This is a genomic window from Candidatus Dependentiae bacterium, from assembly GCA_013821315.1.
Lineage (GTDB): Bacteria > Babelota > Babeliae > Babelales > Babelaceae > JACDHA01.
The window spans coordinates 30,001-82,028 of record JACDHA010000004.1 but is presented as its reverse complement, the minus strand read 5'-3'; the positions used below and the strand labels follow the sequence as shown (position 1 = coordinate 82,028).

The following is a 52,028-nucleotide window of genomic DNA, read 5'->3' as shown; positions in this document are numbered from 1 at the left end:
TCTTCTAAACCAAACAATGTAGGCTTTTCTTTGCCTAATAATTGTAAATCTTTAAGAGATTTTTTTTCCAATGATTTGTTTTCTTTTGCAAGTATACCTTTAAGAACATCAAATCCATCAGTATCTAGAAGCGCCGGTCCTGGAAGAAACAAACGAGGACGAACAGCATGCTTTTCGTCTTTAGGCTGCACTGTTAATGCCAGATCAATTTTATAACTATCGTTATAGAGAGTATATTGTTTGATAATAGTAGCAGTAGCACTTTCCCCTTTATAAGCAACTACGGTTGTATTGTCACCTGTTTTATGGTCGATTAAATCGTAATAATAAGGAGTGCTATCAATACCATTTAAGGCAACTAAAAATGCTCCTTGGTCTTTAATACCACTAGGGACAATAGTTTCCATAAAAGTCTCTTGACCTGATAAGAAACGCTTGTAAGCTAAACTTTCAAGTATAGCACCATCGTTAGAAAACTGTGCTCTTATTGTAGGAGTCGTAACTATAGTTATTTGTTTTTCACGGTGTGCATCTTTACCTGAAAAATCAATAGAATAATCAAGAGGTTCAGCCACACGCGCTGTCGTAGGTGCTATAAAGCTTCTATCGGCCATAGCTCCTGAATTATCGGGGTTACGTGAGGTGAAAAAGTACTGAAATACAGAAGTAACAATTAACATAAAAGCTAAAGGTACTAAAAAATCTTTTAATTTCATCGCAAAGGTTTCCTTAAGATTAAGACTGGTTTGGGACATAAAGAACTCAACGTGAACTCTTTATAGACGATATCTATTATAGTTAAGTATAGCATAAAACAGCTTATGAGGCTACAACAAAAATACTATACATCTCTTGTTGGTTGAGGTATAACAAGCTATATACTACTCTCTTATACGTATGTGTACTATATGTGTAATAACAGATAAAAAAGGGTACCTAATGAACATAGAACAAAAAAAAATGCGTATTGGCGAAATTACTCAAACGCTTAATATCGATCGCACCATTATAAATCTTTGGGAAAAGGAATTTAACCTTAAGATAGAACAATCTGCCAGCGGCCAACGATTATATACACACCAAGATTTACAAAAACTTATGCTTCTTAAAGAACTTATCTATACAAAAAAATATTCTATTGCGGTAACAAAGCGTTACTTAACTAAATTAAGTTCACCACAAGAGCAATCGATAGATAATTCATTAGAAGAGACTATAACTCCTTCTACACGAGCTTCATCTAATACCACAGGACAAGCACTACAAAATGCTAAAAACACTCAAATAGAATTGAAAGATACATCTAATTTAAGTGAAAAACTTATAACATTACAACAAAAGTTGCTTCAATTAAGAGAACTCCTATAAGCAAATTATTGTAAATTTAATAATTGGTTTGATGATCATTTGTATAATTTGTCAACTTTTTGTATGCTTACTAGTATATTCTAGAAGTTTTATCTTAATTTTGATGAAAGTAATTACATGTACAAAAAAGGTCATATACATTTTGTAGGTATTGGTGGCATTGGCATGAGCGGTATTGCCAAAATTTTAAAATACCAAGGGTATGCTATATCTGGATGCGATCTTGATTTAGAGCAAAAAAGCGTTCAAGAGTTGCTTTCCTTGGGATGCTCTGTATTTAAGGGCAACAATACCGACCAATGCAATCACCCAAGTGTTGACGTACTTGTATATTCTTCAGCTATAAAAGCAGATAATCAAGAGATTAAAAATGCTCAGGCTCGAGGGATACCGACGATTCCTCGAGCCTTAATGCTTTCTGAACTTATGCGTACTAAATATAGTATTGCTATAACAGGCGCTCATGGTAAAACTACAACAACGTCTATGGTAGCTCATTTACTTATTGAGGCTGATCAAGACCCAACAGTTATTGTAGGTGGCCATTTTAAAAATATTTCAACCAACGCTCGTTGGGGTACAGGAGATTTTTTAGTAGCTGAAGCTGATGAAAGCGATAGATCATTGTTACGTCTGTACCCAACCCTTGCAGTTGTTACCAATATTGATCTTGAACATTTAGATACCTATACCGATATTAATGATATTAAACAGACCTTTAATCAATTTCTCACTAACATACCATTTTATGGTAAAGCTATAGTATGTGTTGACGACATGCATATTCTTTCTTTATTACCGTTACCTCATGTAAAAACTATAAAATACGGCTTTGACCCTCGTGTGGCTGATATTTATGCACAAGATGTCTGCCTTGAAAAAGATCATTCTACTTTTAACGTGTATAGCAACAAAGCACCTGGTACAGATAACCCATCTGAGCCTGTTTTACTAGGCTCTGTCTACTTAGCTATGCCTGGCCGTTATAATGTTCTTAACTCTCTAGCAGCATTAGCAGTAGCTCTTGATTTAAATATACCTTTTGAAGTACTAGCTAAAGCTTTTAAAAGCTTTAAGGGAGTTGAAAAACGCTTTAGTTTTAAAGGAATCTATAAAGGAACAGAGATTTTCGATGATTATGGGCATCACCCAACCGAGATTTTTAATACGTTATTAGTTGCACGTAAACGAGCAGACAAAAAACTTATCGTTGTATTTCAGCCCCAACGGTACACTCGTACCGATAAACTATGGCAAGAGTTTTTAAATGTTTTTGCCTATGGACCTATCGACCAACTTATTATAACAGATATTCACGGAGCAAGTGAAACTCCTCTACCAGGTATTACAAGCCAAAATTTAGTAACTGCTTTAAAACAGAAACAACCTTCGTGTAACGTAACTTATGTACCCTATGACGCAAACCTTGAAGCTCTTTGCCAAGAGCTTAAACTTATTATTTCTGAGGGTGATCTTTTACTGCTTTTAGGTGCTGGAAAAATAGACAAACTTGCTGAATTATTACAAAATTCTTAATTTCTAAAACTCTCTAGGCCTATCAACAAAGACATTGATATTAGTTTTATTTAATAAATTATTGACATTTAGACATTATTTAGTTCAAACTAGTAGAAGAAACAATAAGTCTATTTAAATTAATTATTAAATATTGGAGATTTTATGAAAAACTTACTATCATTTTTAACACTAAGTCTTGTAGTGCTTTCAGCTTCAGTTACTTTAACTGTCGTGCCTGTAGTAGACTCTGCTCTTGGGGCAGCTTCAGCAACAACACGTGGCGCCCTTAATACTGCAGGCGCAGCAACAGATATTACTTTGAACACTGCTGAGAACGTAACTGACGTAGCTTTAAGCCCTTTAGAGTCAGACCGCTCTACTAATTATGGCACCGATTATGTTAATCCAGAAGACAGCATGTATCAAGATTATGCTGATGCTGATTACGCTTATTAATAGTAGCGCTATTCTGGCAGCTCTTTTGTTGAGTACTATTGGTATATATGCTGACGGGCCTGTGAAGTTTTTACCAACAACACTGTTACCAGTATCAGAAAACCAATTAGCCTATACAAGAGCTCAACTAGAAACTACTAGAAAGAGAAGAGCAGCATTACGTGGCGAGAAAGAAAATGCACAGCGATATAAGCATTCAAGCACCTACTCGCCAGCACGCGGTATTAGATCTGATGCTGAGCAAGCTACGAGTAATAACGCTTTAGAACAATCTACACGTCCTTACTAAATAGTGTGCTTATAGTTAATTTTTTATTTAACACTATACTGGAGAAACATTATGAACAAAAAGTTTTTTTTACTTACTTTTGCTTTTATAGCAACATTTGCACTTTTTAATCAAGCAGAAGCTCGTCGCTATGGTGGCGGCTATGGACGTGGCTATGGTCGCAGCGGCGGCGCTGGCTTTGGTTTAGGATTAGCTACAGGAGCACTTGTAGGCAGTGCTTTTTCTAATCCCTATTATAACAATTACTATCCTAACTATAGCTACGGATACGCACCGTATTACTATGATTATTATGCACCAGCTTACTATAGCCCAACGGCTTATTACTGGTACTAATAATTCTAGTATTTTGCTATAACTTGGTATACAAAAGAGCAGAGATATTTTCTCTGCTCTTTATTTTTTTACGACTTGCACCACTTGCATGAGTTTTTTATACAGCTATTATTAATAGAGATTAAGTGAGAGCACTTAATTAAAAGGATGCTTTTAAGTCAAAATGCAAATAAGCAAACAACTATTGACTTAGAGCGTTGATTCAAAGCATACTTTTAGTATATATCCATTGTTCACCTCTGTCAGGAGATTTCTTATGAACAAGAATTTTTTAGCTTTTTTATTGTTACTTTCTTTAGGAAGTAGTCAACTAACGTATACCGGTCGCACCGGTAGAGGCTTTGGTATAGGTGCAGTAACTGGACTAGCAGCAGGTATTATTACCAGTAAAATAGCTGCAAACTCAGCTCCAGCGCCTATTGCTGTGCCAGTTACAATGGCACCAGCAGCTTATTATGTATACGAAGAAGATCCTTGCATTGCAGAGCAACGAGCAGAATTACGCGTGCGTGAAAGACAAATGTATGAAGCTCAAATGCAGCAACGTAAACGCGATGAAGAACAAAGACAACGAGAAGAAGAGCGTCGTTATCGCGAACAAGTACGCCAGGAACGCCAGGCCCGCCAAGAACATCAAAATCAACTTATGCAACAAAAACCACGTGAAGCTAAATTAGTAACATTTCAACCAATACCGGTTGAAGTAAAACAAGTTAATAGTTCACGCGAGCTTGCTCTTAAAGAACGGGAACTTACCCTTAAAGAGCAACAAGTACAACTTGAGCTTGTTAAAGAGAAAAATAAGCGAAAAGAACTTGAACTTAAAGATAAAGAGCTTGAGATTCAACTTATTCGTGCTCGTAGAGAAAATAACAGAAAAAATTAATCTACTTTAACACATAAAATTAGACAAAAAACAAGGCGCCTTAACGGGCGCCTTTTGTTTGATAACTATAACAAAGCTATTTTTTCGGGCTTATAAAAAGAGTTACCGTACTACTATTTTTTGTTAAGCTTTTTGATGACTTTAAAATAATAGAACATACTTTTGACGGCTTTTTAAACAACAAACAAGTATGATAACCTTTAATGATCTCAGCCTCTTGCCAGCCTAGGCATTCCATTTGCAAGCGATAAAAAGCAATTATATCTTCAAGTTTAAAATCTGTTTTATATATAAGAGCTAATTTTCGCGGATCATGAGTACTTGTTATATTATAGAGTATTTGAGATCCAGGCAATGGTATATCAACCAATCGCTCTTCATCAGAAAAAATTGGATAAGAGCAGTTACTATAAGCAATCGCATTCTTATCCAATTTTGCATTTTGAGATCGACGGGCACATCCATTACCAACAAGCATTATACTTGCCAAAAGAAGAAGGTGCACCATACCAGTCTGCTTAAGCTGCAGATTTATCTGATGCTCTATCTAAAGCTTTTTGTTCTTTAGTAAGTACTTTTTCACGTACACGAGCAGCTTTACCAATACGATCTCTCATGTAGTAAAGTTTAGCACGACGTACTTTACCTCTACGCAAGAAAGTAATCTTTTCAATAAGTGGTGAAAAGAACGGAAAAATACGTTCTACTGCAACACTGTTAGCGCCAATACGACGAATAGTAAAGGTGCTTGAAATACCCTTAGTATGAATAGCAATAACATCGCCTTCAAACATTTGAGTACGTTCTTTTTCACCTTCTTTAATACGTTGTGCTACTATTATAGCGTCGCCAACACCAAATTTAGGAAAATTGCGACTTTCTGTTCCGATATTTAATATCGTCTCTTTTGTATAGTGTTTTGCTTTCATAGAAGTCCTTTAAAGCAGAAAATTATTATTTAACAATACTAGATGATTTTTTGCTCGTAATACCTAACCAGCGATCAAAGATAATAGCTGCCGCTGAGCGTACAGACAAATGATTGAACGTGGAAAACCCATAAAGAGGTCCCAGTAAAAACTCACATCGTTCGATAACAGAGCTTCCTAAGCCTCGCGCTGTACCAAACAGTAACACTACAGGACGCTTCAACGACCATACTATGGACTGATCGTGATACGTAATAGCCTGAGCATGAGCATATTTTTTAGCTGCTGTACCAATTAAAATAGGATCAGCATTTTCATACTCTTTAATTTTATCTACGGCTTCGTCAAGTGTACTTACCAGAAGAACATTTTCTAAAGCATTATGTCGATGGGGATTATAGGTTACCCCTTCCCCTGTCTTCCAAAAATCTAGTAATTTAGTTACTATTTTTTGTTGATCTTCTAACGGTGTAACAATAAAATACTTTTTTATACCATACGTAGCTGAAGAGCGAGCTATATCATGAATGTCAATTGAAGTTACCGAACTAGTACCTTCTTGACCATCAAGCAATGCTACTTGGGCATGCATAAGTATGGCATAATGGTGCGGTATATGCTCAGCAGCCTGTTTTATTTCAGCATCTGTCGTTACATGGGAACGCAACCAATCAAAATGAGACAGCACCGTATTTTTAATAGCTCGTGCTTGACGCCATCGCTGAATCTTTCCATGATCGCCTGAGCGTACTACTTCAGGTACAGAGTACCCTTTCCATACAACCGGACTCGTATATTCAGGATAATCCAAAAATGGTCCAGTAAACGATTCATGCTCAACTGATGCTTGTTTTCCTACGACACCAGGAATAAGCCTTAAAAGACCTTCCATAAGTACCATAGCAGGCAAATCGCCACCCATAAGCACAAAATCACCCAACGATATCAAACAATCACCATAATGCTCTTCAACGCGAGCGTCCATACCTTCATAGCGGGCAGGAAGAAGCATAATATGCTTTTTTTCTTGAGCTATAAGGGCCAGATCACGCAAGAGCACTTGGTCAAGCTTTTTACCTTGAGGTGAAAAAAATATTTTATACGCTGGACCATGTAAAGCTTCTTGAGCATCTATAGCTTTTTCTATGATATCAGGTCTTAATAACATACCTGCACCATGTCCAAAGGTAGGACTATCAACGCGCTCTTTTGGCTTGCAGAAATCGAACATAGTTTTAACGTCGAGCGTTACATGCTGTTGTTCTTGTGCTTTACGAATTAAGCTTGTTTCTAAAAAAGGCTTATATAACTCAGGAAAGAGCGTAATAGTAGAAATGACCATTATGTGACTATATCGACTACAATATCTTTACGAGCTTCAGGATCAACACAGTGAATTAAAGAACGTAATGCTTTAAATGTTCGGCCTTCTTTTCCAATAACTTTAGCAATATCTTGTGCTGCAACACGTATTTCAATAATACTTTTGCCAGCAGTTTCAACTTCAGAAATTACTATAGCTTCAGGCTTTTCCACTAATTTAACGATAAAATGTTCAATTAATTGTATGAACATATGCGCCTTAAACTTGAGCTGTTACTTGAGCGGATTTTTTGTGCTTCTTTTGCAATTTTTTAACTGCATCAGTTACCACTGCACCTTTTGAAACCCATCCTTCAATACGATCTTGATGAAATTGTACTAGTTCGCCAGTAAGCGGATTATAAGTACCTAAAATATCAAGAGCTTCGCCATCTCTTTTTTTACGAGAATCTATCGCAACAATACGATATACTGGTGCGTGGATTTTACCAATACGTGAAAGTCTTATTTTCACTGCCATTATATAACCTTTCTATAAAAATACTTTTTATTAGTGTATCAAAATAAATTAAAAAAATCTTGATTTACCCATCTTTTTAAAAACTTTAACAAATTGCTGACTTTGCTCAAAGCGACTAAGCAAAGTATTAATATCAGCAACAGTTACTCCTGAACCTTGAGCTACACGATTTTTACGTGAAGCATCAAGCACTTTAGGATTAAGTCGTTCTTTAGAAGTCATAGAGTTTATAATTGCTTTAAACTTTATAATCTCTGTTTCTCCTTTTTGAATCATTTCAGGAGAAATATTAAGTGACCCTGCTCCAGGCAAATATTTAAGCACCGAGGAAAGCGATCCTAGTTTACTTACCATTTCAATCTGTTGAGCAAAATCTTGTAAAGTAAGCTTGCCTTCAGAAAGAGATTTATACATCGCTTCTTGGTCATCTACTTTAATTTTTTCTTGAGCTTTCTCAATTAAACTTTTTATGTCACCCATACCAATAATACGAGTAGCAAGGCGCTCGGGCCTAAATAACTCTAAGTCATCTATTTTTTCGCCTGTACCGATAAATAAAATAGGTTTTTTAAGAGCATATTTAAAAGCAAAAGCAACACCACCGCGCGTGTCACTATCCATTTTTGATAGAATAGCACCTAAAAAACCAATCTTTTGTTCAAAAGCTTGAGCTACTTTAAGCGACTCTTGACCAGTCATAGCATCAACTACAAGTAATTTGTATTTAGGCTTAACTTTAACATCAATTTGATGAAGCTCTTCAAGCATAGTAGTATCGACATGCAAACGACCAGCGGTGTCTAAAAACAACAAATCACACTGTTCTTGTTGAGAATGCTTTAAAATATCTTGAGCAGCAGCAACAGGATCTGTTAATGATGAGCGGTAAAAAAGAGCCCCTACTTGCTTAGCTAAAATTTCTAGCTGATCGATAGCTGCTGGTCTATAAAAATCAACTGACCCAACCATAATACGGCGAGCCTTGCCACGCTTTTGAGCCTGTTCTTGCACAAAATTAACTAGTTTAGCTATAGTAGTAGTCTTGCCCGATCCTTGAAGACCTATCATCATTACTGTTGCAGGCATTTGAAACGCAAATTGAGTTTCAGACGCTTGGCCACCTAAAAAGTGTATTACTTTATCGTGTACAATTTTCATAAGCAGCTCAGCAGGCTTAAGTGAAGCAAATATCTTTTGCCCAACTACTTCATGCTTTATCTGCGCAATAAATTGCTCAACAACATCGTAAGGCACATCAGCCTCAAGCAAGCTATCTTGTACCTTGGTAAGTGTTTCGTCAATATTTTTTTCAGTTAATCTATCTTGTCCCGTTAAACGGGTAAAAATAGAGGAAATCTTTTGGGATAAAAAATCAAACATAAGAATCTTCTAGTATAATTACAGACTTTTAATTTTATTATAGCACAAAAATTAAAAGTTGAGAAATTTTTTTTAAATCTTATTTTTAGAATATACTCACATTTTTTTAGTGATAATGGAGCTAAAACAAAAAATATATGCTATACTTTAAGTATAGATCACACCAAAAAATTTGCGAGGACTACTATGAAAAGAGTAGAAACACCTACAGTACAATATCCTAAAACATTACTTGTAGGGATTGATTCTCCCTATAACCCTATTAAAAATATTGAATCTTATTACGAAGAATTTGAAAACTTAGTGCGCTCTAACGGCATTCCGTACGATAAAATCGTGTACATTAAACTTCGTAGTGTTGATCCTGGTTACTTAGTAACTAAAGGCAAACTTGAAGAACTTATAGAAATATGCAAAGAAGACGAAATAAGGGAAGTTATATTCTCTGAACCTTTATCTCCTCAGCAAGAGCGTAACTTAAGTGAATCTTTGCAGTGTAAAGTATTTGATAGAACGCAACTTATTCTTGAAATATTTGACAGAGGCGCAACTTCAGCTGAAGGTAAAACCCAAGTTGAGCTTGCTATGCTTCAGCATAAAAAAACGCGCCTATCAGGTCAAGGTATTAGCATGTCTCAGCAAGGTGGTCGCATAGGAACACGCGGGCCTGGTGAAACTGCTAAAGAAAAAGAAACGCAGCATATTGAACGCAGTATGCATAAACTTAAAAGAGACTTGCTGCAACTGGCAAAGCATCGTGAAACACAGCGCAAACAGCGCCTGAACTCCGAGTTGCCACTTATCTGTATTATTGGTTACACCAATGCTGGCAAATCAACCATACTTAACTCTCTGACAAAAAGTACGGTACTAGCTGAAGATAGGTTATTTGCTACTTTAGATACTACTACACGTGAACTGTTTATAGATAGCAAGAAAAAAGGGTTGATTTCTGACACTGTTGGATTTATTCAACAGTTACCTCATCACTTGGTAGAAGCGTTTAAATCAACACTCACCGAGCTTCAGCATGCACATTTATTGCTACAAGTTGTTGATGTTTCTGATGCAAATTGGGAATCACACATTCGCGTAGTACATCAAATACTTGAAGAACTTGAAGTTGATAGACCGATGCTCTATGTATTTAATAAGGCTGACAAAATACAACTTACCGATATTCAAGAGCGCGCATTAAAACAATATCAACCACATATACTTGTATCTGCAGTTACTCCTGGAGGCTTGGAACCTCTGGTAGATTTCTTACGTACTTGGAAACCAGAAACAAACAAATAAAAATAACGAGCACTAGTGTAATACTAGTGCTCAGCTTTTTAACAGGATACTCTTATGGACACTACAGCAAAGCCAAAAAAACCAATTCTTGATAATCAAGCCGCTGAAGAACGAAAAACTGAAAATTCACCTAAAACCAAACTGCTTCGCCAAGCAAAAAGAACAATACTTTTTAGAACAGAGACAATAGTTAAATCTAAAAATGCAGCCAAAATACAAGCTCTGATCACTGAATTAACTGCACTTAAACGTACCGTAATTACTGATGACCAAAATTATTTAAATAAATACTTGAATGATCTTACCGTTGCTCTTAAAAAGTCTCAAGCTACGCAAGCTAAAATTGTTAAAGATATTGCATAACTACTCGAATCTTTAGTACTATAGCATCTGATATTGTGTTGCTTACTTACTTTTAATCAGAGGAAATTGCTCATGAACCGCGCGCACTCACTATTATTAATGTTATTGTTTATACCAGCTCATGCTCTTCAAGCGATGCAACAAGGCCAAGGCCAACCAAATCCAGGAAAACAGGAACTTTCGCCTGCGGAACTTCAACTAGAGGCTGATGATAATGGCTTTGTTATAAAGTTACACCATCAAAAGAAACGAAGTATACGCGTTAGAAGTAATGAAGCTATCAATTCTCACGACATACCAACCATACAGAATCTTATTGACGAACTACAAACTCTTAAACATCAAGCAGTGGATAATGATCAACTCTTTTTAGACAAATTAGTAATAGAACTTACTAATACTCTTAATGAGTTAAAGAATACAAAAGCTCAACAAGACTTACAACAAACTCAACCTACTCAAACAAAAGCACCTAGCAACTCAGGCTATTTGAGCAACTGTTCGATCATGTAAATTACTAAGACGGGTACTGTTTACCCGTCTTACACTTAACTCGTGCTATCAACATGCTTAATTATGCTCTTGATTAACGCTCTGCTTTCTTTTACTACTTACACTTTCTTTGTTTTGATGCTCACTCTGACGCGGTGTAAATACAGAAGCAATTATTCCGTGAGCAGCTAATAGTTGCAGTGGAGTAAAACCTTGACGATTAGCTTTGTATAAATACTTATCTTCATGAACGCCTAAAGAAAGAAGTAAATCAATGATCTTTAAATTGCGTGATTCTATAGCTTTATGAAGCAAAGTGTTACCATTTTTATCACAAGTATTTAACGTAAAGCCTTCTTTTAATAATTTGCTTACGCAAGAAATATCATCATTTGCAATAGCTTCAAACAATTCTTTTCTCTTACTATTAACAGCTTCTCTCACTAAAGGAAAGTCATAAGCACCTTGAGCAAGCATCTGAGCAATAGCTTTAAAAGTTTTAGCTTCAAACAGTCTTTGCCTTGTGTCTTGAGCTTGTTTTACTACATTATTTGCAAGCAAATCTGGTGGCACTTGAGCACTATAACTTAAAAGCACTTCCACCATATATTGGCCATTAACCTTTTGTGCTGCAATAGCTAATGGACTTTGATTGGCACTGTTTTGTGCGTTACTATCTGCGCCTTTTTCGAGCAGTAGCTGAGCAACAGCAGCAAAAAATCCTCCTTTTACCGCATCATGCATCTCATTCATTGCAGCAGCCTTATGAAGTGGCGTTTCATTCTCATCAGCTAAAGCATTAATATCTGCTCCATGATCAAGTAGTAATTGGGCTATATCTTTATTACCCACCAATGCAGCATAATGGAGTGCTGTCATATTATCTTTATCTTTAGCATTAATATCTATTTTTCTTTTAATAAACAGTGTAACTAACTCCTTATTATTATAGAAAACAGCGTAACTGAGCAGATCTGGATAAAAAGCAGTTAAGTTATCTAAAAAATATTCAACTATCGCACTACGGTTATATTTGACAGCCCATTCTAAAGCTGTTTTCATTTCTAGTGAGTCTTCAAAAGTACTATCAGCACCTTTATTAATTAAAAGCTGAAGCATGCCTAAACAACCACTTTCTGATGCTTTATGAAGAGGAGTTACACCGTTAAAATCTCTAGCATTAACGTCTGCGCCACTAGCAAGAAGCTCTTGAACTAAAGCATAATCACCTGCTTCTACAGCATTAAAAAGCTGCTGCTTAACAGAACTTGACTCTATCATGCCACTAATTAAAGAAGCTGTCATTACTAAAGAAATTATAAACCAATTACCTATTTTCATACTTATACCTATTTCTATATTTAATTATTGACTTAACTGTCTAATTGCTTTCTTTTAGCTCCGGCTAACTGATGAGCTCTCAATTGTAAAATAAGATCTGATACTATACCGCTACAAGCCAGTAATTGGATAGGCATAATACCATGTTCATTAGGTTTATCTATATACTTATGAGCCCCTAGAGATAAAAGTAAGTTAAATACCTTTAAACTACTAAATTGTAATGCTTTGTGAAGCAAGGTATTACCTTCTTTATCACACGTATTTAATGTAAAGCCTTTTTTTAATAATTTGCTCACAGTTGCAACATCATCAGCTTTGATCGCCTTAAAAAGCTTTTTACGTTTACTATTAACAAAGGCGTTAGCTAGTGGAGAAGAATATATGCCTGTACTTAGCAGCTGTGTAATCTCTTTAAACTTTTGTGCTTGAGAAAGGGCAAAAATATTACTTTTAGCTTGTTGTATAAGTGGATTAGCCTTTATATCTTGTGGTGCTTTTGCTCCATTAGTTAAAAGCATTTCTACTATAAATTGATTGCCTAATTTTACAGCATAATGAAGAGGTGTTTTATCTTGAGAATCTTGCATATTAACGTGAGCATGGCTTTCAATTAAAAGTTGCACTATAGGACCATGATTATTGTCAATAGCAAAATGTAAAGGCGATGCCGATTTTTCATCTAGTCGTATGTTAATAGAGCCTAATAAGTTAGTCTTAGCACCAGCGTCAAGCAATAATTTAACTATGGCTTTATTTCCCTTTGCCGCCGCAAAGTGTAATGGTTCGCTATTTCCCTTTGCCGCCGCAAAGTGTAATGGTTCGCCATCCTCATGATCTTCTGTTGGTATCCCTTGGTCCTTAAAAGGCTTTAAGGAAACACCTTTACTAAGCAACAACTTAACAACATCTCTATGGTTTTTTATAATAGCATAATGCAATGGTGAAAGCATAGGATCACCCTCCTCAAAATCTTCTATACAACCAATAGAATCAATGTTGGCACCTTTATCAAGTAATAATTTCACTACACTTACGTTACCACTAGCACAAGCGCCATGTAACGGTCTTGTTTTATTTTCACCTTCATTATCAACTTCTATACCTGATTGACTTAATAACAACTCTACAACCTCTGTTTGCCCTTTTTTTGAAGCATAGTGCAAAGGCGTTTTGTTACTGTTATCTCTAACATTAACATTGATTCCTGTATCAAGAGATAATTTTACTACTTTAGCATTACCACTTTCAGCAGCATAATGTATTGGTAATTCACTGTATTGATTAGCTAGTGTAATATCAGCACCATGATCAAGTAATACTTTAGCTATTTCTTGATGACCATTTTTAAGTGCAATATGTAAGGGCGTATTCTTCTCTGCATGATCTTTAATATTTACAGGATATTCTGCTTGAAGTAACAGCTTAACTAAAACTATATCGTCAACCTCAGAAGCAAAATGCAATAAACTTATTTCAGCCTGATTGATTGTGGAGGGATACGTTAGCATCTGCCCCCTACAACTCTTAAGAATATTTTCAACTAAACCATAATTATCTGCTTTTATAGCATCAACAAGCTGTTCATTAAGAGGTTTTTCTTCAGACATAGCGTGACTTAAAGAAACAGTAAATAAAGCCGCAATTATCAGTAAATTTTTTAGATTCATAAGTATAGCCATTCATTTTAGATGATTTTTATTAGTAAACTTTTTAATAGAAAATTACAATAGATTGTTTAATAAAATATATAATTATTTAAAGTTTATATTATTTTTAATAATAATCAAATTTTTTTTCTTAATTGTATATTTATTTTATTAAAATCGTTTTGTATGTACTTTGTCTAAAAGGCTAAAAAAAGCTATACTTATAAGTTCAACGGGCATAACATAGACATTTTTAATAAGTAATTACATGATAAACACAGATAGCAGATCAGCATTTTCTCATTTTTTTGATACAGCATTAAATCCTGAACAAAAACAAGTAGTAGCACCTGAAAGTGGTGTTCTTTTGGTATGTGCTGGTGCTGGATCTGGTAAAACGCGTGTAATTACCTCTCGTATAGCCCATTTAGTACTTGAACACAACGTGCCTGCTCATAGCATCTTAGCTTTAACTTTTACTAATAAAGCAGCACGTGAAATGAAAGAACGTGTCCACTCATTTTTAGGACAAACACCCCATTTACCCTACGTTGGAACATTTCACTCGTATTGTTTACGGTTACTTAAAAGCAATCCCCATCTACTACCGTTTGGAGTTTTTTCGTTGATTGATAGCGACGATCAAGAAAAAATAGTACGAGCATTACTTACCAAAAATGGCCTTAATAAAAAAATAGCTCCAAAACAAGTAATTTCTTTTATCTCTCGGGTTAAAAATGATGCACTTAATGCTGTTGAACGAGAAGAATTGTATAGCCAAGATCGCATTTTTCGTGATTTATATTTTGCTTACGAAAATGAAAAAAATATCGCTCATTGTTTAGACTTTGACGATTTACTTACGTATACTTTAGCGTTGTTTGAGAAAAGCCCTAACTTTAAACAAGCATTTCAACAAAATATTCGGCATGTACTTGTCGATGAATACCAAGATACTAACCGTGTGCAACATGCTTTACTTAAAGCAATAACACAAGACTCAGCAGGTAGATTTACTTTAGATTCTTTATGCGTTGTTGGTGATGAAGATCAGTCTATTTACTCATGGCGTGGCGCAACAGTAAGCAATATTATCAATTTCAAGCATGACTTTCCTGCAGCGTTTTCTATTACTATTGAACAAAATTACCGCTCAGTACAGCCAATTTTATTAACGGCTAACCATGTTATACAGCATAACCATTATAGAAATCCTAAAAAGTTGTGGTCGCAAAAAGAAGCTTTTGATCGAATACGCTTGCTTTCTTGCTCATCAGGCTACCAAGAGGGTGAAGTAATAGCATTGTTTTTAAAACAAGCTCTAGGTAATGGCAAAACACTTGATCATCATGCACTGCTTTACCGATCTCACTTTCAATCTCGCTCGCTTGAAGAAGCACTTATCAGACATGGCGTACCGTATAAAATAATGGGCGGCATTCAGTTTTATGATCGTCAAGAAATTAAAGATTTGCTTTGCTACTTAAAACTAGTGGTAAATCCTTTTGATCGTATTGCTTTCGCACGAGTGATTAATACGCCAAGCCGTGGCTTAGGTGACAAATTTGAGCAATTATTTAATGAGACCTGGCAATCACAACCTTTTTTAGATTTCAAAGAAGTAGCTCAGCAGCTTATTGATACTAAGCAACTAACTAAAATTAAAGATGATGCCCTTAAAAGCTTTTTAGCCGTATTTACAGGGCTTACTGCTCAATCTAAAGCTAGTGACACCGTAAACGCTGTTATAGCAAGAACAGGCTATTTTAGTTATCTTAAAAGCTCGTTTGAAAAAGATGAAGCTGAAACTAAAAAAGATAACGTTAAAGAGCTCATAAACGGTATTGCTTATTTTGAAGAAAACACTCAGCAGACACTCGATATCTTTTTACAAGAAGTAGCATTACTACAAGAGCAAATGGCATCAAAAGATGAAAATGCAACTGATTACGTAAGGCTTATGACACTGCATGCTGCTAAAGGCCTTGAATTTGATACCGTAGTTTTAACAGGTCTTGAAGAAAGTGTACTACCAAGTGCGCATTCATTGTATCAACCGGAAACACTTGAAGAAGAACGTCGCTTACTTTACGTGGGTATTACACGAGCTGAAGAACGGTTACTGATTACCCATACTCGAAGCAGATACACGTATGGACAACTTACTGAGCAACGTCCTTCACGTTTTCTTGATGAACTTAACTATGAATATGTACAAAAAGAAGAATGCCATTATTGGAACTCAGCCCAATTTTCTCAGTATTTTAAAGAGTGGTTTACACAACCTAAAAAAGTAGTCTCTCAAGCTAAAAAAGTAGAGACACCGCAATTAAAGCCAAAAGCTTCTACAAATAAGTGGCAGCAGCACGACATAGTTACTCATACAAGCTTTGGTCAAGGCGTTATAGAAAAAGTAGAACAAAAAAGCGAAGGCAAAGTACACCTTACCATTCGCTTTAAAATTGGTATCAAAAAGCTAGATGCAGACTTTGTACAGCTAGCTCCTTAATAGTTATATTACTTTTAATAATCTACTACGCCAACTGCTTCATCTAAATCTGTTGCATGTGTTATCTTATTTTGATGTATAGAAACTTTTTCAAGAGGTGCTGCAAGTGGTTGCCCTTGGCTAAGCAATGCTTCAGGGTTACGCATAAGAGCTGCAACATCAGCAGTATTGTCTATAATAATATCTTTGCCTATAACTTTGCCATTAGATAATTTAACTCCGTCGCCAGGTACTATAAAATAGCCTTTAGTGGTAGATACCACTTGGTATTCTTTGCCATTACTTACAAGCGGTTGCTCTAGATAAGGACCTTCCCACTTTTCTGGATACTGAAGTTCCATTGAACCTAAACGATCGCCTTTAAACGAAATAACATTAAGAAAATCTATAGTATTTTTGTGATGAGCAAAGCCTGTAATTACACAACACTGGTGTATTTTTTGAAAAATGGCTGCCAATTTTTCTATGTTTTGAGCAATAATTTTATCATCAAGCTTTCGTGCTTGAGCTACATAACGCATTGATATCGTTATAAACAGTAGTATAAATACAGCACCTAATACAAGTGGCATTAGGTAATTTTTTTTGCGACTATGGTGATATAATCTATATAAAAGACTTTGTTGCGCGTGCTTCATTCTACTCCCTTAGTATCTTTACTTCCTTGCTCCAAAGGAAGACTCTACTATACTTTTTCGCAAAAATAAAGAGTTTTAAAAGTAGTGTAACTTTAAAGCTTCACGTACTTCATGCATAGTAGTACTTGCTACTTGCTGCGTATATTCAGTGCCCTTTTTTAATACACTAAGCACATATGCTGGATCTTGCTCAAGCTCTTTACGACGCTCTCTAATAGGGGTAAGAAAAGCTTCAAGAACTTCTAGCAACCTCTTTTTAAGAACACTGTCACCAAGGCCGCCACGCCGATACTGAGCTTTCAGTTCTTCTACTTCATCTACTCGTGGATCAAAAGCATCTAGGTAGTAAAACACTGTATTGCCTTCTACTTGTCCTGGATCACTTACCTTAAGATGATTTGGATCGGTATACATACTACGTACTTTTTTGGCTACCACGTCAGATGAATCAGAAAGATAAAGCGCGTTACCAAGCGATTTACTCATTTTTGCTTGACCATCAAGACCCGGAAGGCGCGCAATTTTAGGTACTAAAGCTTGAGCTTCAACGAGTACATCCGTTTTATAAATTCGATTAAATGCACGTACTATTTCATTGGTTTGTTCGATCATAGGTAGTTGATCTTCACCAACGGGAACAAGCTGTGCTTTTACTACGGTGATATCAGCTGCTTGACTTACTGGATACATTAAAAATCCTGCTGTAAGAGAATCGCCATATCCTTTTTGCTGTATTTCAGTTTTTATTGTAGGATTACGACGCAGGCGATTTACTGTAACAAGATTTAAATAAAATACAGTAAGCTCGGCTATTTGAGGTATAAGCGATTGAATAAAAATGGTTGTCTTTTGAGGATCTATGCCCACTGCTAAATAATCATAAGCCACTTGTAATACGTTATCATGTACTTTAGTGGGGTTGTCGACATTGTCAGTAAGAGCTTGAACATCGGCAATCATAACAAACTGTGTATAATTGTCTTGCAAACTGATACGGTTAGCAAGTGATCCTACATAATGGCCTAAATGAAGTGGCCCTGTAGGACGGTCACCAGTTAAAACTACTTGATTTTTCATAGTAAACTTCTTTACATAGTAATAAGAGATAGTTAATTGTATATACTTAAATAAAAGGGAACAGCATGATCAGTTTATCACAGATTTATACATTTTTCTCCCAGGAATTATATATAAGCTCATGGCGCGATGTCCTAGAAATAACCCTGTTTAGCACCATAACGTATGGTTTTTTAGTCTGGCTTAAAAAAGATGTGCAAAAAGATCTTACTTATGCTTTTTATAGTTACTATATACTTTTAATGGGTTCTTATTACTGCTCTTTGTATACTCTTACTACTGTATTACTTAGTGCTATTCCCGTAGTATTGACTTTATTTATCCTAGTACATCAAGAAACGCTACAAAAAAACTTTGTTGTACTTAAAAAAATGCAAAAAACTCCAAAAGAAGATATACATTGGATTGATGAGCTAATGAAAATATTGTTAAATGCTGTTAATAATAAAAAAGATATTATTGGCGTTATAGAACGATGCGATAGCTTGCAAGATATTCTTAAAGCACCCTATTCTTTTTACGCCGATATTAAAAAAGATGCTTTTGATATACTCCTTGAAAAACATAGCTACACACAAGAGCATTTATTGTGGCTTAATCAAGAGGGCAAGCTTATAGCTACTAATGCTTCATGGCAACTAGAACTCAATGACGAATGGATTAGTCCTGACGTGCTAGCACTTGCCAAATGGAAACAAGATGCCATTTTTATTACCTCAAAAACTGATGCTTTAGTATTTAAAGTAAATTCTCTTGCTCGTACTTTTGATCTTATAGTACAAGGTAAACTTATAGAGCATAATGACGCGCAGCAGACATTATTGTTATTATATGCTTATATTACACCAAAAAAAGAGACTTCTGTACCACACAACTTTAAAACTCCTACCCAGAAGCAGTTACAGATTTAAGAGCAATTTGACAAAAAAATAGTTTAAATTTAAGGTGATTATATGAATATAAGCATAAAAGCAGCATTAGTAAGTACCCGTTTTCTTAAAGTAAGTGCCCTTATTATTGGTTACAGCTTGTGGTCTTTTGTAGGAGAGGCTTTTCCAGCGACTCTCTGGTTATCAGTACCGCTTTGTTTTTACAATCAAACAGCAACAATTAAAATAGATGCTCCAGAGAAGCTATGGGTTAAATTACACGGTAAACGATCTTATTTGCATCGTTTAGATAACCACACTTTAGCAGCGCATATTAATGCTCAAGAACTTCATGTAGGTCCCCAAAATTATACAATTACTGCTAAAAGTCTTCTACTGCCGTCTACCATTACGGTAAGCGAGACTATACCACACACACTACTATTTACTCTTTCTCAAGAAAGTATATAATTTATGAACAATCTTTTTGGCACTGACGGTATTCGAGGCCCCGTAGGCACTTATCCTTTCACTCCTGAAGGTGTTAAAGTTCTTGGTAAAGCATTGGGAGCATGGAGCCAGGAAAAATATGGTTCTCATGCATCTATACTAATAGGTCATGATACACGTGAGTCATGCACTTGGATAAAAGATGCTCTTACTGCGGGCCTACTACACTATCCAATAACTATTTACGATGCCGGAGTGCTTCCTACGCCTGCAATAAGTTACTTGGTAAGCTCTAACAGCAGCTTTAACTGTGGGATTGTAATTTCTGCATCTCACAACGTGTATAGCGATAATGGCCTTAAAATACATGATACTCTTACGGGTAAACTTACTGCTGACGATGAACTACGCATAAGTGAACTTATACGCTCTTTTTCTAGTGCTTACCTGCAAGATACCACTTATGGCGTTCTTAAAAAGTATCCTGACGCTTATTCTCTTTATCTTAATGCTCTTTTGACTAATTTTAAGAGTATGATATTAACAGGAAAAAAAATAGTACTAGATGTAGCAAATGGAGCCACTTATAAACTTGCTCCCGCTGTATTTGAAGCTTTAGGAGCTACGGTTATAACGCTGAATAATAAACCAACAGGCATTAATATAAATGAAAATTGTGGAGCTTTGCATCTTGAGGGTTTACAAAAAGCAGTTATAGACACTCATGCTACTATAGGTTTTGCATTTGATGGTGATGGTGACAGAATAATGGCAGTTTCTGGCAATGGTATAGTAAAAGACGGTGACGATATACTCGCTCTTTTAAGTAATCATCCCGCTTATGCTCATCTAGATACTCTTGTAGGTACTGTTATGACCAATCAAGCATTAGAAGTTTTCTTACACAAAAGAGATAAAAAACTAATAAGAACAGCTGTTGGCGATAAATATATAGCACAAGCTCTGACTGCTCATAGCTTATTTTTAGGTGGCGAACCTTCAGGACATATTATTTTAAGAGATAAAAACAAGACCGGCGACGGTATTTTAGTGGCACTACGTATTATTGAAGCTCTTGAGCATACAGACAATTGGGATATGGTAACATTTTTAAAATATCCCCAAATTACACTAAATATTAAAGTAAAAAGAAAAAAATCTTTAGAAGAAGAGCCGCTTCTCTCTCTTATTGAAGAGAGTAAAAAACAGTTACGTGCTGGACGACTTCTTGTACGGTATTCGGGCACTGAACCATTACTGCGTGTTATGGTAGAAGAGCAGAATGCAGAACTTGCTTTAAGCATAGCTTCTACATTAGCAGCTAATCTTGAGCGCCAATTACTGTAGCTAGAACTTGCCTAAAAAGAATTTGTGATACCAAAGCTCAAGGCCATAGTCACCACCACCGTTTTTTAATCTATAGTCAAGGCTATATAAAAATTGATGTGCTTGAGCTAAAAGCTCTGGGGTATAGAGGCGCCAATCTTTGTTGATAAAAGAAAATGGTAACTTAAAACCAAGCTGTTTAGCCTCTTGCACTGAAGTTTCTTGAGCTTTAGCTACAAATAAAGTGGCTTGCCATAGTTGATCAGACCAAAAGACTGTCCAAAACTCATCTGGATAGTCTTTAAAATTCACTAAGGAGCTAAAAAAGTCTTTGCGTTGGCGCGCAAACAATAAACCACTTAAAGTAAAGAATGATTTATCTGCAGGGATCACTTTAGTTATGATCTGTTGTAAAAACTGATCGGCACTGGTACCAAGCATATTTTGATATGCTATAAGTATACACGCTGTATCAACAACAATAGTAGTCTGTTTTTCAAAAAGCTTTACTACGGTTTCAGCAATAGAAGCTACGTGATCTTTTGGGTAAAGCACAGCAACAAGACGCCTATACTCCTCAAGTGTTACTTTTTCAGGAATATCAATTACCAAACAATCTGAACTAGCTACAAAATCTGCAGTAGCATCAAAAAGCGCAATGGTGTGTGGCCCTTTATAATTTTTTATAAAGCTTAGCCACTTTTTTTTAGTAGCAATCTCAAGCGCTTGTATGTTTTTGAGCACATAAAAATGCTTAGTGCCAAGAAAACTCATTTGGAGTTGCGCTTGTGCTTGTTCTAGAGGTACCGTATCTAAATCAAGAGGGTTTACACAAAGAAACGGCTGTGATTTTAAAAAACGTGTAATCTCTGCTACATAAAGTGGACTCAAACTAGTAAGTTTAAAAAAACAAACAGAAATCCCCGATAAAATTTCCGGGGACCTGCTTATAGTTTCAATAAAAGAGAGTATATTCATAGAGAGCTATTTTACTCAAATATCGATCTATACAAAGAGTTATGTGACTGAGATGATGGTAACGGTTCTGGTGGCGCAATTATGTATAAATTACGATCAAAGAAAGTAAAGAGTTCTTGGACCCCTTTAATAGCTAAGAATCGCATTTCTTCATAATGATCCCATGTTAATGGAAATTGCTCAGCAGAGCCTTGTAGCTCAACTATTTTGCCTGATTTTGTAAGTACAAAATTAAAATCAGCTTCTGTAGCACTATCTTCTACAAAATCTAAATCAAGAAGAGCACTCTCTTGAGTTACACCAACAGAAATTGCTGCTAATTCATCAGTTAAAATAGTATGAGACAGTATACCTTTATGAACCCAACGTGTAACAGCTGCTCTTAGCGCTAAATAAGCACCAGTAATACATGCTGTACGAGTTCCACCATCAGCTTGTAAAACATCACAATCAATAAAAATCGTTTGTTCACCAAGTGCATCCAAGTTAACAACAGAACGCAATGTTCTACCAATAAGTCGTGATATTTCGATTGTACGACCGCTTCGTTTGTTAGCAGTTACTTCTCGCACGGTTCTTATAGGGGTTGAAGCTGGAAGAAGAGAATACTCTGCAGTAAGCCATCCAGATTTTTTACCACGTAAAAAATGAGGAACACCTTGCTGTAATGTTACTGCGCATAACACTTTTGTGTTACCCATTTCAAACAGCGTTGAGCCTGATGCATAATTAAACACATCGTAGCTTACTCGCAATGGACGAAGCTGATCGTGAGATCGTTGATCAACTCTTCTAATTTTACTAGCCATAGTTTTATTCATTCAATTTTAAGCGGATTCGACCCGTAGTTTCATCATAATCTACTACTTCTACAGTTACTATTTCGCCAACTTTCATTGACGCTGCGAAATTGTTTTGACGAGCTTTTGGCAAGTTAGATACGTGCACAAGACCATCTTGTCCTGGTGCTATCTCTACAAATATACCAAATTCAGCAAGCTTTTTAATCGCACCTTTGTAAATAGTACCTTTTTCAATACGACCGCCAAGCGTTTTAACCCATGCAACAGCTTGATCAAGTTTTGGACCTGGATGACCAAAGATCTTCACAGTACCATCTTCTTCAATGTCTATTGTTGTGCCAGTTTGAGCAATAATATCTTTAATAACACTACCCTTAGAACCAATTATTGCACCTATTTTATCGGTAGGAACTTTAAATGAAACTATTTGTGGCACTAATTCTGAAAGTTGAGCATTAGGCGCAGTCATTACTTTACGCATTTCGTCAAGAATGAAAAGACGAGCTACACGAGCTTGAGCAAGAGCTTTTTCAAAGATTTCTCTATGAATGCCACCCTTATATTTGATATCCATTTGGATAGCAGTAATACCATTTTGAGTTCCTGCTACTTTAAAGTCCATAAGGCCAAAAGCATCTTCTATACCAGCTATATCAGTAAGTACTTGAAATTCGCCTGCTTTACTTTGAATTAAGCCCATAGCAACACCGCTGACCATTTCTGCAATAGGTACACCAGCATTCATAAGAGCCATAGTAGAAGCACAGACGGTAGCCATAGAGCTAGAACCATCAGACTCTAAAATATCTGCAACGATACGTATGGTATAAGGAAACTTTTCGCGTGATGGCAAAATAGCTTTAAGTGCAGATGCTGCTAAATGACCATGGCCAACTTCTCGTCTACCAGGACCGCGCATTGCACGAACTTCACCCACTGAAAAGGGAGGAAAGTTATAATGAAGCATAAACGCACTGTCGGTCGTTTCGCCCATTATATCTTCTATTTTTTGTTCATCCTGACCGCCACCCAAGGTTACTGTTGCCAGCGCTTGTGTGTTGCCACGCTTAAATAAAGCCGAACCATGAGTAAAGGGTAATAATCCTACTTCTGTACTTATAGGCCTTACTGTTGCAAATACTCTACTATCTATACGTTTACCTGTGGTAAAAGCATGTTCAGTAAGAGCTAATTCAAGTTCAGAATCAAATACATAGCCTAAGAAAGTTGATGATATACCAAGCTCGGTTGCTTGTTCTTTATATTGTGTAAAGAATGCTTCTTTTAAAGCAGACATTGCTCTACCACGTTCAGGCTTATTAGCAGTATATAAAGGTTCTATATTATCAGCAGTCAAAAAGTTTTTGGCGCGAGCCATCCACTCATTCCAATTAAATTGATCTACTATTTCTTCTTTAGAAACACCAACTTCTTGCGCAATTCCTTTTTGCCATGCTACTTGTTTTTTAATAGATTCATGAGCTAAAAATAAAGCATCAACCAACTCTTTTTCAGATATTTGGTTGGTGTTTCCTTCTACCATGCAGATACCTTCATAAGTTCCTGCTACAGTAATTTTTACATCAGATTCTTGGTTTTGAGCATACACTGGATTTGCTATCCACTCGCCGTTTACTCTACCTATTTCTACTATACCTATAGGACCCAAAAAGGGTATTTTAGAAAGAGAAAGCGCAAGTGATCCTGCAACTAAAGCTAAGTTAGAAGGCATATTTTCTTTATCAACAGAGTACACTGTAATAAGTATTTGCAATTGATTAAAGTAATTTTCAGGAAAAAGTGGTCGTATAGCACGATCTATAAGACGGCTTACAAGTACTTCTTTATCGCTAAATTTACCTTCACGCTTATAATAGCCGCCAGGAATTTTGCCGGCTGCAGCAAAATTTTCTCGATAATCAATTGTTAAAGGTAAAAAACCCGGAAATTCCTTAGAAGGAGCCGATACTACAGTAGCAAGTACTACAGTACCGCCCTGCTGAAGCCATACAGCTCCATCAGCTTGACTAGCAAATTTACCAGTTATCGCTTCATACTGAAATTCGGGTAGGTAAAATCTTTTTTCCATTTGAGGTCAACCTACTTCAGTTAGGGAAATTATACAGTATAAAACAGGTACGCGTTACTTACGTAAGCCTAAACGTTCTAAAAGCTGTCTATATTGTGCTTGATCATGTTTTGCTAAGTAGCTTAAAAAGCTACGACGTTGCCCAACCATTTTAAGAAGGCCACGCTTTGATGCATAATCTTTAGCATGTGTTTTAAAATGTTGAGTTAAGCTATTGATACGGTTGGTAAGCAATGCAATTTGTACTGCTGTTGAACCTGTATCATGCTCTGATTGTTTAAAGTTTGCTATCATTTCTGATTTAGCTTGTTTTAATGCCATGGAATAAACCTCAAAAAAAAAGTACTTATTTATCTTTTAAATGGTAGGCGCGAGCGGATTTGAACCGCTGACCCTTGCTACGTCAAAGCAATGCTCTACCCCTGAGCTACGCGCCTTAATATCTCTTACTGCTCTTCTTGGCCTTGACGATCAATATACTTTTTTCTGAACGTCTTAATGCCAGTTCCTGCAGGTATCAACTTACCTATAATAACATTTTCTTTTAAACCGTAAAGGTGATCTACTTGACCGGATATAGCTGCTTCAGCTAAAATACGTGTAGTTTCTTGGAAAGATGCTGCAGAAATAAAGCTTTCAGTGCCTAGGGATGATAATGTAATACCCATAAGTACTGGTTTAGCTACTGCTACACGTTTACCTTCAGCTTGTAGAGCAGCGTTTACTGTTCTAAAGTGAATACGATCTACACGATCACCAATCAAGAATTCAGTATCGCCTGGTTCAACAATACGCATTTTACGAAGCATTTGTCTTACAATAAGTTCTATGTGCCTATCGTTAATGTCAACACCTTGTAAACGATAAATTTGTTGAATTTGGTTTACTAAATAGCGCTGCAATGTTTCTGGCCCAAGTATACGTAAAATGTCATGTAATACAGGAGTTCCAGAAGTTAGTGGATCACCAGCAGTTACTCTGTCTCCGTTAGCAACGTTAAGCTGCTTATTACGAGGGATAAAGTAATCATAAGAATCATCACCACTAACAACGCTGACTTTACGAAGTCCTCTATGCAGACCACCAAACACTATTTCACCATCAATATCTGCAATAATAGCAGGATCTTTTGGCATACGTGCTTCAAATAATTCTGCAATACGAGGTAAACCTCCGGTAATATCTTTAGTTTTAGATGCTTCACGTGGAGTTTTAACCAATATGTCACCAACTTTTACCACTTGGTTGTCGCCTACGGTTAAGTAAGCGCCTGTTGGCACATAGTATTGGGCTATCTCTTCATCATGTTCATCGATAATACTAATAGCCGGCTGATATTTATCGCCCTTATGATCAAGTACTACTTTACTTGAACGATTGGTTGCTTCATCAAATCTGTCTTGAACAGTAACGTTTTCTAGTAAATCGATATAGCGTGCTCGTCCGGCATATTCTGTTAACAATACTTTATTGTTAGCATCCCAATTGGCAAGTTTAGTACCTATGGTAACTTCTTGACCATCGTTTACTAATAAAAGCGCACCATACTCAATGTCGTTGCGTTGAAGTTCACGGCCATCAGGTGACATAATTAATAAGCGCGCTTTACGGCTCATAATTATTGTCTGATTTTCGCGGTTAACAGCTGTTCTCATACCACGCAATTGCACTATACCATTATATTTAGCACTATATGATGATTGATCAGATAAACTCGCAGTACCCCCAACGTGGAAAGTTCTCATAGTTAACTGAGTACCAGGTTCACCAATAGACTGTGCTGCAATAATACCTACTGTAGTACCATTATCTGCAAGTTCACCTTTAGACAAATCAATACCATAACACTTAGCACAGATACCTCGCTTTGCCTGACAAGTCAATGCAGAGCGGATAGCAATACGTGAAACGGCTGAATCGTTTATTTTTTCTAAATCTGAACGCCTTACTATATCACCTTGTTTAAGCAATAACGTACCTGTAACAGGATCTTTAAGATCAAGAGCTGCAACACGGCCATACACACGTTGTGGCAATGCGTACAGTGTATCACCAGATTCTTTAAGATCTTCTATCTCAATGTAGCCAAGCGTTTTACAGTCAGCCAGAGAAATAACAACATCTTGAGCTACATCTACAAGACGACGAGTTAAATACCCTGAGTTTGCTGTTTTAAGCGCTGTATCGGCTTGACCTTTACGAGCACCATGAGTAGAAATAAAGTATTCAAATACGCTCAGACCTTGTTTGAAGTTGGTTTTAACGGGTGTTTCCATAATTTCACCTGATGGTTTAGCCATCAAACCACGCATACCTACAAGCTGTTTAATTTGCTCTTTAGATCCTTTTGCTCCGGACTCTAACATCATAAACAAAGGATTAAACGGCTGAAAGTCTTTTTGACTGTTAACAAAAGCAAGCTGATCTTGTACTTCAAACTCTTTAGTCATTTGTCCAGCAACATCAAGTGCAGCTTGGAACCAAAGACTTAATACTTTATTGTAACGTTCACCATTAGTGATGATACCGTCCATATAGAGTTGTTCGATTTTTTGTACTTCAATTTCAGCTTTAGCAATAATAGTATCTTTTTTCTCAGGAACAACAAGATCACTAATAGCAATAGAAATACCTGCTTTAGTAGAGTTGTAGAATCCAAGTTTTTTAATATTATCTAAACACTTAACTGTTGCATCACTACCAAAACGAACATAGACACGTTCAACAAGACGCGTAAGATCAGCACGGGTCATAATTTTATTGACCCAATCAAATTCTGATCCTTGGGGTATAGCTTCGTATAAGATAACGCGGCCTACGGTAGTATCTACTATTCTAGAGCCTTCTAAACGCACTTTAATACGTGCGTGCATGTCAGCTTTGCCAAATTGATACGCAGTTACCACTTCTTGAGTGTTACTAAATACTATACCTTCACCAAGAGCGTTACAACGCACTTTAGTTATATAATGGAGCCCAAGAACCATGTCCTGACTTGGAACCGTTACTGGTCGCCCGTTAGCAGCAGACAATATATTTTTGGTAGACAATACAAGATTTTCACACTCTGCTTTAGCTAGACTACTTAACGGTATATGAACAGCCATCTGGTCACCATCAAAGTCAGCGTTATAAGCAGCACATACCAGTGGATGAATCTTAATAGCTTTACCATCAACCAGCATTGGATAAAATGCTTGTATACCTAATCTGTGAAGTGTTGGTGCACGGTTAAGAAGTACTGGGTACCCTTTAACCACTTGCTCAAGCACGTCCCACACCTCTGGCAATGATTCTTCTACCATGCGTTTTGCAACACGTAAATTAGGCGCTAATTCACGCTCTAATAAACCTGCATATACATGTGACTTAAATAATTCAAGTGCCATAATTTTAGGTAGACCACATTGATCCATCTTAAGTTCAGGATCAACCACAATTACTGATCGACCGGAATAATCTACACGTTTACCAAGCAAGTTTTGTCTGAAACGACCTTGTTTACCACGAAGCATTTCACTTAATGATTTAAGTGGTCTACGATTTGGACCGCGCACAGGCTGCCCTCGACGACCGTTATCAATAAGAGCATCAACAGATTCTTGTAACATACGTTTTTCGTTTTTGATAATAACTGAAGGAGCTTCAATTTCTATCAATCTTTGCAAACGAATATTTCTGTTAAGTACCCGTCTATAAAGTTCATTAAGATCTGAACTTGCAAAACGGCCACCTTCCAAAGGTACCAATGGACGCAAGTCTGGTGGTAATACTGGAAGTACAGTCATTATCATCCATTCAGGACGCAAATTTCCTTGTATTAAGCTGGAAAGCACTTTGATACGACGCATTAATTTGTGGCGTGCAGCAACAGAAGTTATCTTCTCATATTCTTCTTGAAGGCGCTTTACCTCTTCGTGTAGATCAAGTAAGCTTAACGCTTGCTTTACTGCTTCAGCACCAGTTTCTGCAAAAAATTCTGCATCTTCTGGGTGTGTTTCAGTATAGTAATCATAGTCTACAGCACTTAATAATGTTTTACGTGGATACGGTGATTTACCTTGTTTTATAACTAAATAAGCATCAAAATAGATAACTCGTTCAAGATCTTTTATAGCCATATCCATAATAAGACCAAGATAACTTGGAATACCTTTAAGGTACCAAATATGACATACGGGGGCCACCAACTCAATGTGGCCCATTCTTTCACGTCTTACTCGTGCTTGAATTACTTCAACTCCGCATTTTTCACAGGTTATACCCCTGTGTTTCATACGTTTATATTTACCACAGTTACATTCCCAGTCTTTAACCGGCCCGAATATACGAGCACAGAATAAACCGTCACGTTCTGGTTTTAGTGTACGATAGTTAATAGTCTCGATCTTCTTAACTTCTCCATACGAAAGAGAATGTATCTTTTCAGGAGACGCAAGTCCAATCTTAAGAGCATTAAACTGCGTAGCATTTATATACTCGCGAAAGCGCTCAAGTAGTCGATTAGTCACTGACTTCCTCCTTACCGCTCTTAAATAAATCTATCCGCAGAGCTAAACTTTGAAGCTCTTTGATTAATACGTTAAATGATTCTGGAAGACCTGGTTCAGGGATATCTTCGTTGCGTACTAATGCTTCATACACTTTATGTCTACCACTTACGTCATCAGACTTATAAGTAAGCATTTCTTGTAAAGCATACGCGGCACCATGAGCTTCAAGAGCCCATACTTCCATTTCACCAAATCTTTGACCACCTAACTGTGCTTTACCACCCAGCGGCTGCTGAGTAACAAGTGAGTATGGCCCAACAGATCGAGCATGTAACTTATCATCAACCATATGGTTTAGTTTCATTATATAAATGCACCCAACTGTCACTGGTTGATCAAAATAATCACCTGTTCGTCCATCACGAATTTTAAAGGTACCGTTTTCTTTAACGTTAATCTCTTTAAGCAACGGTTCAATGTCGTCTTTTAGGTTGCCGCCATCAAACACTGGTGTTTTATAAAATACACCAAATTCAGCAGTTTTACGCCCAAGTTCAAGAACACCTTCTTCACCATACTGAGATTCATACGTAGAAACCAGTTCTTCACTGTAATAGCTTATAAGCTGTTTTTTAACTTCGTTATACCCTTGAGTTTTAAGAGCTTCACCAATACGTTTACCAAGTTGCTTGCCACTATATCCTAGAATAGTTTCAAGAATTTGACCTACGTTCATACGGGAAGGTACACCCACAGGGTTTAAAATTATATCAACCGGTGTGCCATCATCTAAATAAGGCATATCTTCACGAGGTACAATAATAGATACCACACCTTTATTTCCATGACGACCGGCAACTTTATCACCAACCGATACAGGACGTTTCATGGCTATATAAATTTTAACCATTTTAATAACGCCAGATGGTAGTGGATCACCTTTTTTAAGTCTATTAATACGTTCTTCTTTAAGACCGTTTAAAATACGAATCTGGTTTTCTAATGACCCTTTAAGATAATCAACTTTTTCGTTGGTCTCTTTATGAGTAGTACGTAATCCTATAAGTTGTTCTAATGGCACTGTAGAAAGTTTATCTGCATCAAAAACATCACCGGTCATAAGCGCTTTAGAGCTTTTAGTTACTGCTTCTTTACCAGTAAGTTCTTGTGCTACTTTTTGAGCAACCATCTTTTCTAATGAACTTATATGCATAGCAAAATCAGCTTCTAAACGAGCTGTTTGTTCTGCTACCATTTCTTTGTAACGTTTATCTTTACGCATACCACTACGCGAGAAGATTTTAACGTCGATTACAGTACCTTCTATGCCTGGTGGTACTCTCAAAGAAGTATCGCGTACTTCACGTGATTTTTCACCAAAGATAGCTCGTAATAGTTTTTCTTCAGGTGAATATTGAATATCACCTTTAAGAGTTACTTTACCAACTAAAATATCACCAGGACGAACACGAGTACCAATACGCACAATACCATCTTCATCAAGGCCGGCTAAAGCAGTCTCGCTTACGTTTGGTATGTCACGCGTAATTTCTTCAGGTCCAAGCTTCGTATCACGTGCATCTACAACGTATTCATCAATATGAACTGATGTTAATACATCTTCAGATACTAAACGTTTATTTAGAATAATAGCATCTTCAAAGTTATAACCATGCCAAGGCATAAATGCCACAAGCAAGTTTGAACCAAGAGCAAGTTCACCATTATAAACAGACGTTCCGTTACTTAAAATATCATTAGCTTTAACGCGATCACCAGGTTTTACTATAGGTGATTGATGAATCCAAGTACTGTAGCTTGATCGTTGAAACTTACGTAAATAATAAGTATCAACACCTTGAGATATCCAATCATCTACATTTCTAAATTCGTTTTCATCAACCCGAATAACTATTTTTTCGGATGATACATATTCAACTATACCAGCATGTTTAGCAACAATAGTAGCACCTGAAGAGCGACCAATTTCTGATTCCATACCAGTACCTACAATTGGTGGTTGCATACGAATAAGCGGTACTGCTTGTCGTTGCATGTTTGCACCCATTAATGCACGGCTGGCATCATCATGCTCTAAAAACGGTATAAGTGCTGTAGATACTGACACAAGTTGTTTAGGTGAAAGATCTACATAGTTAATTCTATTGGCATCAACATACATGAAGTTACCTTCATGACGCGTAAATACCTGTTCAGTTTTAAGTTTTTTGGTAACTACGTCTACTGCGTCAGCTTGAGCAATATATTTATCACCTTCTTCAAAAGCGTCTAAGAAAGCTACTTCATCGCTCATTACACCATTAGTCACCGGTCTATAGGCTGTTTCAATAAACCCAAGCTCGTTTACCATAGCGTACGTTGAAAGTGATGAAATAAGCCCAACGGTTTGACCTTCTGGTGTTTCAATAGGGCATATACGACCATAATGTGACGTATGAACATCACGAATTTCGTAGGTAGCTCTATCTTTCATAACACCACCGGGCCCGAGAGCAGAAAGACGACGTTTATGAGCAATTTCAGCTAGAGGATTAGTCTGATCCATAAATTGGGATAACTGACCTGTACCAAAAAACTCACGTAGTACCGCATTAAGTGGTTTGACGTTCAAGAAATCTTGAGGCATTAAAGCACCATGCGTTTCTTGAATTCTAAAACGCTCTCGTACTATGCGCTCTATTCTTAAAAGTCCCACATATACTTGGTTATTAAGCAGTTCACCTACAAGGCGTACACGACGGTTTCCTAAATGATCAATATCATCAAGTTCACCTTCACCACGCTCACGCAAATTCACTAGATATTTAATAGTAGCAAGTATATCTTCAAGCGTTAACGTTGTTATACTTTCATTTAACTGAAGATCTAACTTACGATTCATACGTATACGACCAACTTTAGTTAGATCATATAAACGGCTATTAAAAAACAAATCTTCTAAACGCTGTTTAATTTCACGTAATGATGACGTATCACCAGGCCACAGCTTGGCGTGTACTTCACGTAATGCATCTTCTTCAGAATAACACTTGTCTTGGCTTAATGTTAAAGGTATAGTAGGTTGAAACACATACCCGGAAGACGCAATTAAGTTAAATTGTAAGAAATTAAATTTCTTAAGCAACTCAAAACTATCTTCGTTAAGGGTAACACCTTGTTCAATAATTACTTCGCCAGTATCGTTATTTATGACATCGCTTCCAAATACTCTGTTGAGCAAAGTGCTTTTACGCAAAATAAGTCTATCGACATCCATTTTTTGAAGACGTGTAAGTAATTCTTTAGTAATACGTTTACCAACAAGAGCATCTTCATCTTTAAGTGACGGCAGCATACCTTTCTCAATACGAGTACCCAAAAGAGATTCATCAAGTTTTTGATAAAATTCACCTTTTGAGACACAGATACTATCAAAACGATAGAAGAATGGTATAATTTGTTCCCTTGGTACCCCTAATGCTTGTAAAAACGTTGTAACAAGCATCTTTTTCTTTTTATCGATTCGTACGTTCAGGTAGTCACTGCTATCAAACTCAAAATCGATCCATGATCCACGCATTGGTATAATACGTGCTAAATAGTACGGTTTACCACGCACATCTTTAATTTTCTTACTTTGAGAAAAAACTACACCAGGAGATCTATGTAACTGACTTACAATTACACGATCTACACCGTTAATTAAAAAAGTTCCTAAATTACCTAATTTAAACTGGCCATTATCTTCGTATAGGTCAGCCATAACAGGAACATCTGCAAAGAAAATATCTTGCTCTTTTATATCGCGCAAGACTTTATTATTTTCTTCATCAGCATCCCAAGTGATAAGCTGCATTTTTACTTTAAGAGGCATGCCAAAAGTCTGACCACTTGAACGTGACTCGTCAACGCTCATAGCAACCTGAACGGTTACTCGTGCTAAGCAGTTAGAACACGTTTTATAACGTGCGGTAGATTTATGACAAAATGAACACTCTAAATCATGATTTAAGCGTGAACAATCAGACTTTTTACACGAAGAGCAGCTCCATGTATAGCGATTGGTAATACCTGTTAATTTACCACAAGTACACGCCCAATTACCCAACTCATAGCTTACATACTCAAGTGACATCTTATCATTATATTCTATAGGAAAGATATCCTTAAATACTTTTTCTAACCCAATTAACTGACGCTCTGTAGGCAAAAAGTCTAATTGAGCGAACTCGTTAAAAGACCGTGATTGAATTTCTATTAAATTAGGAACGGGAACGATATCCTTGATCTTACCAAAAGATCTACGGATAAGTTCCTTGCCCGTGCGGAGGCTAGACATTAAGCTGCTCCTTGTATAACAAAAAGAATAGTGATGTATTTAAACTCTTTATATTTTGCTTTAAGAAAATTACTAGCGGAAATCCCAACCTGCGTAAAAACACAGGTTGGGCACAATAAAAAATCTTAGGAAAGCTTTACTTTAGCACCAGCGGCTTCAAGTGTTTCTTTCATTTTTTTAGCATCATCTTTAGATGCTGCTTCTGCAAGCACTGTTGAAGATCCAATAGAATCTTCAACTGCTTTTTTAGCTTCAGTAAGACCTAAAGTAGTTACTTGACGAAGCGCTTTGATAATTTTGATTTTATCAGAGTTTTCATCAGCGATTAATTCTACTTTATACTCAGACTTTTCTTCATCTTTTTTAGCGCCTGCATCAGCACCTGCTGATGGAGCAGCTGCAGCAGCCATAGGCATAGCAGCTGAAACACCAAACTTTTCTTCAAGAGCTTTTACAAGTTCTGCAAGCTCAAGAACGGTCATATTACCAATGTCATTTATTAATTGTTCTCTGGATGCCATTGCATTCTCCATGCGCTATTACGCTTTAAATTATTTTTACTTATAAATTACTGTTGTTTTTCGGCTGCTTTTGTAAGCACCCATAAAAGTCTTAAAATAAGCTGATTTAATATGCTTACATAACCTGAAATTGGAGCCTTTAAGGTACCGCACACTTGAGCAAGTAATACTTCTCTACTTGGTAGAGTTGCAAGAAACTCAATCTGTGACTTGTCTATGACTTTGTCATTTAAAGATCCAGCAACAATAGTTAATTTTGTATTAGCTTTTGCTGCGGTATAAATAAGCTGTGCAATAGCAGGACTTTCGTCACGTGCAAATACAATAGCTATTTGATCTTTAAAATGAGGAGCTAAACTGGTCAGACCTTCCATTTCACTGATGGCAAGTTTAAGAAGTGTATTTTTAGACACTTTAAGTTGCGCACCTTTGCTATGAAGACCTTTACGAAGACCTTGAACAGCTTCAACAGTCAATCCCTGTACACCAATAAGAAACGAAGCTTGGCTATTTTTAAAGTCATCTTTTATTGATTTAATTGCTAACTGTTTATCTTGGCGATTCATGTATATACCTTTTCAATCAAGAGAGTTCGTCTTGGTTAACTGGGATACCAACACCCATGGTTGATGATATAGTCATCTTTCTGATGAACTTACCCTTAGATGAAGCAGGCTTAGACGATGCAAGAGCACGCGCAAAAGTTACAAGATTATCGTAAAGCTTTTGAGGTTCAAATGACACGCGACCAAAAGAAAAATGAACTATACCGTTTTTGTCGTTTTTAAAGAAAAGACGACCTTTTTTAAGATCTGTTACAACTGCTGCTGTATCAAATGACACGGTACCGGTCTTTTTATTTGGTAATAGCCCACGAGGCCCAAGAATTTTAGCTACTTTTCCTACAAGTCCCATTAAGTCTGGAGTAGCAACAGCGTAGTTAAAATCAAGCCAGCCACCTTCAATCTTTTCAATAAGATCTTCAGCACCAACGTAATCTGCTCCTGCTTTTTGTGCAGCCTCTGCGTAGTCACCTTTTGCAAATACTGCAATTTTAACTACTTTACCTGTACCGTGAGGTAACAAGACAGAACCACGCACAACTTGGTCTCCTTTTGATGGATCAATGCCGACGTTAATGTTAACGTCAACCGATTCATCAAAGCGGGCATGTGCTAATTCTTTAACTTTTTTGATACCATCTAGAAGCTGAAATACTTTATCAGGTGCAACCTGTTTTTTAGCTTCTAAATATTTTTTACCATGTTTTGACATAAAGATGCGCCCTTTTACTCCGTTACTTCAACGCCCATGCTTCGAGCACTTCCAGCAATAATCTTTTTTGCTTGCTCGATATCAAGGGCATTAAGGTCTGCCATTTTCACTTTTGCTATCTCTTCGATTTCTTTCATCGAGATAGTTCCAGCTTTTTCAGACTTATGTTTAGAAACACCTTTTGTGATGTTTATCTTTTTTTTGATCAACTCGGAAGTAGGCGGCGTCTTTATTACAAAGTCAAATTTTTTATCTCTGTAAACCGTTATGAGAACAGGAATAGTTTGGCCTTTTTTATCAGCAGTTTTAGCATTAAACTGCTTACAAAATTCCATTATATTTACCCCTTGTTGCCCTAAGGCAGCACCCACTGGTGGTGCCGGCGTCGCCGCGCCTCCCGGTATCAATAAGCGAATCTTCGCTTTTATCTCTTTGCTCATAGTCACCCTAACTGTTTAGCGTTTAACTTGATCAAATGTTAATTCAACCGGTGTCATTCTGCCGAAAATACTTACCATAACAGTAAGCTTTTCGCTTTCTTCATATATCGATTCTATAATTCCTACAAAGCTCGCAAAAGGACCTTCTTTAATTTCTACTTCTTTACCAACTTCAAACTGATGCTTCTCGCCTGATACGACCATTTCTCCGCGTATTTGAGCTAGAACTCGATCTATTTCTTTGGTTGATAAAGGAACAGGATCCCTTCCTCCTAAAAAGCGCGATATACGGGGCGTAGTAGTTACTAACCGTATTGCTTCTGGAGTTGCTTCCATTTGTATAAGCATGTAGCCAGGAAAAAGTTGCTGGTCTTGTAGCGAGTCGCTTGCGTTAAAGAACTGTTTCATTTTTGCTGAAGGAATTAACACTTCACCAAAGAATTCTTGGAGCGCTTTTTCTTCAATGCGCTTAAGCAAGTCAGCTTTTACTATATTTTCATATCCAGCATATAACTGGACAACATACCATCTTTTCATGTGTGATCAGCCTTAATATCGGCTCTTACCTTTGTGTGTAGCTAAAAATCTTATTAAAAATAAGCCAGCTGTTTACTCTATCGACAAGACCTAAAAAAATAGCAAAAAAGACAACTAAAATAAGAGTTACCGCAGTAGCTCCTACCCATTCGTCTAATTTCGGCCATTCAACACGCGACAATTCAACTTTTACTTCTTTTAGAAACTGCGAAATTTGATTCATTGCACCACCCACGTACTGAAACGTAACCTTTTTTTAAAATGCTGGGATACTTGGCAGGCCAGGAGGGATTCGAACCCCCAACCCGCAGATTTGGAGTCTGCCGCTCTGCCGTTAGAGCTACTGGCCTTCACCTTATTTTGTCTCTTTGTGCATATGATGCTTACGACAGCGCGAACAATATTTAGCTAGTTTTAATGAGCCAACTGTACGCTTTTTAGCCAGAACCTGTGTATAGTTTCTTTCTTTACAGGTTTCACATGCCAAATGAGTCGTTACTCTATTTTTTGCCATAACAACCTACGTTTTAACAACAATGATAATAATGAAAGCCTTACTGGAGCCCACAACCGGATTTGAACCGGTGACCTCTCCCTTACCAAGGAAGTGCTCTAACCAACTGAGCTACGTGGGCAACATGGCATAATCTACTGACTTTGACATCTACTTAGAGTATAAGTAGTTTTTGTTTCATCGGGCTAGTTCCAGTTCCCTCAACAAACAGTGTGTCCCACTGCAAAGCTATATATAATTATAGCCTAAAATTAAGCAAAAAACAATTTGCTTAATTTCTGGAGCTGGCGACTGGATTTGAACCAGCGACCTACTGATTACAAATCAGTTGCTCTACCAGCTGAGCTACGCCAGCACATCTATTTGGAGCGGGAAACGGGACTCGAACCCGCAACCTACAGCTTGGAAGGCTGCCACTCTACCAATTGAGCTATTCCCGCTAGCATTTAGCTAGTATACTTTTACACTCTACCACAACTTATTTGTTATAGCAAATAAGTTTTTGTGGTGGCGAGAGTAGGATTCGAACCTACGAAGGCATTGCCAACGGATTTACAGTCCGTCCCCTTTGGCCGCTCGGGAATCTCGCCGTTATTTTTATGTGTATAAATATAGTTTAATATTTTTTAGGATTAATGCAACTATTTCTCTTGAATGTTCTTCTTATATATTATTTATATCTGTTGAAAAACTATAGCGTAACATTCTCTCATGTTCACCATGATATTCAAGAGTTATATAACAAGCTTTTTGAGTAAGTAGCGGCATAATTATTTCAGGCCATTCTATAAATGACCAACTATGAGGTACATATAAAAATTCATCAAGACCTGCTCTTAGAAATTCTGCCTGCTGATTTATTCTATACAAGTCATAATGGTAAAAACTTTGCCCTTGTTTATTGGTATAGTTAACAACATAGGTAAAAGTAGGACTCGTTACTAGACCTTCAACCTGACATCTTAAAAGCAATCGCTTTATAAACGTAGTTTTACCAGCACCTAAATTACCTGAGAACGTAAAAACTGAACTGGTATTTAATAAGCTATATATTTCTTCAACTACTGCATCGAGCGTATCAAGAGAATAAATTATAGTTTTCATAGTATACCCAACTTTTTGTTATTAAATTTTTTTAAGCACTTTAAATAACTGTTTTTCTTCTTTAGAATCTTTTTTTTGAGCTCTTGTCTTGCCTTCAGCGTGTGTATCTTCTTTATAAATAGCCCGAGTATCAGTACTTTGCATAAGAGCATCAAGCTCAGGATTAGCTGTTGCGTCACTACTTGTTTTATAAGCTGTAGCCTTAGTAGTAGCCTGATGCACAACAGGAGTTTGCATTCTTTCTTGTACAAGCGCAAAAAAAGCAAGGGCATCTATTGAGGGTACCGTAAAGCGGAAAGCAAAATTAGTTACTGCCCTATCAGACGAAACTATTAATAGTCCTCGTTGGCTGTTTTGCTCAATATATTCTTTAATATAATCATCAGCACTTGTCTGCACTCCTGAGTATACAACAGACACTTGTCCTTTTTTAACCCAGGTAGGCCATTTGTATTGGCCACCATCAAACACTATAATAAGCGTATGCTTTCGAGCATGACCATAGTGACTCATAGAGGTAATAAACCATTGCCGCTGCATTTGCGTAGCATAATCGGTTTTGATTAATTGTTTAAGTAAGTTATAGCCATCAATTACAATTATCATCTAACATTCCTGTAGAGCTTGTTGCAAAATAGCACAAGAGTGCGTAAACTACAGTGTATACTACTATTTCTTAGTGCGCTATTATTAGGGTTTTGAGCATGGCACAACTTATTCAGATGCGACAACGTATTAAAGCTGTAGAAACTACAAAAAAAATAACTCAGGCTATGCGGCTTATTTCTATGTCTACGCATTCACGTTTACGACACAAAAAAGTTCATCTACTAGCTTATAAAAATGCTTTTCAAAATCTTTGGCAAAAAATTAAGCATTTACCTGCAACAAATACCACCCAAGATTCTGCTTTGCCACAAAGGCACCTTGTTATACTGGTAAGCTCACAAAAAGGATTATGTGGTACTTTTAACACCCATCTTTTTAAATTTTTTGATATACAGTTAACACAATTTACTGACTCTTACGATTTTATAAGCGTTGGTCGTTATGCAACTGATCATCTAAAAAGCCTTGTTCTACCGCTAGTTGCAAGCTATAGTACTTTTAGCTCAAATAACTTTGTAGCTATTGCTAATGCGATAACTGAAATTATATCTAAAAACTCAGCCTATAGCTCAGTTACTGTCTATAGCAATTACCCAAGAACATTTTTTGTTCAAAAGCCTCAAAAAGCAGAAATCCTACCACTGGATGAAAAAACGCTTGTATCTCAATCTGCACAAGAGCCCTCTCAAGACTATCTTATTGAAGAATCAGCTGAGCAACTTAATACTCTTATTGAAAGGCTTACGCTGAGCATATCATTACAAGAGCTTCTTTTTGAATCACTGCTTTCAGAGCAAGCTGCCCGTTTTTTATCAATGGATTCAGCCACTCGCAATGCAGAAAAGCTTATTGTTGCTATGAAACTTGAATATAACAAGACACGTCAAGCAACTATTACCCGTGAATTGACCGAGCTCAGCGCAAGTTATTAAAACGAGTTAAGACGATTTAATCGCTACTTTACCCCCTAAAGCAGCAATTTTTTCAGCAAAGCCTTGATACCCTCTTTTTAAATGATGTACACCAGTCATCGTAGTTTGACCAGTTGCAGCTAAACCTGCAAGTACTAAAGCGCATGAGGCACGAATATCAGTAGCTATTACTTGAGCACCATACAGCTGTTCAACCCCTTTAATAGTAGCGGTATTATTATCAATAGAAATTTGAGCACCCATCTTTTGTAGCTCACGCACATGCAGTAATCTATTTTCAAAAACCGTCTCATGAACAATACTGGTACCTGATGCTAAACATAAAGCAGCAGTCATAGGCGCTTGTAAATCAGTAGGAAAACCTGGATAAGGCATGGTCTTAAAAGAAACTGCTTGAGGGTATTTGGTAGCCTTAAAATGCAACCCTTTACCATCTGCGGTTTTATTAATTTCATGTCCCATTTCTTGGAGCTTAACCAAAAACACGTCCATGTAGTCAGTAGGAGCTTCTGGTATAATAATTTCTCCACCTGTTATAGCAGCTGCAAGCAACAAAGATCCAGCTTCAAGACGATCGTACATTACTTTATGCTCTAGAGGTCGCAACTCTTTTACACCTTGAATAACAATTGTTGCTGGTGCTTCAACAGCAATAGAAGCTCCCATCTTTTGTAAAATCTCAATAAGATCAAATACTTCTGGTTCTAATGCAGCATTAAGTATATGTGTTGTACCAATAGCACGGGTTGCAGCCATCATAATGTTTTCAGTTGCACCTACACTTGGATACTCAAGTACAAAGCGCTGCGCCTTAAGATCTGTTACTCTACTGGTTAAATACTCACCTGAAGTTTCTATAGTAACACCCATTTTTGCAAATGCTTTAAGATGAAAATCTATAGGCCGAGCACCTATTAAACAACCACCTGGAAGAGCTATATCAGCTTTGCCAAACCGAGCAAGTAATGGCCCCATTACCAAAATAGAAGCACGCATTTTTTTCATTATTTCAACATTTACACGCCAATGGCACAAATCAGTGGTATCTATTTCTAAGCTGTTATTTGCATAATCCACCAAAATACTTGCTCCTAAGTCCCTTAAAAGTTGAATCATTTGTTCAACATCATTTGAAAAAGGAACATTAGTAAGTTTTGATAGTCCAGCTGTAAGTATAAGTGACGCCATGCTAACAAGCACTGCATTTTTAGCACCAACCAACGGCACTGTACCTGACAGAGCAGGAGATTGTTCAATTAGTACGTGTTCATGTATCATAGCTCTTTGTTAACCTCTTATATAAAAAAGTAATTATATTCTTAATTAATAGTATACTATTTATACGTATATGGGAAATTGAGGATACTAATTTTTTTTATTATTTTAGGACTTTTTTATGCAAACATCGCGTTCTTTTTTTAGGTCTCGGCTCTTTTGGGCTGTTTTTGGTTTAGCATCTGCTGCTGCAACAGTTGCTAGTATTGTTTATTTTCCTCAAGCAATGCCTTTGCTTGATATAACTATTACCATGAACAGACAGCAAGCATTAGAACAAGCACGTAGTATAGCAAACATTTATAACCTTGGACCTGCGGATGCTCAACAAGTAGCTTATTTTAATAATGACGAGCACATTCAGAACTACATTGAGCTTCATGCAGGTGGCAATGCTGCTTTTCAACAACTTTTAAAAGAAGGTATCTACTATCCGTATAAATGGCAAGTACGCCATTTTAAAGAGGGAGTTCAAAACGAAGCTACTTTTATGTTCTCTCCTACGGGGCAACCATATGGTTTTAGTGAGATTATAGCTGAAAGCCAACCGGGAGAGCAGCTTTCACCTGAACAAGCTCAAGAAAAAGCTGCACAGTTTATGCGTCAGTGGGGTATACAGTTAGACCTCTACAAGCTCATTGAGTCTTCTCATGAAAATCGGACAAATGGTCGTAGAGATTACACTCTTGTTTATCAAAGAACAGATAAACAATTAAAGGACGCTCATTTTAGAATAACAGTAAGTATTACTGGTAATAAAGTGACAACTCTTAATCACTTTATAGATATTCCCGAGTTTTTTTCTCGGTCGTATCAGGAAATGCGTGCAGCCAACGAAACTATAGCATCATTTGCACAAACGGCCTTATATGTTCTGTATTTTTTTGGTGGCTGCTTTTTGGGTATGCTTTTTCTCCTACGCAAACGCGCTCTCTGGCCAAAACCAGCATTATATATGGGTATATTTATTGCTGTATGCCAACTTTTAGTAGCGCTCAATCAAGTTTCTTTTTTATGGTTTTGTTATGACACAGCACTTTCTGTTAAAGTTTTTTGGCTCCAGTATAGTATGCAATTGGCAGCTCAATTTGTTTTGTGGATACTTTTGTATTCTACTACTTTTATAGTTGCTGAAGGGCTTACGCGCCAAGCTTTTGGCGCTCGTATACAACTATGGCGTATGTGGGACAAATCTATAGCTTCTTCTTACACGGTACTTGGTAAAACTCTTGCAGGATATTTAATTATCGGCTTTGATTTAGCTTTCGTAGTATTCTTTTATAGCATAGGCACTAAAGTTTGTGGCTGGTGGAGTCCCGCTTCTTCTTTGGTCGATCCTAATATACTTAGTACCTATGCACCAGGCCTAGGTGTACTAGCTCGTGCAGTTACTGCCGGCTTTTGGGAAGAGTGCTTATTTAGAGCACTACCTCTTGCTTTAAGTGCTTTAATCGGTAAAAAATTAGGCTCTCGTAACTTGGGTATCATAAGTGGTTTTTTACTTCAAGCAGTTATATTTGGTGCTGCTCATGCTAATTATGCTACACAACCTGCTTATGTGCGTGTTATAGAGCTTATTATACCGTCTTTTGTATTTGGTGGTCTTTACCTAGCTTTTGGTTTACTACCCGGTATTATTGCTCACACAGTTTATGATGCTCTCTTATTTGCATTGCCCTTGTTTGTATCGACTGCCCCAGGTATGCTATTTCAAAAAATGGTCGTACTAATTGGTATAACTATTCCTCTGTTAGTAGTATTTTTTAATAGGTTTAGAGCAAAAAAATGGCACGAAATTGAGGTAGATGCTTACAATAGCTCTTGGGCAGTTACTACTGAGCAACCACTGAAGTCTAGACCTCTGGAAGATACTCCACCAAAGTTTTACCTGCTTAATACTGGTAGTTATAATACAATGGCCTTTTTAGGCATGGTATCTTTAGCATGCTTTACTTTTATTCAATTTACTTATACACCGATGCCAATACTTACTCTAAGCAAGCAGAAAGCTACGCATACAGCTCAACAAGCTTTGCTTGAACATACAGGTACCCCTAGTGCCAATTGGTATATAACAACAACTCTCTCTATGCCAACGCTTACAGCAGCTGAGCGCTTTATTTGGTCACAAAATTCTGCATTATACTATAAGCTGTTAGGATCTTATCTACCAACACCTCAGTGGCATGTACGCTTTGCACACTTTGCGGGTGATCTTACCACACGAGCTGAGCAGTTTAATATATACGTGGATTCTACAGGTACTATAACACGCTTGCAGCATCAATTACCCGAAACGTCACCTGGCAAAACGCTTATTGAGCACGAGGCGCGTGAAAAAGCATTAAGCTTTATTGGAGATACTTTTAAGCTTAACAGCACAGAACTAGAAGAAATTTCAGCTAACGCTACTAAACAGCCAGAACGCCAAGACTGGAGCTTTACCTTTGCACAAAAGATGCCCGAATTAACTCAAGGACAGGCGCGAATAACGGTAACTTTGTCAGGTGATAAAGTAACTGATAGTACACGCTTTATATTTATACCAGAAGAATGGCTAAGGCAGCAAAAAAAAGAGGAGCCTGTTCACTCAGCTTTATCATTTATCCCTTTGTTATGTTTTTTTATTGTACTAGCTCTTTCTGGTAGTTTGGCAGTACATATGTGGCAAAAAGGTATTTTTGCGTTACGTAAAACTCTTGTTTATAGCCTTATTATTGGCGCTCTTTCAGTAGGTAAAGCATTTTCACTATTGCCTGAAATACGGGCCTCATTAAGTACAAGTCAGTCTATTTCTGCCCAGTTGAGCCTTTATTTTACCTCTTATTGCGTTCAACTACTTATGCAAATAGTATTCACTTATATCTTATCTGGTGTAGTGTTTTCGTATTCTTTTGAAAGATTTAAAGCCTCATGGCTTACGAGAATTTTATTAGGAGTAAGTATAGGTTGTTTTATGAGTCTTCTTGCTGCCTTATTTCAAAAACTCTTTTTAACTACTCATCCACTATGGCCTTGTTTTGAAGGTGCAAGCAGTGTATATCCATGGCTTACATCCACTGCTACTTTTATATTTTTATACAGCAACCGTATTTTTGCCTTACTTTCACTCTCTCTTTACGCACGTATAACCACGCATAAGAGTGTTTGTGTGCTGTTATGGTTGCTGGCCACAGGTATTCTTATGCCAAGTAATACTGATATTTCCCTAGCGTCAGGGATAGTGTGTTTTATTTTACTCGCTCTTAGCGTGCAGCTACTGTATAGAAATTTTATACAGTATGACCCATTGCTTATACCTATTGCTACAGTAACACTCATGATAACCAATCTTGTAGTGCAATTATATGTTCAAGCTTATCCTGGCGCATTCACAAGCGTAAGTGTAACTATCTTGGCACTTATATTTATGACTTGTTTTATAAACTATCTTTTAAAACGTAACTAAATAGCAAGATCAAGAGCGTAACTAACTCTTGATCTCATACTTTATAATAACGTATACTTTTAATTAATTGCTAATAATTATTAAAAAATATTTTACTTAGAGTAGCTTTATATGAAAAACCTTATTTTTTTTACTGTATTGGCCATGAGCTTGTTTCAAACACTGGCTCAACCCTGTAGCACTGTGTATACTACGGTTATGAATCGTTCTTTAGAAAGCTTGCGCGGTTCATATTATCGCCTTAACCTAGAACAAGCTAAACAGTATATGCTTATACTTAAAGAGCAGATTGATCTTGAGTTAGAAATTCGTGCTTTGGAGCGTACCGCTTTTACTTCTCAAATAAGTACTCTTTTGCGTATCCCTTTAAATAGATATCAAGAGTGTAAAGTGGTTAATTTCGACATTAGAGCTCCTATGCCTGATTGTAATAACGTCTATACAAGCCAAGCTCAAAAAGCCTTAGCTCTTTTAAGAGACCAACAAACATTCACTGATCCGAAATTAGCTGAACGGTATATGCTTTTATTAAAACAAGATAACGACCTAGACACTCAGATACAAGAATTTGAACGAACAGTATTTAGTGGTGAACTCGTAAGCTTGTTACGCATGCCTCTGCAGCGTTACGTAGATTGTAATACAGTCTTAGGAGCTACTGTCGCATCTCGCGCCTAAAAGCGTATTGCTAACAGACTAATTTACAGGTATAGTAAAAAATAATATCTATTGTATCTTTTACTTAAAAGCCTTATTTTATTTATGCTAGAACTTTTTGGGGTATTTGCACTACTAGCCAGCGCTATATCTACTAATAAACTTATTTTATATATACTGCCGCCTCTCTTTTTTGTAGGCATTCGCATGCTGCTTGCAGGCTTTATACTTATTTCTTATCTTATATACTCAAAGCAGCTTGTTTCACGTAGTGTTTTAAAAAAGCACTGGTTTGAACTGTGTATAGCTACTGCTTGTACTACCTATGCACCCTCATTGCTTAAAGCGTATGCTTTACAGTTGCTTCCTTCTTCTAAAGCGGCTTTTTTTGGCACTTTAGATCCTTTTGTAACAGCTCTTTATGCTTACTTACTATGGCGTGAAAAGCTCACAATAAAGAAAACTATCGGCATGTTTTTTGGCTTTTTAGGTGCCTGTGTACTCTTAACATCCCGCACTTGTGTTGAAGAGCAGTTGCGCGCTTTATCTTTTATTTCGTACCCTGAATTGGCCGCCTTAGGAGCAGTAGTTATAGGACGTTACGGCTGGATAACCGTACAAAGATTACTTAAAAACAATATATTTTCACCTGTACAAATAAATAGTATAACGATGGTTGGCAGTGGAGTGCTTTCGTTGCTGAGCTCCTTATGCTTAGAAAAAAGCCCTGAGCTTTTTAACCCTGGGCTTTATTATTCTAAAGTATGTTCAGAATTATCTTTATATACTTTTTTTAACAAGTTTTTTTATTTGAATAACTCACAAGTTTTCTTTTTTGTAGCTCTTATAGCGTATACTATACTTGTAGGAAACGTTATATCCTATACGCTCTACGCTACGGTTTTAAAGCGCTATACGGCTACCTTTATAGCACTTACGAGCTTTTCTGTGCCTCTTTTTGTACAACTGTATGGCTGGCTCTTTTTACAAGAACAACTTTCACTTTATTTTTTTGTTGCCTGTCTTTTAACCTTTATAGGTCTTATACTCTTTTATCAAAAAACTTAGATTTAACTGTAGACGCTTTTAGTTGCTTTTATAACCCTTGACTAGATACTCAACGTAGGATTACAGTTACTGTATGAATGGCTTTTTTTAACCCCTTTTTCTTTAGGAGAATCATGAAAAAACTATTAATGGAGTTTATAGGAACATTCTTTTTTATATTTACTATAGCTATGACCAGCAATCCTTTTGCTATTGCTGCTATGCTTATGGCATGGATATATATAGGTGGTTCTGTATCAGGAGCACACTATAACCCTGCTGTTACACTAGCAGTAGCATTACGTGGTCGTTTAGCTTGGGATGCTGTGCCAGGCTATATGATAGCCCAAGTGCTTGGTGGTTTTGTAGCATTTGCATTAACTTATTTTTTTAAAAATAGTATAGCTATTACTCAACCAGGACTAGGAGTTACTTTTTTACAAGCCTTTATTATGGAAACGCTGTTAGCCTTTGTATTAGCATTAGTTGTATTAGTAGTAGCTACTTGGGACAAGTTCCGCCTTAATCATATATTTGGTTTTGCAATAGGTTTTACTATTCCAGCACTTGCTGCTCTTGGTAGCCCTGTATCGGGAGGTCTTTTTAATCCTGCTATAGCGCTTGGTTCAGTACTTTTTGGCCTTACTCAACGCATTCCTCTAGTGTGGCAAGATTTAGGCATGTATGTTGGCGGCGCTCTTTTGGGTGGCGTGCTTGCTGCTTATGCTTTTAGATATTTTATACTTGATGAAGATTACTTAAGCTAAAAAGAAAGCCCTGCTTACACTAAAATAAGCAGGGCACGCTATAAGACTAATTAGTTTCCAAGCTGCTTTGTTATCTGTTCCCATTGTACCATAGATTCCTTTAAACTTTGTTGAACGGCTTCTAGCTTAGTTACCGCTTTATTATAGTCAGGAGTACCATACTCATACTCACAGAACAGCTCGTTTATTTTCATGCTCTCTTTTTCAAACTGAGCTATTTTGCGTTCAACAATAGAAAGTTCTTTGCGTAAATGAGCTTCACCAGTTATACCTATAGTAGGTTTACTTGAACTTTTACCGTTACTTGTAAGCTCATTAGTCGGTTGGTCTTTTTCGCTACTTTGTTGTGCCGCTCGCTCTCTATATTCATCATAAGTACCGGCATAACTATGAAGACCTGTAGGAGTAAGCTCCAAAATATGTGTAGCTAACTTGTTTATAAAATCATGATCATGTGATACTAAAAGTATAGTACCATTATATTGCTGTAGCGCTTGTAACAGCACTTCTTTTGCATATAAGTCTAAATGGTTGGTAGGTTCATCAAGAAGCAAAAAGTTAGCTTTCTGAAGAAGCACTTTAACCATAGCAACTCTATTTCTCTCACCACCACTAAGCACTTTAATTTTTTTATAAATGTCGTCGCCACTAAACAAAAATGAACCTAAAAATGTTCTAATAGCTGCTTCAGTTACCAAAGGACAAGCATCAAGTACCTCTTGATATATTGTATTGTTTGGCTTAAGAACTTGTAATTGATCTTGCTCAAATATTGCATGCTGCACATTTGTACCAAAGCTAATATTTCCTTGTTGAAGGCCATATTTACCCGCTATAACATTAAATAAAGTAGTTTTACCAGTACCGTTAGGCGCTATAAGTGCTACTTTTTCACCACGCTGAATATTAGCAGTAACACGCTCAAAAAGCAGTTTTTCATCAAAAGAATGTTTAACTTCTTTTAAAGTAAGTACCATGGCTCCAGAGCGGTCAGCCTGAGGAAACGAAAGTCTGATTGTAGGCATAAGAGGCTCTATCTCAATACGTTCAACTTTATCAAGTTGCTTCATCATACTTTGAGCCATTTTAGCCTTTGTAGCTGATGCTCTAAAACGCTCTATAGTCTCTTGCTTACGAGTAATTTCTTTTTGTTGACGTTCATAAGCTGACTGAGTAACAGCTCTTTGCTGCTCTTTTTGATTTAAATAATAGCTAAAATTACCATTAAATAAGTTTGCGTTACCACGCTCTAGTTCTAAAATATTATCACACGCTTCTTCTAAATAATATCTATCATGAGAAACTAAAAGAAAGCCAAAACGAGACTGAGCTAAAAATTCAAAAAACCACTGCTGAGTAACAAGGTCCAAATGGTTAGTAGGTTCGTCAAAAAGATAAAAATCAGCTTCTTGTAGCAATAGCTGAGCAAGTACAAGACGCATCTTCCAACCAACACTTAAATGTTGCACTGGTTGCTCAAACATTGCGCGACTAAAACCAAGCCCGGTTAACAGCTGCTCTGTTTTTTTCTCGGCTGCTTGTTTATCAAACAAAAGCAACTTCTCTTGTAAAAGAGCATACCGTTCAACAGTGTGCTCTGTGCATTCAGGAGTAGCTAAAATAACTTCTAGCTCTATACGCTCTTTTTCTAATGCATTAAACTCTTCAAATACGGTAAAAGCTTCATCGTATACCGATTTATCTGATGTGAGTACTACCTCTTGAGGCATATAAGCAATTTTAGAATATTTTTCTATACTCACTTGACCACTGTCAGCTTTAAGCTGCCCTGCAATAATTTTAAGTAATGTTGATTTACCCGTACCATTACGCCCTACCACTCCGATACGCTGATCACTTTTAAAGTAACATGAAATAGAATCGAATATGGTCTGGGCGTTAAAGGATAAGGAAATAGCACGTAATTGTATCATAAAAAAAGCCTTTAAAAGGAAAAAGTAAATAACTATATAATGATGTCTTAATACCAGTATACCAAAAATTTACAGTTTTGAAATAAAATATTTGATTTTTTTTATCTTTTCTTATATCTAATTGCTAATAAAGTTCTAAAAAATAATAGATAAGACTGAATTTAGTTTTAAATTTAATAAATTATAAACTGCGATAATATTCTTTTATACGCTTTTTTGGATCTACTAGGCGCGTTTTATCATTATTAAATAACCTTAAAGCTTTATTTATACACTTCTTCATATTAGATTTACGACGTTTATCATCAAAATCTATCAATTTAAGTGATGCACCATCGATAATCATATTGCCAATAACACCATCATTATATTCAGGAAAAGTGGAAGCAAGAGCTGTTAGCTGTTGTCTAATAGTATCATCAGATGGATATATTCCTTTTAGCATAACAAAAGTAACTAGGTTAATTCCTCTAATCCAATTAGTGGGTTTTGCAGCAGAGTCTTTATAAAATAACTTTTGGTTAAATTCACTTTTAATAATATATCTAGGCGTAGAAGAAACAGGTAAATTTTGAGTCCAACGAGCTATATCAAGCGATTGTTTATGCATAGTGCATACCGCAATATCACCTTCACAAGAATTATAGACAGTAATTTTGCTTGAGTCTATTTTTTTTAACAGTTGAGTACCATTTTTAGGCAATTCAAAAATAATAAAATCACCCAAATTACAAAGAGCTGTTATAACCCGAAGACCACATAATTTAACTAGAGTAGAAAGCTCTTTTATTATAACAATATCAAAATGCTCGCAACGGCCTAAAGTTGTAAGATCTTCAATGCTCGCAACAGCAGGGTTTAAAACTACAATATTATTTAACCTCTTAGCAGAAGCTGCTACCAAGCTCGATCGAGCATCCTTAAAAATAATACTAATACAAGATACATTAGTGACAGTTGACGCTATATCAAACGCATACTCAGTACTCGTAAAACCTAACTCTAAAACAGTAAAAGGGCGGGTATATTTATCTACAAGCTGTTTAATACAGTTGACATACAATGGGTTTGGTTGAGAAAGAAGAGATACAGAAAAAGTAAAAAAACAGAGAGCAACTGTTATGCTTTGCCAAAGAGACTTACGTACTACTGTACTCATATTGTTGCCCTTAATAGTCTAAGCTGTTAATTATATAACAGCAACTATAAAACATAGGCACTTTATGCGCAAGAGTTTGATCTTTTTAAGCATAAGAAAAGCCCCAGTTTTCACTGGAGCTTTAATATTTAACCCTGGCAGTACTTACTTTCCCAGGCCGTAACCAGCCAAGTATCATCAGCGTTGCAAGCTTAACTTCCGTATTCGGAATGGTAACGGGTGTGACCTTGCAACTATACCCACCAGGGAATCTTTTATGATAAATCAAAATCTAACCTTGCGGTTGAAATATCTGTAGTATAATATCAAGTTTAATATTTTTTAGTTTCTCAAATTATTGAAGTTTTAATGTGATTTAAAACATTCGATCTATTAGTACTGGTTAGCTGAACACATTACTGTGCTTACACACCCAGCCTATCAACCTCGTAGTCTTCGAGGGATCTTAATGTATAACTTGCGTTATACGGGGTATCTTATCTTGAGGCGAGTTTCCCACTTAGATGCTTTCAGCGGTTATCTCTAATCAGCTTAGCTACCCAGCTTGCTCGTGGTGAACAACTGGAACACCAGAGGCTAACTCATTCCGGTCCTCTCGTACTAGGAACAAGCCCTCTCAAATACCCTACGCCCACAACGGATAAGGACCGAACTGTCTTGCGACGTTCTGAACCCAGCTCACGTACCGCTTTAATTGGCGAACAGCCAAACCCTTGGGACCTTCTCCAGCCCCAGGATGCGATGAGCCGACATCGAGGTGCCAAACCTCCTCGTCGATATGGACTCTCAGAGGAGATCAGCCTGTTATCCCCGGCGTACCTTTTATCCATTTAGCAATGGCCCTTCCATTCGGAACCACTGGATCACTAAGACCTGCTTTCGCATCTGCTCGACCTGTATGTCTCGCAGTTAAGCTCCCTTCTGCCTTTACGCTCTACCGACGATTTCTATTCGTCTTGAGGGAACCTTTGTATGCCTCCGTTACGATTTGGGAGGCGACCACCCCAGTCAAACTGCCCACCAGACACGGTCCTTCGCCCGGATCACGGGTCGAAGTTAGATCTTCAAACGGATAAGGGTGGTATTTCAAGGATGGCTCCGCTGAAGCTAGCGCTTCAACATCAAAGCCTCCCACCTATCCTACACATACCAATCCGAAAATCAATGTCAAGTTGCAGTAAAGGTGCACGGGGTCTTTCCGTCCAGTTGCGGGAAGCCGGCATTTTCACCGGCACTACAAATTCACTGAGTCCATCATTAAGACAGCGCCCAACTCGTTACGCCATTCATGCAGGTCGGAACTTACCCGACAAGGGACTTCGCTACCTTAGGACCGTTATAGTTACGGCCGCCGTTTACTGGGGCTTCAATTCAAAGCTTCGCCTTGCGGCTAACCTCTCCTATTAACCTTCCAGCACTGGGCAGGCGTCAGACTCTATACATCCTCTTACGAGTTAGCAGAGCCCTGTGTTTTTGTTAAACAGTCGGTTGGGCCTCTTTGTTGTAACCTGACAATGCTTTTTAACGACATCGCAGGCACCCCTTCTCCCGAAGTTACGGGGTCATTTTGCCGAGTTCCTTAATGATGGTTATCTCAACGCCTGAGCATTCTCAGCCCGTCTACCTGTGTCGGTTTGCGGTACGATCACTCATAGAGCTCGCTAGAGGTTTTTCTGGTCAGTGTGGGATCAATCAAACACATATATCTACAAGAAATATACATGCCCATAACGTTTCAATGATAGCAGCATTACGGATTTTCCTATAATGCTCATCTTTACGCTTAGCTTGGCAATCCAAAGTCCAAGTTAACCTACCCTACTGCGTCACCCCTTCACTCAAACGCTTATAAGTGGTACAGGAATATTAACCTGTTGTCCATCGCCTACTCCAACTGGCCTCGGCTTAGGTATCGACTAACCCTGAGTGGATGAACCGATCTCACGGAAACCTTAGACTTACGGCGAACAGGAATCTCACCTATTTTTTCGTTACTTATACCAACATACTCACTTCTCTAGTCCATCACCTGTCCTTCCGGTCAAGCTCGTATCTACTAGAGAACGCTCCCCTACCCCTGCATCAGAAA

At 37.1% G+C, this 52,028-nt stretch carries 47 protein-coding genes, 6 tRNA genes and 2 rRNA genes (1 of these 55 running past the window's edge); 18 read left to right on the top strand and 37 right to left on the bottom strand.

Features of this window, described 5'->3' with window-relative positions; translation table 11 throughout:
* The coding region (locus tag H0X48_01870) for a hypothetical protein (GenBank protein ID MBA3954043.1) at window positions 1–716 on the bottom strand (716 nt) is incomplete at its 3' end.
* 223 nt (window positions 717–939) lie between these two features.
* Here H0X48_01870 and H0X48_01865 point away from each other — a divergent pair.
* The 6 genes from H0X48_01865 (at window position 940) to H0X48_01840 (ending at window position 4,853) form a co-directional block, all read left to right on the top strand.
* Window positions 940–1,368 (top strand): MerR family transcriptional regulator, encoded by a 429-nt coding sequence (locus H0X48_01865; GenBank protein MBA3954042.1) that lies wholly within the window; start codon window positions 940–942, stop codon window positions 1,366–1,368.
* Window positions 1,369–1,485: 117 nt separating this feature from the next.
* Window positions 1,486–2,904 carry a UDP-N-acetylmuramate--L-alanine ligase gene (locus H0X48_01860; protein ID MBA3954041.1) on the top strand — a complete coding sequence of 473 codons (1,419 nt, stop codon included), beginning with the start codon at window positions 1,486–1,488 and terminating at the stop codon, window positions 2,902–2,904.
* A 144-nt stretch (window positions 2,905–3,048) separates the two neighbouring features.
* Window positions 3,049–3,342 (top strand): hypothetical protein, encoded by a 294-nt coding sequence (locus tag H0X48_01855; GenBank protein MBA3954040.1) that lies wholly within the window; start codon window positions 3,049–3,051, stop codon window positions 3,340–3,342.
* The gene (locus H0X48_01850) at window positions 3,323–3,631 is read left to right on the top strand and encodes a hypothetical protein (GenBank protein MBA3954039.1); all 309 of its coding nucleotides are present in this window, start codon (window positions 3,323–3,325) and stop codon (window positions 3,629–3,631) included. Before H0X48_01855 ends, H0X48_01850 begins: the two co-directional genes overlap by 20 nt.
* A 51-nt stretch (window positions 3,632–3,682) precedes the next feature.
* Window positions 3,683–3,967 carry a hypothetical protein gene (locus H0X48_01845; protein ID MBA3954038.1) on the top strand — a complete coding sequence of 95 codons (285 nt, stop codon included), beginning with the start codon at window positions 3,683–3,685 and terminating at the stop codon, window positions 3,965–3,967.
* A gap of 256 nt (window positions 3,968–4,223) precedes the next feature.
* Window positions 4,224–4,853 carry an alpha/beta hydrolase family protein gene (locus H0X48_01840; protein ID MBA3954037.1) on the top strand — a complete coding sequence of 210 codons (630 nt, stop codon included), beginning with the start codon at window positions 4,224–4,226 and terminating at the stop codon, window positions 4,851–4,853.
* Window positions 4,854–4,929: 76 nt separating this feature from the next.
* On the opposite strand, the gene H0X48_01835 is transcribed toward H0X48_01840, so the two are convergent.
* Genes H0X48_01835 through ffh form a run of 6 tightly spaced genes read right to left on the bottom strand, consistent with a single transcriptional unit; the run spans window position 4,930 to window position 9,005 of the window.
* A complete protein-coding gene (locus tag H0X48_01835) occupies window positions 4,930–5,361 on the bottom strand; it encodes a hypothetical protein (GenBank protein ID MBA3954036.1) in 432 nt (143 codons plus the stop codon).
* Between the two features lie 10 nt (window positions 5,362–5,371).
* Window positions 5,372–5,782, bottom strand: coding sequence for a 50S ribosomal protein L19 (gene rplS, locus H0X48_01830; protein ID MBA3954035.1), 411 nt, complete (start codon window positions 5,780–5,782; stop codon window positions 5,372–5,374).
* Between the two features lie 25 nt (window positions 5,783–5,807).
* Window positions 5,808–7,124, bottom strand: a complete 1,317-nt coding sequence (gene trmD / locus H0X48_01825; protein MBA3954034.1) for a tRNA (guanosine(37)-N1)-methyltransferase TrmD — start codon at window positions 7,122–7,124, stop codon at window positions 5,808–5,810.
* A complete protein-coding gene (locus H0X48_01820; GenBank protein ID MBA3954033.1) occupies window positions 7,124–7,357 on the bottom strand; it encodes a KH domain-containing protein in 234 nt (77 codons plus the stop codon). Before H0X48_01820 ends, trmD begins: the two co-directional genes overlap by 1 nt.
* Window positions 7,358–7,364: 7 nt before the next feature.
* Window positions 7,365–7,625 (bottom strand): 30S ribosomal protein S16, encoded by a 261-nt coding sequence (rpsP, locus tag H0X48_01815; protein ID MBA3954032.1) that lies wholly within the window; start codon window positions 7,623–7,625, stop codon window positions 7,365–7,367.
* 48 nt (window positions 7,626–7,673) lie between these two features.
* The gene (gene ffh, locus H0X48_01810; protein ID MBA3954031.1) at window positions 7,674–9,005 is read right to left on the bottom strand and encodes a signal recognition particle protein; all 1,332 of its coding nucleotides are present in this window, start codon (window positions 9,003–9,005) and stop codon (window positions 7,674–7,676) included.
* A 186-nt stretch (window positions 9,006–9,191) separates the two neighbouring features.
* Here ffh and hflX point away from each other — a divergent pair, with 186 nt between their 5' ends.
* From hflX to H0X48_01795, 3 genes are all read left to right on the top strand, one after another.
* On the top strand, window positions 9,192–10,304 hold the full coding sequence (gene hflX, locus H0X48_01805) for a GTPase HflX (protein ID MBA3954030.1): 1,113 nt from the start codon (window positions 9,192–9,194) through the stop codon (window positions 10,302–10,304).
* Window positions 10,305–10,358: 54 nt separating this feature from the next.
* Window positions 10,359–10,667: a hypothetical protein gene (locus tag H0X48_01800; GenBank protein MBA3954029.1), complete on the top strand. Its 309-nt coding sequence runs from the start codon at window positions 10,359–10,361 to the stop codon at window positions 10,665–10,667.
* A 72-nt stretch (window positions 10,668–10,739) separates the two neighbouring features.
* Window positions 10,740–11,180: a hypothetical protein gene (locus H0X48_01795; GenBank protein ID MBA3954028.1), complete on the top strand. Its 441-nt coding sequence runs from the start codon at window positions 10,740–10,742 to the stop codon at window positions 11,178–11,180.
* A 57-nt stretch (window positions 11,181–11,237) separates the two neighbouring features.
* Here H0X48_01795 and H0X48_01790 read toward each other — a convergent pair whose 3' ends face one another.
* Complete coding sequence (locus H0X48_01790) at window positions 11,238–12,500, bottom strand: ankyrin repeat domain-containing protein (protein ID MBA3954027.1); 1,263 nt, start codon at window positions 12,498–12,500, stop codon at window positions 11,238–11,240.
* A 32-nt stretch (window positions 12,501–12,532) separates the two neighbouring features.
* Window positions 12,533–14,170, bottom strand: a complete 1,638-nt coding sequence (locus tag H0X48_01785) for an ankyrin repeat domain-containing protein (protein ID MBA3954026.1) — start codon at window positions 14,168–14,170, stop codon at window positions 12,533–12,535.
* A 247-nt stretch (window positions 14,171–14,417) separates the two neighbouring features.
* Here H0X48_01785 and H0X48_01780 point away from each other — a divergent pair, with 247 nt between their 5' ends.
* Window positions 14,418–16,658 (top strand): UvrD-helicase domain-containing protein, encoded by a 2,241-nt coding sequence (locus H0X48_01780; GenBank protein MBA3954025.1) that lies wholly within the window; start codon window positions 14,418–14,420, stop codon window positions 16,656–16,658.
* 14 nt (window positions 16,659–16,672) lie between these two features.
* On the opposite strand, the gene H0X48_01775 is transcribed toward H0X48_01780, so the two are convergent.
* Both H0X48_01775 and trpS read right to left on the bottom strand, forming a co-directional pair.
* Window positions 16,673–17,296 (bottom strand): hypothetical protein, encoded by a 624-nt coding sequence (locus H0X48_01775; GenBank protein MBA3954024.1) that lies wholly within the window; start codon window positions 17,294–17,296, stop codon window positions 16,673–16,675.
* Between the two features lie 75 nt (window positions 17,297–17,371).
* Entirely contained in the window at window positions 17,372–18,373 is a 1,002-nt protein-coding gene (trpS, locus tag H0X48_01770) for a tryptophan--tRNA ligase (protein ID MBA3954023.1), read from the bottom strand.
* Between the two features lie 65 nt (window positions 18,374–18,438).
* Between trpS and H0X48_01765 the strand changes: the two genes are divergently transcribed.
* The 3 genes from H0X48_01765 to H0X48_01755 are packed head-to-tail and all read left to right on the top strand — an operon-like array spanning window position 18,439 to window position 21,039.
* Window positions 18,439–19,284 (top strand): hypothetical protein, encoded by an 846-nt coding sequence (locus tag H0X48_01765; protein ID MBA3954022.1) that lies wholly within the window; start codon window positions 18,439–18,441, stop codon window positions 19,282–19,284.
* Window positions 19,285–19,326: 42 nt separating this feature from the next.
* Entirely contained in the window at window positions 19,327–19,713 is a 387-nt protein-coding gene (locus H0X48_01760; GenBank protein MBA3954021.1) for a hypothetical protein, read from the top strand.
* Between the two features lie 3 nt (window positions 19,714–19,716).
* Window positions 19,717–21,039, top strand: a complete 1,323-nt coding sequence (locus tag H0X48_01755) for a phosphoglucosamine mutase (GenBank protein MBA3954020.1) — start codon at window positions 19,717–19,719, stop codon at window positions 21,037–21,039.
* Here the strand turns inward: H0X48_01755 and H0X48_01750 are convergent, their stop codons facing one another.
* From H0X48_01750 to H0X48_01650, 21 genes are all read right to left on the bottom strand, one after another.
* Window positions 21,040–21,996 (bottom strand): hypothetical protein, encoded by a 957-nt coding sequence (locus H0X48_01750; GenBank protein MBA3954019.1) that lies wholly within the window; start codon window positions 21,994–21,996, stop codon window positions 21,040–21,042.
* Between the two features lie 11 nt (window positions 21,997–22,007).
* The gene (gene rph / locus H0X48_01745; GenBank protein MBA3954018.1) at window positions 22,008–22,817 is read right to left on the bottom strand and encodes a ribonuclease PH; all 810 of its coding nucleotides are present in this window, start codon (window positions 22,815–22,817) and stop codon (window positions 22,008–22,010) included.
* Window positions 22,810–24,888, bottom strand: coding sequence for a polyribonucleotide nucleotidyltransferase (pnp, locus tag H0X48_01740; GenBank protein MBA3954017.1), 2,079 nt, complete (start codon window positions 24,886–24,888; stop codon window positions 22,810–22,812). The genes rph and pnp overlap by 8 nt, the downstream gene beginning before the upstream one ends.
* Window positions 24,889–24,942: 54 nt before the next feature.
* A complete protein-coding gene (gene rpsO, locus H0X48_01735) occupies window positions 24,943–25,209 on the bottom strand; it encodes a 30S ribosomal protein S15 (GenBank protein ID MBA3954016.1) in 267 nt (88 codons plus the stop codon).
* 41 nt (window positions 25,210–25,250) lie between these two features.
* Window positions 25,251–25,325, bottom strand: a tRNA-Val gene (locus tag H0X48_01730).
* Between the two features lie 9 nt (window positions 25,326–25,334).
* Window positions 25,335–29,399 carry a DNA-directed RNA polymerase subunit beta' gene (rpoC, locus tag H0X48_01725; GenBank protein ID MBA3954015.1) on the bottom strand — a complete coding sequence of 1,355 codons (4,065 nt, stop codon included), beginning with the start codon at window positions 29,397–29,399 and terminating at the stop codon, window positions 25,335–25,337.
* Window positions 29,392–33,720 carry a DNA-directed RNA polymerase subunit beta gene (rpoB, locus tag H0X48_01720; GenBank protein MBA3954014.1) on the bottom strand — a complete coding sequence of 1,443 codons (4,329 nt, stop codon included), beginning with the start codon at window positions 33,718–33,720 and terminating at the stop codon, window positions 29,392–29,394. Before rpoB ends, rpoC begins: the two co-directional genes overlap by 8 nt.
* A gap of 125 nt (window positions 33,721–33,845) precedes the next feature.
* Window positions 33,846–34,241, bottom strand: a complete 396-nt coding sequence (gene rplL / locus H0X48_01715; protein MBA3954013.1) for a 50S ribosomal protein L7/L12 — start codon at window positions 34,239–34,241, stop codon at window positions 33,846–33,848.
* 47 nt (window positions 34,242–34,288) lie between these two features.
* Window positions 34,289–34,807, bottom strand: a complete 519-nt coding sequence (locus H0X48_01710) for a 50S ribosomal protein L10 (GenBank protein MBA3954012.1) — start codon at window positions 34,805–34,807, stop codon at window positions 34,289–34,291.
* Window positions 34,808–34,823: 16 nt separating this feature from the next.
* Complete coding sequence (locus H0X48_01705; protein MBA3954011.1) at window positions 34,824–35,516, bottom strand: 50S ribosomal protein L1; 693 nt, start codon at window positions 35,514–35,516, stop codon at window positions 34,824–34,826.
* A gap of 14 nt (window positions 35,517–35,530) precedes the next feature.
* Entirely contained in the window at window positions 35,531–35,956 is a 426-nt protein-coding gene (gene rplK / locus H0X48_01700; protein ID MBA3954010.1) for a 50S ribosomal protein L11, read from the bottom strand.
* 15 nt (window positions 35,957–35,971) lie between these two features.
* Complete coding sequence (nusG, locus tag H0X48_01695; protein ID MBA3954009.1) at window positions 35,972–36,493, bottom strand: transcription termination/antitermination factor NusG; 522 nt, start codon at window positions 36,491–36,493, stop codon at window positions 35,972–35,974.
* Window positions 36,494–36,518: 25 nt separating this feature from the next.
* The gene (gene secE, locus H0X48_01690; GenBank protein MBA3954008.1) at window positions 36,519–36,716 is read right to left on the bottom strand and encodes a preprotein translocase subunit SecE; all 198 of its coding nucleotides are present in this window, start codon (window positions 36,714–36,716) and stop codon (window positions 36,519–36,521) included.
* A 51-nt stretch (window positions 36,717–36,767) separates the two neighbouring features.
* Window positions 36,768–36,843: transfer RNA gene (locus tag H0X48_01685), tRNA-Trp, on the bottom strand.
* A gap of 5 nt (window positions 36,844–36,848) precedes the next feature.
* Window positions 36,849–37,007: a 50S ribosomal protein L33 gene (gene rpmG / locus H0X48_01680; protein ID MBA3954007.1), complete on the bottom strand. Its 159-nt coding sequence runs from the start codon at window positions 37,005–37,007 to the stop codon at window positions 36,849–36,851.
* Between the two features lie 44 nt (window positions 37,008–37,051).
* Window positions 37,052–37,128: transfer RNA gene (locus tag H0X48_01675), tRNA-Thr, on the bottom strand.
* A gap of 158 nt (window positions 37,129–37,286) precedes the next feature.
* A tRNA-Thr gene (locus H0X48_01670) sits at window positions 37,287–37,362 on the bottom strand.
* Between the two features lie 9 nt (window positions 37,363–37,371).
* Window positions 37,372–37,447: transfer RNA gene (locus H0X48_01665), tRNA-Gly, on the bottom strand.
* A gap of 65 nt (window positions 37,448–37,512) precedes the next feature.
* Window positions 37,513–37,597 (bottom strand) — tRNA-Tyr (locus tag H0X48_01660).
* Between the two features lie 73 nt (window positions 37,598–37,670).
* Window positions 37,671–38,111, bottom strand: coding sequence for a tRNA (adenosine(37)-N6)-threonylcarbamoyltransferase complex ATPase subunit type 1 TsaE (tsaE, locus tag H0X48_01655; GenBank protein ID MBA3954006.1), 441 nt, complete (start codon window positions 38,109–38,111; stop codon window positions 37,671–37,673).
* 21 nt (window positions 38,112–38,132) lie between these two features.
* Complete coding sequence (locus H0X48_01650) at window positions 38,133–38,717, bottom strand: NYN domain-containing protein (protein MBA3954005.1); 585 nt, start codon at window positions 38,715–38,717, stop codon at window positions 38,133–38,135.
* A 98-nt stretch (window positions 38,718–38,815) separates the two neighbouring features.
* Between H0X48_01650 and H0X48_01645 the strand changes: the two genes are divergently transcribed.
* On the top strand, window positions 38,816–39,652 hold the full coding sequence (locus H0X48_01645; protein ID MBA3954004.1) for a F0F1 ATP synthase subunit gamma: 837 nt from the start codon (window positions 38,816–38,818) through the stop codon (window positions 39,650–39,652).
* A gap of 6 nt (window positions 39,653–39,658) precedes the next feature.
* Here the strand turns inward: H0X48_01645 and murA are convergent, their stop codons facing one another.
* Window positions 39,659–40,930 (bottom strand): UDP-N-acetylglucosamine 1-carboxyvinyltransferase, encoded by a 1,272-nt coding sequence (gene murA / locus H0X48_01640; GenBank protein MBA3954003.1) that lies wholly within the window; start codon window positions 40,928–40,930, stop codon window positions 39,659–39,661.
* Window positions 40,931–41,048: 118 nt separating this feature from the next.
* Here murA and H0X48_01635 point away from each other — a divergent pair, with 118 nt between their 5' ends.
* The 4 genes from H0X48_01635 to H0X48_01620 all read left to right on the top strand — a co-directional run bounded on the left by H0X48_01635 (window position 41,049) and on the right by H0X48_01620 (window position 46,846).
* Window positions 41,049–44,375 carry a CPBP family intramembrane metalloprotease gene (locus H0X48_01635; protein MBA3954002.1) on the top strand — a complete coding sequence of 1,109 codons (3,327 nt, stop codon included), beginning with the start codon at window positions 41,049–41,051 and terminating at the stop codon, window positions 44,373–44,375.
* Window positions 44,376–44,486: 111 nt separating this feature from the next.
* Window positions 44,487–45,053, top strand: coding sequence for a hypothetical protein (locus H0X48_01630; protein ID MBA3954001.1), 567 nt, complete (start codon window positions 44,487–44,489; stop codon window positions 45,051–45,053).
* 84 nt (window positions 45,054–45,137) lie between these two features.
* The gene (locus H0X48_01625; protein ID MBA3954000.1) at window positions 45,138–46,100 is read left to right on the top strand and encodes a DMT family transporter; all 963 of its coding nucleotides are present in this window, start codon (window positions 45,138–45,140) and stop codon (window positions 46,098–46,100) included.
* A gap of 113 nt (window positions 46,101–46,213) precedes the next feature.
* Entirely contained in the window at window positions 46,214–46,846 is a 633-nt protein-coding gene (locus tag H0X48_01620) for an aquaporin (GenBank protein ID MBA3953999.1), read from the top strand.
* 50 nt (window positions 46,847–46,896) lie between these two features.
* Here the strand turns inward: H0X48_01620 and H0X48_01615 are convergent, their stop codons facing one another.
* The 4 genes from H0X48_01615 to H0X48_01600 form a co-directional block, all read right to left on the bottom strand.
* Window positions 46,897–48,780: an ABC-F family ATP-binding cassette domain-containing protein gene (locus H0X48_01615; protein MBA3953998.1), complete on the bottom strand. Its 1,884-nt coding sequence runs from the start codon at window positions 48,778–48,780 to the stop codon at window positions 46,897–46,899.
* Between the two features lie 181 nt (window positions 48,781–48,961).
* Window positions 48,962–49,939, bottom strand: a complete 978-nt coding sequence (locus H0X48_01610) for a hypothetical protein (GenBank protein MBA3953997.1) — start codon at window positions 49,937–49,939, stop codon at window positions 48,962–48,964.
* 132 nt (window positions 49,940–50,071) lie between these two features.
* Window positions 50,072–50,186, bottom strand: a 5S ribosomal RNA gene (rrf, locus tag H0X48_01605).
* Between the two features lie 102 nt (window positions 50,187–50,288).
* A 23S ribosomal RNA gene (locus H0X48_01600) occupies window positions 50,289–52,028 on the bottom strand; it runs 1,265 nt beyond the window's last position.

What these genes read in the sequence shown, in the direction of transcription:
- H0X48_01865 (MBA3954042.1), top strand. Translation starts at nt 940, where the DNA reads ATGAACATAGAACAAAAAAAAATGCGTATTGGCGAAATTACTCAAACG.
- H0X48_01860 (MBA3954041.1), top strand. Translation starts at nt 1,486, where the DNA reads ATGTACAAAAAAGGTCATATACATTTTGTAGGTATTGGTGGCATTGGC.
- H0X48_01855 (MBA3954040.1), top strand. Translation starts at nt 3,049, where the DNA reads ATGAAAAACTTACTATCATTTTTAACACTAAGTCTTGTAGTGCTTTCA.
- H0X48_01850 (MBA3954039.1), top strand. Translation starts at nt 3,323, where the DNA reads ATGCTGATTACGCTTATTAATAGTAGCGCTATTCTGGCAGCTCTTTTG.
- H0X48_01845 (MBA3954038.1), top strand. Translation starts at nt 3,683, where the DNA reads ATGAACAAAAAGTTTTTTTTACTTACTTTTGCTTTTATAGCAACATTT.
- H0X48_01840 (MBA3954037.1), top strand. Translation starts at nt 4,224, where the DNA reads ATGAACAAGAATTTTTTAGCTTTTTTATTGTTACTTTCTTTAGGAAGT.
- H0X48_01835 (MBA3954036.1), bottom strand. Translation starts at nt 5,361, where the DNA reads ATGGTGCACCTTCTTCTTTTGGCAAGTATAATGCTTGTTGGTAATGGA.
- rplS (MBA3954035.1), bottom strand. Translation starts at nt 5,782, where the DNA reads ATGAAAGCAAAACACTATACAAAAGAGACGATATTAAATATCGGAACA.
- trmD (MBA3954034.1), bottom strand. Translation starts at nt 7,124, where the DNA reads ATGGTCATTTCTACTATTACGCTCTTTCCTGAGTTATATAAGCCTTTT.
- H0X48_01820 (MBA3954033.1), bottom strand. Translation starts at nt 7,357, where the DNA reads ATGTTCATACAATTAATTGAACATTTTATCGTTAAATTAGTGGAAAAG.
- rpsP (MBA3954032.1), bottom strand. Translation starts at nt 7,625, where the DNA reads ATGGCAGTGAAAATAAGACTTTCACGTATTGGTAAAATCCACGCACCA.
- ffh (MBA3954031.1), bottom strand. Translation starts at nt 9,005, where the DNA reads ATGTTTGATTTTTTATCCCAAAAGATTTCCTCTATTTTTACCCGTTTA.
- hflX (MBA3954030.1), top strand. Translation starts at nt 9,192, where the DNA reads ATGAAAAGAGTAGAAACACCTACAGTACAATATCCTAAAACATTACTT.
- H0X48_01800 (MBA3954029.1), top strand. Translation starts at nt 10,359, where the DNA reads ATGGACACTACAGCAAAGCCAAAAAAACCAATTCTTGATAATCAAGCC.
- H0X48_01795 (MBA3954028.1), top strand. Translation starts at nt 10,740, where the DNA reads ATGAACCGCGCGCACTCACTATTATTAATGTTATTGTTTATACCAGCT.
- H0X48_01790 (MBA3954027.1), bottom strand. Translation starts at nt 12,500, where the DNA reads ATGAAAATAGGTAATTGGTTTATAATTTCTTTAGTAATGACAGCTTCT.
- H0X48_01785 (MBA3954026.1), bottom strand. Translation starts at nt 14,170, where the DNA reads ATGAATCTAAAAAATTTACTGATAATTGCGGCTTTATTTACTGTTTCT.
- H0X48_01780 (MBA3954025.1), top strand. Translation starts at nt 14,418, where the DNA reads ATGATAAACACAGATAGCAGATCAGCATTTTCTCATTTTTTTGATACA.
- H0X48_01775 (MBA3954024.1), bottom strand. Translation starts at nt 17,296, where the DNA reads ATGAAGCACGCGCAACAAAGTCTTTTATATAGATTATATCACCATAGT.
- trpS (MBA3954023.1), bottom strand. Translation starts at nt 18,373, where the DNA reads ATGAAAAATCAAGTAGTTTTAACTGGTGACCGTCCTACAGGGCCACTT.
- H0X48_01765 (MBA3954022.1), top strand. Translation starts at nt 18,439, where the DNA reads ATGATCAGTTTATCACAGATTTATACATTTTTCTCCCAGGAATTATAT.
- H0X48_01760 (MBA3954021.1), top strand. Translation starts at nt 19,327, where the DNA reads ATGAATATAAGCATAAAAGCAGCATTAGTAAGTACCCGTTTTCTTAAA.
- H0X48_01755 (MBA3954020.1), top strand. Translation starts at nt 19,717, where the DNA reads ATGAACAATCTTTTTGGCACTGACGGTATTCGAGGCCCCGTAGGCACT.
- H0X48_01750 (MBA3954019.1), bottom strand. Translation starts at nt 21,996, where the DNA reads ATGAATATACTCTCTTTTATTGAAACTATAAGCAGGTCCCCGGAAATT.
- rph (MBA3954018.1), bottom strand. Translation starts at nt 22,817, where the DNA reads ATGAATAAAACTATGGCTAGTAAAATTAGAAGAGTTGATCAACGATCT.
- pnp (MBA3954017.1), bottom strand. Translation starts at nt 24,888, where the DNA reads ATGGAAAAAAGATTTTACCTACCCGAATTTCAGTATGAAGCGATAACT.
- rpsO (MBA3954016.1), bottom strand. Translation starts at nt 25,209, where the DNA reads ATGGCATTAAAACAAGCTAAATCAGAAATGATAGCAAACTTTAAACAA.
- rpoB (MBA3954014.1), bottom strand. Translation starts at nt 33,720, where the DNA reads ATGTCTAGCCTCCGCACGGGCAAGGAACTTATCCGTAGATCTTTTGGT.
- rplL (MBA3954013.1), bottom strand. Translation starts at nt 34,241, where the DNA reads ATGGCATCCAGAGAACAATTAATAAATGACATTGGTAATATGACCGTT.
- H0X48_01710 (MBA3954012.1), bottom strand. Translation starts at nt 34,807, where the DNA reads ATGAATCGCCAAGATAAACAGTTAGCAATTAAATCAATAAAAGATGAC.
- H0X48_01705 (MBA3954011.1), bottom strand. Translation starts at nt 35,516, where the DNA reads ATGTCAAAACATGGTAAAAAATATTTAGAAGCTAAAAAACAGGTTGCA.
- rplK (MBA3954010.1), bottom strand. Translation starts at nt 35,956, where the DNA reads ATGAGCAAAGAGATAAAAGCGAAGATTCGCTTATTGATACCGGGAGGC.
- nusG (MBA3954009.1), bottom strand. Translation starts at nt 36,493, where the DNA reads ATGAAAAGATGGTATGTTGTCCAGTTATATGCTGGATATGAAAATATA.
- secE (MBA3954008.1), bottom strand. Translation starts at nt 36,716, where the DNA reads ATGAATCAAATTTCGCAGTTTCTAAAAGAAGTAAAAGTTGAATTGTCG.
- rpmG (MBA3954007.1), bottom strand. Translation starts at nt 37,007, where the DNA reads ATGGCAAAAAATAGAGTAACGACTCATTTGGCATGTGAAACCTGTAAA.
- tsaE (MBA3954006.1), bottom strand. Translation starts at nt 38,111, where the DNA reads ATGAAAACTATAATTTATTCTCTTGATACGCTCGATGCAGTAGTTGAA.
- H0X48_01650 (MBA3954005.1), bottom strand. Translation starts at nt 38,717, where the DNA reads ATGATAATTGTAATTGATGGCTATAACTTACTTAAACAATTAATCAAA.
- H0X48_01645 (MBA3954004.1), top strand. Translation starts at nt 38,816, where the DNA reads ATGGCACAACTTATTCAGATGCGACAACGTATTAAAGCTGTAGAAACT.
- murA (MBA3954003.1), bottom strand. Translation starts at nt 40,930, where the DNA reads ATGATACATGAACACGTACTAATTGAACAATCTCCTGCTCTGTCAGGT.
- H0X48_01635 (MBA3954002.1), top strand. Translation starts at nt 41,049, where the DNA reads ATGCAAACATCGCGTTCTTTTTTTAGGTCTCGGCTCTTTTGGGCTGTT.
- H0X48_01630 (MBA3954001.1), top strand. Translation starts at nt 44,487, where the DNA reads ATGAAAAACCTTATTTTTTTTACTGTATTGGCCATGAGCTTGTTTCAA.
- H0X48_01625 (MBA3954000.1), top strand. Translation starts at nt 45,138, where the DNA reads ATGCTAGAACTTTTTGGGGTATTTGCACTACTAGCCAGCGCTATATCT.
- H0X48_01620 (MBA3953999.1), top strand. Translation starts at nt 46,214, where the DNA reads ATGAAAAAACTATTAATGGAGTTTATAGGAACATTCTTTTTTATATTT.
- H0X48_01615 (MBA3953998.1), bottom strand. Translation starts at nt 48,780, where the DNA reads ATGATACAATTACGTGCTATTTCCTTATCCTTTAACGCCCAGACCATA.
- H0X48_01610 (MBA3953997.1), bottom strand. Translation starts at nt 49,939, where the DNA reads ATGAGTACAGTAGTACGTAAGTCTCTTTGGCAAAGCATAACAGTTGCT.